Annotated in this window: 51 protein-coding genes and 2 pseudogenes (1 of these 53 running past the window's edge); 25 read left to right on the top strand and 28 right to left on the bottom strand. The window is 62.9% G+C overall.

The window, feature by feature from the left end:
• The 9 genes from N1F89_RS05845 to N1F89_RS05885 all read right to left on the bottom strand — a co-directional run.
• Nucleotides 1-855: NAD(P)-dependent oxidoreductase (locus N1F89_RS05845; RefSeq protein ID WP_290082483.1), on the bottom strand; the 855-nt coding region annotated here is incomplete at its 3' end.
• On the bottom strand, nucleotides 852-1,244 hold the full coding sequence (locus tag N1F89_RS05850; protein ID WP_290082484.1) for a carboxymuconolactone decarboxylase family protein: 393 nt from the start codon (nucleotides 1,242-1,244) through the stop codon (nucleotides 852-854). The genes N1F89_RS05850 and N1F89_RS05845, both read right to left, overlap by 4 nt.
• A 29-nt stretch (nucleotides 1,245-1,273) precedes the next feature.
• On the bottom strand, nucleotides 1,274-2,668 hold the full coding sequence (locus N1F89_RS05855) for an amidase family protein (protein WP_290082485.1): 1,395 nt from the start codon (nucleotides 2,666-2,668) through the stop codon (nucleotides 1,274-1,276).
• A gap of 339 nt (nucleotides 2,669-3,007) precedes the next feature.
• A complete protein-coding gene (locus N1F89_RS05860) occupies nucleotides 3,008-4,153 on the bottom strand; it encodes an ABC transporter ATP-binding protein (protein ID WP_290082486.1) in 1,146 nt (381 codons plus the stop codon).
• A gap of 39 nt (nucleotides 4,154-4,192) precedes the next feature.
• The gene (locus N1F89_RS05865) at nucleotides 4,193-4,960 is read right to left on the bottom strand and encodes an ABC transporter permease (protein WP_290082621.1); all 768 of its coding nucleotides are present in this window, start codon (nucleotides 4,958-4,960) and stop codon (nucleotides 4,193-4,195) included.
• Between the two features lie 58 nt (nucleotides 4,961-5,018).
• On the bottom strand, nucleotides 5,019-5,882 hold the full coding sequence (locus N1F89_RS05870; protein ID WP_290082487.1) for an ABC transporter permease: 864 nt from the start codon (nucleotides 5,880-5,882) through the stop codon (nucleotides 5,019-5,021).
• A 64-nt stretch (nucleotides 5,883-5,946) separates the two neighbouring features.
• Nucleotides 5,947-7,266, bottom strand: coding sequence for a PotD/PotF family extracellular solute-binding protein (locus N1F89_RS05875; protein ID WP_354670308.1), 1,320 nt, complete (start codon nucleotides 7,264-7,266; stop codon nucleotides 5,947-5,949).
• 165 nt (nucleotides 7,267-7,431) lie between these two features.
• Complete coding sequence (locus N1F89_RS05880) at nucleotides 7,432-9,204, bottom strand: hydantoinase B/oxoprolinase family protein (RefSeq protein ID WP_290082488.1); 1,773 nt, start codon at nucleotides 9,202-9,204, stop codon at nucleotides 7,432-7,434.
• A 10-nt stretch (nucleotides 9,205-9,214) separates the two neighbouring features.
• Nucleotides 9,215-11,302: a hydantoinase/oxoprolinase family protein gene (locus tag N1F89_RS05885; RefSeq protein ID WP_290082624.1), complete on the bottom strand. Its 2,088-nt coding sequence runs from the start codon at nucleotides 11,300-11,302 to the stop codon at nucleotides 9,215-9,217.
• 297 nt (nucleotides 11,303-11,599) lie between these two features.
• On the opposite strand from N1F89_RS05885, the gene N1F89_RS05890 reads away from it, so the two are divergent.
• Nucleotides 11,600-12,508: a LysR substrate-binding domain-containing protein gene (locus N1F89_RS05890; RefSeq protein WP_290082489.1), complete on the top strand. Its 909-nt coding sequence runs from the start codon at nucleotides 11,600-11,602 to the stop codon at nucleotides 12,506-12,508.
• A gap of 12 nt (nucleotides 12,509-12,520) precedes the next feature.
• On the opposite strand, the gene N1F89_RS05895 is transcribed toward N1F89_RS05890, so the two are convergent.
• Nucleotides 12,521-13,243, bottom strand: a complete 723-nt coding sequence (locus tag N1F89_RS05895; protein WP_290082490.1) for an isochorismatase family protein — start codon at nucleotides 13,241-13,243, stop codon at nucleotides 12,521-12,523.
• Nucleotides 13,244-13,376: 133 nt separating this feature from the next.
• Between N1F89_RS05895 and N1F89_RS05900 the strand changes: the two genes are divergently transcribed.
• Nucleotides 13,377-14,306, top strand: coding sequence for a LysR family transcriptional regulator (locus N1F89_RS05900; RefSeq protein WP_290082491.1), 930 nt, complete (start codon nucleotides 13,377-13,379; stop codon nucleotides 14,304-14,306).
• A gap of 74 nt (nucleotides 14,307-14,380) precedes the next feature.
• Nucleotides 14,381-15,415 carry a hypothetical protein gene (locus N1F89_RS05905; protein WP_290082493.1) on the top strand — a complete coding sequence of 345 codons (1,035 nt, stop codon included), beginning with the start codon at nucleotides 14,381-14,383 and terminating at the stop codon, nucleotides 15,413-15,415.
• 255 nt (nucleotides 15,416-15,670) lie between these two features.
• Here the strand turns inward: N1F89_RS05905 and N1F89_RS05910 are convergent, their stop codons facing one another.
• From N1F89_RS05910 to N1F89_RS05960, 11 genes are all read right to left on the bottom strand, one after another.
• Entirely contained in the window at nucleotides 15,671-16,285 is a 615-nt protein-coding gene (locus N1F89_RS05910) for an urea carboxylase-associated family protein (protein WP_290082494.1), read from the bottom strand.
• Nucleotides 16,286-16,312: 27 nt separating this feature from the next.
• A complete protein-coding gene (locus N1F89_RS05915) occupies nucleotides 16,313-17,293 on the bottom strand; it encodes a PDR/VanB family oxidoreductase (RefSeq protein ID WP_290082496.1) in 981 nt (326 codons plus the stop codon).
• A 7-nt stretch (nucleotides 17,294-17,300) separates the two neighbouring features.
• Nucleotides 17,301-18,323, bottom strand: a complete 1,023-nt coding sequence (locus N1F89_RS05920; protein ID WP_290082497.1) for an aromatic ring-hydroxylating dioxygenase subunit alpha — start codon at nucleotides 18,321-18,323, stop codon at nucleotides 17,301-17,303.
• Between the two features lie 18 nt (nucleotides 18,324-18,341).
• The gene (locus N1F89_RS05925; RefSeq protein WP_290082498.1) at nucleotides 18,342-19,223 is read right to left on the bottom strand and encodes a polysaccharide deacetylase; all 882 of its coding nucleotides are present in this window, start codon (nucleotides 19,221-19,223) and stop codon (nucleotides 18,342-18,344) included.
• A gap of 26 nt (nucleotides 19,224-19,249) precedes the next feature.
• The gene (locus N1F89_RS05930; RefSeq protein ID WP_290082500.1) at nucleotides 19,250-19,981 is read right to left on the bottom strand and encodes an SDR family oxidoreductase; all 732 of its coding nucleotides are present in this window, start codon (nucleotides 19,979-19,981) and stop codon (nucleotides 19,250-19,252) included.
• Nucleotides 19,981-20,679, bottom strand: a complete 699-nt coding sequence (locus N1F89_RS05935; protein WP_290082502.1) for an SDR family oxidoreductase — start codon at nucleotides 20,677-20,679, stop codon at nucleotides 19,981-19,983. Before N1F89_RS05935 ends, N1F89_RS05930 begins: the two co-directional genes overlap by 1 nt.
• 639 nt (nucleotides 20,680-21,318) lie before the next feature.
• On the bottom strand, nucleotides 21,319-22,359 hold the full coding sequence (locus N1F89_RS05940) for a branched-chain amino acid ABC transporter permease (RefSeq protein WP_290082503.1): 1,041 nt from the start codon (nucleotides 22,357-22,359) through the stop codon (nucleotides 21,319-21,321).
• Nucleotides 22,356-23,225, bottom strand: a complete 870-nt coding sequence (locus tag N1F89_RS05945; protein ID WP_290082504.1) for a branched-chain amino acid ABC transporter permease — start codon at nucleotides 23,223-23,225, stop codon at nucleotides 22,356-22,358. The genes N1F89_RS05940 and N1F89_RS05945 overlap by 4 nt, the downstream gene beginning before the upstream one ends.
• Nucleotides 23,226-23,906: an ABC transporter ATP-binding protein gene (locus N1F89_RS05950; protein ID WP_290082505.1), complete on the bottom strand. Its 681-nt coding sequence runs from the start codon at nucleotides 23,904-23,906 to the stop codon at nucleotides 23,226-23,228. It abuts the gene before it with no gap.
• A complete protein-coding gene (locus N1F89_RS05955) occupies nucleotides 23,893-24,627 on the bottom strand; it encodes an ATP-binding cassette domain-containing protein (protein WP_290082507.1) in 735 nt (244 codons plus the stop codon). The genes N1F89_RS05950 and N1F89_RS05955 overlap by 14 nt, the downstream gene beginning before the upstream one ends.
• A gap of 99 nt (nucleotides 24,628-24,726) precedes the next feature.
• Nucleotides 24,727-25,932: an ABC transporter substrate-binding protein gene (locus tag N1F89_RS05960; protein ID WP_290082508.1), complete on the bottom strand. Its 1,206-nt coding sequence runs from the start codon at nucleotides 25,930-25,932 to the stop codon at nucleotides 24,727-24,729.
• Nucleotides 25,933-26,603: 671 nt separating this feature from the next.
• Here N1F89_RS05960 and N1F89_RS05965 point away from each other — a divergent pair.
• The 3 genes from N1F89_RS05965 (at nucleotide 26,604) to N1F89_RS05975 (ending at nucleotide 29,918) form a co-directional block, all read left to right on the top strand.
• Nucleotides 26,604-27,701 carry a LacI family DNA-binding transcriptional regulator gene (locus N1F89_RS05965; RefSeq protein ID WP_290082509.1) on the top strand — a complete coding sequence of 366 codons (1,098 nt, stop codon included), beginning with the start codon at nucleotides 26,604-26,606 and terminating at the stop codon, nucleotides 27,699-27,701.
• Nucleotides 27,702-28,284: 583 nt separating this feature from the next.
• Complete coding sequence (speB, locus tag N1F89_RS05970; RefSeq protein ID WP_290082511.1) at nucleotides 28,285-29,283, top strand: agmatinase; 999 nt, start codon at nucleotides 28,285-28,287, stop codon at nucleotides 29,281-29,283.
• Nucleotides 29,280-29,918, top strand: a complete 639-nt coding sequence (locus tag N1F89_RS05975; RefSeq protein WP_290082512.1) for an urea carboxylase-associated family protein — start codon at nucleotides 29,280-29,282, stop codon at nucleotides 29,916-29,918. The genes speB (N1F89_RS05970) and N1F89_RS05975 overlap by 4 nt, the downstream gene beginning before the upstream one ends.
• A 28-nt stretch (nucleotides 29,919-29,946) precedes the next feature.
• Here the strand turns inward: N1F89_RS05975 and N1F89_RS05980 are convergent, their stop codons facing one another.
• On the bottom strand, nucleotides 29,947-30,846 hold the full coding sequence (locus N1F89_RS05980; protein WP_290082513.1) for a LysR family transcriptional regulator: 900 nt from the start codon (nucleotides 30,844-30,846) through the stop codon (nucleotides 29,947-29,949).
• A gap of 261 nt (nucleotides 30,847-31,107) precedes the next feature.
• On the opposite strand from N1F89_RS05980, the gene N1F89_RS05985 reads away from it, so the two are divergent.
• The 7 genes and pseudogenes from N1F89_RS05985 to N1F89_RS06015 all read left to right on the top strand — a co-directional run.
• The gene (locus tag N1F89_RS05985; RefSeq protein WP_290082515.1) at nucleotides 31,108-31,962 is read left to right on the top strand and encodes a transporter substrate-binding domain-containing protein; all 855 of its coding nucleotides are present in this window, start codon (nucleotides 31,108-31,110) and stop codon (nucleotides 31,960-31,962) included.
• A 109-nt stretch (nucleotides 31,963-32,071) separates the two neighbouring features.
• On the top strand, nucleotides 32,072-32,725 hold the full coding sequence (locus N1F89_RS05990; RefSeq protein ID WP_290082518.1) for an amino acid ABC transporter permease: 654 nt from the start codon (nucleotides 32,072-32,074) through the stop codon (nucleotides 32,723-32,725).
• A gap of 3 nt (nucleotides 32,726-32,728) precedes the next feature.
• The gene (locus tag N1F89_RS05995; RefSeq protein WP_290082519.1) at nucleotides 32,729-33,379 is read left to right on the top strand and encodes an amino acid ABC transporter permease; all 651 of its coding nucleotides are present in this window, start codon (nucleotides 32,729-32,731) and stop codon (nucleotides 33,377-33,379) included.
• 52 nt (nucleotides 33,380-33,431) lie between these two features.
• Complete coding sequence (locus N1F89_RS06000; RefSeq protein ID WP_290082521.1) at nucleotides 33,432-34,277, top strand: amino acid ABC transporter ATP-binding protein; 846 nt, start codon at nucleotides 33,432-33,434, stop codon at nucleotides 34,275-34,277.
• On the top strand, nucleotides 34,274-35,284 hold the full coding sequence (locus N1F89_RS06005) for an agmatinase family protein (protein WP_290082522.1): 1,011 nt from the start codon (nucleotides 34,274-34,276) through the stop codon (nucleotides 35,282-35,284). The genes N1F89_RS06000 and N1F89_RS06005 overlap by 4 nt, the downstream gene beginning before the upstream one ends.
• Nucleotides 35,285-35,343: 59 nt before the next feature.
• Nucleotides 35,344-36,276, top strand: a complete 933-nt coding sequence (speB, locus tag N1F89_RS06010; RefSeq protein WP_290082523.1) for an agmatinase — start codon at nucleotides 35,344-35,346, stop codon at nucleotides 36,274-36,276.
• A gap of 405 nt (nucleotides 36,277-36,681) precedes the next feature.
• Nucleotides 36,682-37,439 (top strand): annotated as a pseudogene (locus N1F89_RS06015) (IS3 family transposase); the annotation flags it as partial.
• Between the two features lie 39 nt (nucleotides 37,440-37,478).
• On the opposite strand, the gene N1F89_RS06020 reads toward N1F89_RS06015, so the two are convergent.
• Entirely contained in the window at nucleotides 37,479-38,339 is an 861-nt protein-coding gene (locus tag N1F89_RS06020; RefSeq protein WP_290082525.1) for a ferritin family protein, read from the bottom strand.
• Nucleotides 38,340-38,508: 169 nt separating this feature from the next.
• On the opposite strand from N1F89_RS06020, the gene N1F89_RS06025 reads away from it, so the two are divergent.
• Genes N1F89_RS06025 through N1F89_RS06055 form a run of 7 tightly spaced genes read left to right on the top strand, consistent with a single transcriptional unit; the run spans nucleotide 38,509 to nucleotide 47,448 of the window.
• Nucleotides 38,509-40,842 (top strand): NosR/NirI family protein, encoded by a 2,334-nt coding sequence (locus N1F89_RS06025; protein ID WP_290082527.1) that lies wholly within the window; start codon nucleotides 38,509-38,511, stop codon nucleotides 40,840-40,842.
• A gap of 18 nt (nucleotides 40,843-40,860) precedes the next feature.
• Entirely contained in the window at nucleotides 40,861-42,783 is a 1,923-nt protein-coding gene (gene nosZ, locus N1F89_RS06030; RefSeq protein ID WP_290082528.1) for a TAT-dependent nitrous-oxide reductase, read from the top strand.
• A gap of 3 nt (nucleotides 42,784-42,786) precedes the next feature.
• Nucleotides 42,787-44,172: a nitrous oxide reductase family maturation protein NosD gene (locus tag N1F89_RS06035; RefSeq protein WP_290082529.1), complete on the top strand. Its 1,386-nt coding sequence runs from the start codon at nucleotides 42,787-42,789 to the stop codon at nucleotides 44,170-44,172.
• On the top strand, nucleotides 44,169-45,086 hold the full coding sequence (locus tag N1F89_RS06040; RefSeq protein ID WP_290082531.1) for an ABC transporter ATP-binding protein: 918 nt from the start codon (nucleotides 44,169-44,171) through the stop codon (nucleotides 45,084-45,086). The genes N1F89_RS06035 and N1F89_RS06040 overlap by 4 nt, the downstream gene beginning before the upstream one ends.
• Nucleotides 45,083-45,910 (top strand): ABC transporter permease, encoded by an 828-nt coding sequence (locus N1F89_RS06045; protein ID WP_290082533.1) that lies wholly within the window; start codon nucleotides 45,083-45,085, stop codon nucleotides 45,908-45,910. The genes N1F89_RS06040 and N1F89_RS06045 overlap by 4 nt, the downstream gene beginning before the upstream one ends.
• 8 nt (nucleotides 45,911-45,918) lie before the next feature.
• Entirely contained in the window at nucleotides 45,919-46,449 is a 531-nt protein-coding gene (locus N1F89_RS06050) for a nitrous oxide reductase accessory protein NosL (protein ID WP_290082534.1), read from the top strand.
• 9 nt (nucleotides 46,450-46,458) lie between these two features.
• Nucleotides 46,459-47,448 carry an FAD:protein FMN transferase gene (locus N1F89_RS06055; protein WP_290082536.1) on the top strand — a complete coding sequence of 330 codons (990 nt, stop codon included), beginning with the start codon at nucleotides 46,459-46,461 and terminating at the stop codon, nucleotides 47,446-47,448.
• Between the two features lie 191 nt (nucleotides 47,449-47,639).
• Here the strand turns inward: N1F89_RS06055 and N1F89_RS06060 are convergent, their stop codons facing one another.
• Nucleotides 47,640-50,243, bottom strand: coding sequence for an EAL domain-containing protein (locus N1F89_RS06060; RefSeq protein WP_290082538.1), 2,604 nt, complete (start codon nucleotides 50,241-50,243; stop codon nucleotides 47,640-47,642).
• A 192-nt stretch (nucleotides 50,244-50,435) separates the two neighbouring features.
• On the opposite strand from N1F89_RS06060, the gene N1F89_RS06065 reads away from it, so the two are divergent.
• The 3 genes from N1F89_RS06065 to N1F89_RS06075 all read left to right on the top strand — a co-directional run bounded on the left by N1F89_RS06065 (nucleotide 50,436) and on the right by N1F89_RS06075 (nucleotide 51,762).
• Nucleotides 50,436-50,633 (top strand): hypothetical protein, encoded by a 198-nt coding sequence (locus N1F89_RS06065; protein ID WP_290082539.1) that lies wholly within the window; start codon nucleotides 50,436-50,438, stop codon nucleotides 50,631-50,633.
• Between the two features lie 381 nt (nucleotides 50,634-51,014).
• On the top strand, nucleotides 51,015-51,209 hold the full coding sequence (locus N1F89_RS06070; RefSeq protein WP_290082540.1) for a DUF2945 domain-containing protein: 195 nt from the start codon (nucleotides 51,015-51,017) through the stop codon (nucleotides 51,207-51,209).
• 10 nt (nucleotides 51,210-51,219) lie between these two features.
• A complete protein-coding gene (locus N1F89_RS06075) occupies nucleotides 51,220-51,762 on the top strand; it encodes a DUF488 domain-containing protein (protein ID WP_354670309.1) in 543 nt (180 codons plus the stop codon).
• Between the two features lie 65 nt (nucleotides 51,763-51,827).
• Here the strand turns inward: N1F89_RS06075 and N1F89_RS06080 are convergent, their stop codons facing one another.
• Both N1F89_RS06080 and N1F89_RS06085 read right to left on the bottom strand, forming a co-directional pair.
• Nucleotides 51,828-52,355 carry a PTS sugar transporter subunit IIA gene (locus N1F89_RS06080; RefSeq protein WP_290082543.1) on the bottom strand — a complete coding sequence of 176 codons (528 nt, stop codon included), beginning with the start codon at nucleotides 52,353-52,355 and terminating at the stop codon, nucleotides 51,828-51,830.
• Between the two features lie 255 nt (nucleotides 52,356-52,610).
• Nucleotides 52,611-52,745 carry a hypothetical protein gene (locus tag N1F89_RS06085; protein ID WP_290082545.1) on the bottom strand — a complete coding sequence of 45 codons (135 nt, stop codon included), beginning with the start codon at nucleotides 52,743-52,745 and terminating at the stop codon, nucleotides 52,611-52,613.
• Between the two features lie 757 nt (nucleotides 52,746-53,502).
• Between N1F89_RS06085 and N1F89_RS06090 the strand changes: the two genes are divergently transcribed.
• Entirely contained in the window at nucleotides 53,503-54,465 is a 963-nt protein-coding gene (locus N1F89_RS06090; RefSeq protein ID WP_290082546.1) for a mechanosensitive ion channel family protein, read from the top strand.
• A 101-nt stretch (nucleotides 54,466-54,566) separates the two neighbouring features.
• Nucleotides 54,567-55,805, top strand: a pseudogene (locus tag N1F89_RS06095) (IS3 family transposase).
• A gap of 440 nt (nucleotides 55,806-56,245) precedes the next feature.
• Here the strand turns inward: N1F89_RS06095 and N1F89_RS06100 are convergent.
• On the bottom strand, nucleotides 56,246-56,680 hold the full coding sequence (locus N1F89_RS06100; RefSeq protein ID WP_290082547.1) for a hypothetical protein: 435 nt from the start codon (nucleotides 56,678-56,680) through the stop codon (nucleotides 56,246-56,248).
• Nucleotides 56,681-57,053: 373 nt separating this feature from the next.
• Nucleotides 57,054-57,671: the 3' portion of an MFS transporter gene (locus N1F89_RS06105; RefSeq protein ID WP_290082548.1), read on the bottom strand. It continues 543 nt past the right edge of the window; 618 of the gene's 1,161 nt are visible here — the last part of the coding sequence; its start codon lies beyond the right edge, outside the window — the gene reads right to left on this strand; its stop codon occupies nucleotides 57,054-57,056.

Consider the following 57,671-nt stretch of genomic DNA (forward strand, 5'->3'; position numbering starts at 1 on the left):
GGCGCCCTGGCCGAGATCGGCCAGGGCAGCCGACCACAGGGCAGCCGCACACTCGGCCCCGCATGCGGTCATGCCCAACTCCTTTGCCAGATCGCTGGCCGTGTGAAGGTCCTTGGCCATGAGGGTCATGGCGAAACCCGAGGCGAAGCTTCCCGACAGGATGTGCGGTTTCAGTTTCACTTCGGTGGCATTGTTGCGACCGGTCGAGGCGTTGAGAATGTCGACCAGCGTGGCAGGATCGACGCCGAATGCCTCGCCGATCAGCATCGCCTCGCAGGCGGCTGCCAGACCGGCCGCCGAGACGTAGTTGTTGAGCGCCTTGGCAGCGTGACCGCAGCCAAGCGGACCGGCGTGGATGACCGTCGTGCCCATGGCATCGAGCAGCGGCCGGGCCCGAGCGACATCGACATCGCGCCCGCCAGCCATGATGCACAGCGAGCCGTCGCGTGCCCGAGCCACCCCGCCCGACACCGGCGCGTCCACGAGAGCAAGCCCTCTGTCCAGGAGGAGCGCCCCGAGCTTGCGCGTGCTCATCGGCGCCGACGAGCTCATGTCGACAACCAGAGCCCCCGGCTTCAAGCACGCCGCCACGCCGCCCTCGCCCAAGACCACTTCGCGCACCACCGTCCCGTCCGGCAGCATCGTCACGACGATGTCGCAACCTGCGACCGCCGCTCGTGCGTTCTCGAACACGCGAACGCCCGAGGCGGCGAGCGCCTGGCGCGATTGCAGGTCCGTATCGACGCCACGAAGATCGAAGCCGGCCGCACGCAACCGCTCGGCCATCGGCCGGCCCATCATGCCGAGTCCGATGAAGGCGACGGAGCACGCGCCGCCCGGAGCTGTCGCCGTCACACGTCCATCTCCTTGAACACATCCTTGGCTATGCGAAAACAATCGAGCGCGGCCGGCACGCCGCAATAGACACCGATCTGCAGAAAGATCTCCTTGAGCTCATCTTTGGTGAGGCCGTTGTTGAGCGCGCCGCGCAGATGCAGCTTGAACTCCTGCGGGCGGTTGAGGGCCGCCGTCATGCCCAAATTGAGGATGCTGCGGTCGCGCCGCTCGAGACCGGGGCGGTTCCAGATCTCGTCCCAGCACCATTCGGTGGTGAGCTGCTGCATGGCCCAGTTGAACTCGTCCGCCTGCTCCAGGGACGTGTCCACATAATCCGCGCCGAGCACCGCTCGTCTGGTCTTGAGCCCACGCTCGAATTTTTCAGATCTCGGTTTCTGTCCGCTCATTGGCTCTGTCCTTGTCGCCCTCGTCGCGGTTACGCACGCACCCAGGTCGGCTCGAACAGATCGCCCAGCAGGCGCTCGATCTCGAGGCCGGCGCTCATCAGACGCACGTCCTGACCATAAAGCCCTGATATCAGAATGCTGGTCGGCAACCCGCTGCCGTCGCGCCCGGTCGGCAACGCCAAGCCGCACAGACGCAGCATGTTGCCGAGCATCGTATTGCGCAGCGTGCGCAGATTGACCCGGTGAAAGAGCTCGTCGTCGGCCTCCAGCGGTGCAACCTCCGGTGCCGTGGTCGCCGTCGTCGGCATCAGCAAGAAGGCATCCGCCAGTTCCTGCTCGAGCCGTGCGATCGCCGCGGCGCGCTCTGCCTGGATCGACTGCAGGTCGTGAGCGGACATCGCCTTGCCCTGCAGGATGCGGTGGGTCACGCGGCGATCGATCTTGCCGCCGTCCGGTCCATCCACCAGCTCGTGGTATTCGTGGTAGGCCTCGGCCGCCACCAGCGAGCCATGTCTGGCCGTCATGTGGCTGGCCATCTCCAACGCCTCAACGGGACGCCTCTCGACCTGGGCGCCTGCCTTCTCCAGCCGCTCAAGTGCGGCATCGTAATTGTCCAACACCGCCTGCTCAGCCTCATCCAGCACGATGTTCGTCGCGGCGACGAAACGGCACTCAGACAGATCGGCGCGCCGGGCCTCGGTGGCCGGCGCACCCCGCAACACCATGTCGAGCATGACGCAGTCGGCCACGCTGCGCCCGAGCGGTCCGATCGTGTCGAGCGTACGGGACAGCGGCACCATGCCGTTCTTGTCGATCCGCCCCTCGCTGGATTTCAGTCCGACGACCCCATTGAGCGAAGCGGGGATGCGCACCGAACCTCCCGTATCGGTCCCGACCGAACACGGCGCCAGCCCGGCCGCAACCGCCGCGCCCGAGCCCGAAGACGACCCTCCCGGTGAGCGGGCAACCCGGCGATCGTTGGGATTGACGGGGGTGCCGTAGTGGGGATTGAGGCCCAGGCCGGAATAGGCGAACTCGGTCAGGTTGAGCTTGCCGAGCGTCACCATGCCCGCCGCCGCTGCGTTGGCCACGCAGAAGGCGTCCTGCCGTTTGGGCGGGGCGTCGCGATACAGCGCCGAGCCGGCTGTCGTTGCGGCGCCAGCCGTATCGAACAGATCCTTCCAGGCGATCGGAACGCCGTCCAGCGACGACAGCGGTCGGCCTTTGCGAAAGCGCTCTGCGGCTGCCCGGGCCTCCTGGCGCGCCCGATCGTGCATGACCGCGATGAAGATGCGATCCTCCTTCGCGTCATCGATGCGCTCCAGGAAATACTCGGTCACGTCCACCGGATCGGTCTCGCCGTTGCGATAGGCCAGGGCGATCTCGCCGGCCGTCCGACGGACAATCGCGTCGATATCTTCCACTCTTCTGCTCCTTCGCGATCGTCGCCCGCCCGGGCTTCTCAAGCCGTTCGCGGTGGGGTAGGTTGAAAATGTTGCCGTCCGCCCACGGTACACCCGTCGCGCGGTTTCCCGCCTGCTGCGGCCGCTGCATTCTGCGCCTGACGAGCCGGGCTTCTGTCCTTTCGCGGCGACGAAGCACCCGATTTTTCGAACAAAGCCAATCCTTGCGGCGCGCTGAACAGCGCGCCACAGCATGTTGAACGACACCGACAAGCGGCTATGTGGATGGGTTCAGCGTCTCAGACGGTTCAAAACCTTTCGTTTTCGTCGTGTTCGCGTTTCCGTTGTCCACGCTTCCCACTAATGGGCCGCGTAAGGTTCCGACGCACCGGTGTCGACCCGATCGAGCACATGCGCGTGCTTCTTGTCCCAACTCGCCGTGACGGCATCGCCGGGTCCGATCGGCTCGATGAAGTAGTCATGATCGGGCACGTTGGCGACGAAGGTGTCCAAACCCGGCACCTGCAGGCTCACCTTCACGAAATTGCCCTGATATTCGATGGAATCCACGGTGCCGAGGACCGAATTGGTCGCCGTCTGGGTTTCGGCGTCGGCGCGTTTGTGGATCGTGATGTAGTCGCGCCGCACGGAAAAGGACAGGTCATCGCCGACCGCCGGCGCCGCTTTCTGCGGGGCGAGCTCGAACGTTTCGCCGCGCGCGCTCTTCAGTTTGGCGATGCCGCCCTCGATGCTCTCCACCTTTCCGGTGAGCACGTTCTGAGCTCCCATGAAACGGGCCACATAGGGCGTGGCGGGGCTGTTGTAGATATCCCGCGCCCTGGCAGCCTGGTCGATGCGGCCCGTATCCATCACCACCACCATATCGGCCAGCGCGATCGCCTCCGGCTGGGTGTGGGTCACGTGCACGAATGTGATGCCGAGTTCGGCCTGGAGCGTCTTGAGCTCCACCCGCATCTGCAGGCGCAAGAACTCGTCGAGCGCCGAAAGCGGCTCATCGAGCAGCAGAACGCGCGGATTGGTGATCAGCGAACGCGCGAGGGCAACGCGTTGCTGTTGGCCTCCCGATAGCTGCGCCGGCATGCGGTCGCGCAGATGCGCGAGCTGGACACGCTCGAGCATTTCGTCGGCGCGCTTGCGGCGCTCGTCCCTGCCCACGCCGCGCATCTTCAAATAGAAGGCGACGTTGTCGCGAATGCTCAGATGCGGAAACAGCGCGTAGCTCTGAAACATCATCGCCGTACCGCGCTGCACAGGCGGCAGGCCGAGCACCGAAGTGCCGCCGATTGTGATCTCGCCCGATGTCGGAGCCTCATGCCCGGCAATCATGCGCAGGATCGTGGTCTTGCCGCAGCCCGACGGACCGAGAAGGCAGCAATAGGACCCGTGCGGGATGGTCAGGTTGATGTCCTTGACCGCATGGGTGTCGCCGAACTTCTTGGTCAGATCGACCAAGCGGATTTCGCCGGAGTTCGACGTGTCGGTCACTGAGGCGCCGGACGGGGCAGTAACTGGTGTGAAATTCATCTACTTCGACCGTCTGCGTTGGATGAGGATGATCGAGCCCAGGGCCACGGCGATCACGAAAAACGAGATCACCGTCGTTACCGTGCCCAGGGCGTAAAGCGCCGGCGAGGTGACGTTGGTGGTCATCGTCCAGATCTCCAGCGGCAGGGTGTTCCTGGTGCCGACGGTCAACCAACTGCGCGGAAACTCGTCGTAAGACAGCGTGAAGCCGAACAGCGCGACGGCGATCATTCCCGGAAACACAATTGGCACGACTACGTCCTTGATCGACTGCCAGCGGCTGGCACCGAGATCGAACGCGGCTTCCTCGTAGGATGGGCTCAGCCGCCCAAGAATTGCGAACATGATCAGCAGGCCAAAAGGCAGCGTCCATGTCAGATGGGCCCCCAGCGCCGTGCCGTACCAGCTCGCCGACAGGCCGAGGAACTGGGCGGTCACCAGAATGCCGATCGATAGCACCAGGCCGGGAATGATCAGGCTGGCGATCGCCATGTAGAACAGCGGACCCGAGCCGCGGAAGCGATGGCGGAAGCCAAAACCGGCCGTCACCGAGATCAGCACGGTCAATACCATGACCACGAGGGCCAGCGGCAGGGATCGCGAGAAGGCGCCGGGCACGTCGCCGACGCGCGTCGGGTTGAACAATTCGTCGAACCAGATCAGCGAGGGATCGCGCAGCGGAAAGTTGAGCGATGCCGACGGGCCCTGAAAGGACAAGACCAGCACCGAAATCATCGGTCCGTACAGGAACAGGACGAACAACAGCATCAGCAAGGACAGAACGTAAAAGGTCCAAGGTCTGCGGTCTTGGGAGGACGGCATGGCGCTACCTGACGAGTTCCTTGCGCACATCGACGAGACGGAAGATGGCGGAGGCGATCAAAAGAACGACGATCAAGAGGATGACCGCGTTGGCGGCGGCCCGCGGATAATTCAGAAACTGCAGGTCGTTGAAGATGGCGGACGCCGCCGAACCGGACAAGCCGCCGCTCATGACGGTGACGACCGAGAAATCCCCCATCACCAGCGTCACGACGAACAGCGTTCCAAGGGCGATCCCGGTCTTCGACAATGGCAGCACCACGTTCCATATCACGCCCCAGCGGCTGGCACCGGCATCCACCGCCGCCTCGAGCAGCGACTTGTCGATGCGCGCCATCGAATTGAAGATCGGCACGATCATGAACAGCGTGAACAGGTGGACATAGGCGATCACGACCGCGAAGTCGGAATAAAGCAGCCATTCGACCGGCTGGTCTGTCAGACCGCTGCCGACGAGAGCCTGATTGATCACGCCCTCGCGGCCGAGCACCGGACGCCACGAGATCATGCGGATGATGTTGGAGGTCCAGAACGGCACCGTGCACACCAAGAACAGCGCGATCGCGGTGACCAGATTGCGGACATGGAAGACCAGGAAATAGGAGATCCAGAAGCCGATGAAGCCCGTGATCGCCAGCACGATCAGGGCAAACTTGATCGTCGACCAGTATAACATCCAGTTTGTTCGATTGGTCAGAATGTCTGCGTAGTTCTTGAAGGTGAAGTCGGGGACTATGCCGACGAGCATCTGGTAGCGAAAAAAGCTGACCAGGAGAACCAGCGCGACCGGTATCGAAAAAAACAGGATCAGGACCAGTGCCAATGGCGACACTTGGATATAGGGAAGGGCCGAGGATCTGCTGTTCATCGTGCGGGGTATCCGGATGTGGGGCGGACGGCGGCCCGAACCGCCGTCCGCTTTCTGTCAGCCGTCAGGCGGCGCTGAACTCGTTCCACTTGGAGTAGAGGAACTCGGCCTCGTCCATGAGGTTGTTCCACACGGCAACGCTTGAGAAGCGGTCCTCGTAGGAGCCGCCATCGCGCACGTCGCCGGCCGAGTTCGTCTTCTGGCCGGTCGGACTCGTGATATCGTCCGTCGCTGCCTTGCCCTCGTAGAAGAAGCCGCGCTCGTTCTCGCTGAGCGCTGCCTTCGCGGTTTCCGGATTGGCGCTGTAATAGCCCTGTTTGGCGATGAAGCCGCCGACCCAGCCGGAATTGTACCAGGTCATGTACTCATAGGCGGCATCGCGTTTGAGCCCATCGAGGTGGGACATCATCGCCAGACCGTTGCCCCAACCGCGATAGCCTTCCTTGAGCGGCTGGTAGACGCAAGGCACGTTCTGGGTCTGGACGGCGGTGACGGCTGGCGACCACATCGACTGGATCACCACCTCGCCGCCGGCCATCAGGTTGACCGACTCGTCGAACGTGTTCCACAAGGCGCGCCAATGGCCGTCGCGCTTCAGTTCGATCAGCCGGGCGATCGTCTTCTGGATCTCGTCCTGGGTCGGATTGCCCTTGTCACCGTAGGTCAACTCGCCCGCGCTCTCCAGCGCCATCATGGCGTCCATGATGCCGTTGGTCGGGATGTTCTGGATCGCCGCCTTGCCCTTGAAATCCGGCGAGATCAGATCGGCCCAGGAGGTAATTTCCCGCCCCACCAGGTCGGGGCGAATGCCGAGCGTATCGGCGTTGTAGACACCCGGCACGAACGTGGCGAATTCGGTCTGTCCGCTGGCAAAGCCCCGGGCGTCGACCGCATCGAGATAGATATACTCGATCGGCGCGTCGCCTTCGCGCGACACTTCCTTGCCGTTGAACGTGCCGGCCGTGTACAGCGGGGTGAGCTGATCCCAGTTCCTGACCTTGGCGATCTCCACGCCTTGGATCACGCCCTGCGGGACGGCGATCTTGGACTGCCAGATCTCCATGTCCGCCACGTCGATCGAATTGGGATCGTTGATCATGCGGTTGATCAGGCCGGGATGGTCGACGACCGACATCTCGACCTTGAATCCGAGATCCTCGCTTGCCTGGCGGGCAATGTCCGGCAGGGTCGAATAGGACATGCCGGTATGGTTGAGCGTGACATCCTTGAGGTTCTGCGCCCAAACCGTCGGAAAGCCAGTGACCAGCGTCGTGCCGGCAACAGCGGCACCACCCTTCAAAATCGAGCGCCGCGACACGCGGCCCGTACCGATCGCTTTCGCTGATTTCTTCATTTCCTGCTCCCATTCGTCAGTATGAAACATACTCCGCGCCATTCCCATGGCGCCTGGCGGGCGAAGTTCGGCATTTGTCTTGCTCTTGTTGCTTCGCCGCCGACGTCTCTGCCTGCGCAGTCCTTCATCGCCCCATGCGTTGCGATGTCTTTTTCCGCTCCTTTCACAAACGTATCACACCGTAGCCAAAACCCGTCATTGCGCGCCCATTCGTGCCCGCAGCTCACGGGTTCCGTTCAAGTCCAGCTTCCATCCATAGCCATCGTCAATCTCTTCCAGCACCACGCCGTAGTCGTCGCGCGCGTGCTCGCGCGTGATGAAGCCGTCCAGAACGTCGTCGAGAACCTTGTTCGGGTCGCGCTCGAGCGGGTCTCCATAGCCACCCCCGCAGGGCGAAAAATAGGATACCACGTCGCCGGTGCGGGTCAGCTTTCCGGAGAACTTTGCCGGCTCCAGGCTGACCTCCCCGGTATGGATGTTGCGGATCTCGACCTTGCCGCCGGCGCCCGGCTTGCCGCCGAAGACGCCCCAGGGCACATCCTCGTGGCGGTCTGCCTCGTGCGTCATGTAGCCAGGGCTGAGGAAACGCTGCGACTTGACCACGCCCGCGCCGCCGCGGAACTTTCCAGCGCCCGGGGGTGCGTCGTCACGGACCTCGTAGCGGTCGCAGATCAGCGGCAGATGCATGCCGAGATCCTCGAGCGGGTTGTTGCGCGTGTTGCGCATCAGTTCCTCGATCGTATCCGGTCCATCCGACTGCGGACGACCGCCCATCGCCGCCTCGTTGACTTCGAGGAAGACCCAGTAGTCGCCGTTCTCGCGCACACCGGAATAAGCGGCGAAGGACAGAACCGCCGCATTGCCTGCGGTGCACTTGTCGGGCAGCACCGGCGCCAGCGCCTTGATAATCAGGTCGACGATGCGCTGGATCTGGGCAAAGCGCGCTTCGGCCGCGGCCGGCGCCGTCGGGTTGAAGATCGAGCCCGGCGGTGCCGTCACCTTAACCGGACGGAACGACCCTTCATTCTGAGGAATATATTCGGAATGAGTGTAGGTATCGAGCAGCAGGGCGCGGAAGGCGAAGAAGCAGGCGACCTTGGTGGAACCCTCGAACGGGACGTTGTAGGCGGTCGGCACCTGGGCCGAGGAGCCGGTAAGGTCGACTTCGACGGCGTCGCCGGAGACCCGCACGGTCACTTTGAGCGGCAAGGTGACGCCGCGATTGCGGCCGTCGTCGTCCAGAAAGCCTTCTGCGACATACTCGCCGTCAGGAATCTTGGCGATCTCGCGCCGCAGCATATTCTCGGTGTAGTCCATCAATTGGCGCGTCGCGCGCAGCACGGTAGCCTTGCCGTACTTCTCCATCAATTGCTGGAACCGCACCACGCCAAGCTCGGCCGAGGCGATCTGGGCCTCCAGATCGTTCATCACCTGGCTCGGCACGCGGGTGTTGTCGCGGATATATTTCCACATCGTGTCGTTGCGCTTGCCGGCCTCGAACAGCTTGATGCCGTTGAGCAGCATGCCTTCGGCATAGACATCGGGAATGTCCATGATCAGGCCGGGCGTGGCGGCGCCGATGTCGATGTGATGGGCGGTGTTGGCAGAGAAGCCGACCAATTCATCCTCGAAGAACACCGGCATCACGATGGCGATGTCCGGCGAATGGCTGGCGCCGAAATACGGATGATTGTGAATGACAACGTCGCCGGGCTGCCACGCGTCGAGCGGGACCGACTTCTCGATGCCGCGCAGATAGCCGGGCAACGAGCCGATGTGCATAGGCGTGGAATCGGACTCGCACAGCGTGTTGTAGTCACGATCGAACAGTCCGGCGCCCAGATCCTGGCTTTCGCGAATGATCGACGAATAGCTCATTCGGTAAAGAACCGTGCCCATCTGCTCCGCGATCGAGTGCAAAGCGCCGCCAATGACCTGGAGGGTGATCGGATCGACTTCTTGCGCCATTGCTGCCTCCTCAGTTCCGACGGATCAGCATGTCGCCGAAGCGCATGACCTGAGCGACGTAGCCCGGTGGCACGATGGTGGTGGAATTGTGCTGGATCACGACCGCCGGACCGGAGATGCGATCGTCCGCAAGCAGTTTTTCGCGCTGGTAGCGCGGCGTGTCGTGCGCCTGGCCGTCGTCGAAGACAGTGCGCCGGCTGTAGAGGCGCGCTTCATCGGGGTTCTCGCGGCTGCCATTGGCGAGTTCCGGCAGCGACAGCGTCTCGACCGCGATGGTCGCCACCAACCGCAACGTGATCAGCTCGCAGGCCTGATCGCGAAAGGCGTGTCCGTAGATCTTCTTGTGCTCCTCGTAGAAGCTGTCGATGATCAGCTTCGCATTGCCGGCGTCAACCTTGCCGTCCGGCATGGCGGCGCGCAGTTCGAAGCCCTGACCCAGGTAGCGGCATTCGGCAATGCGCTGGAAGCGCCGCGCCTCGCGCGGGATGCCGTCGGCATCGAGTTGCTGGTGCGCCTGCTCCGTCAGGCCATCAAGGGCGTCGTTGACGGTCTTGAAATCGGCATCGCTGGCGTTGTCGAGCACCATCAGCAGCGGATGGGTGTATTCATACTGCAGATCGGTGACCAACAGCCCGGTTGCTGCCGTTATGCCCGGCTGAACCGGGGAGATGACGTCCCTGGCGTGGATCGCCTCGGCGAGCGAGACGGCATGTAGCGGACCGGCACCACCGAACCCCATCAGGGTGAAATCGCGCGGGTCGACGCCCTTTGCCATCGAATTGGCGTTGATGGCGAGAGCCATGTTGTTGTTGACGATCTTCAAGATGCCGAGCGCGGCAGCGTCGAGCGACAGACCGAGCGGCTCTGCGATGTGATCGCGGATCGCGGTTTCCGACAGTGACGCATCGATCTTGATGTCGCCGCCGAGAAACTGTTCAGGATCGAGTCGCCCCAGCACGACCTGCGCGTCGGTGACCGTCGGCTCGGTACCGCCGTTGCCGTAGCAGGCCGGACCCGGCACCGCTCCGGCCGAGCGCGGTCCGACACGGAACGCCCCGCCCGGGTCGAGATAGGCGATCGAACCGCCGCCTGCGCCGATTGCGTCGATATCGATCATCGACACCAGCACCGGCAGCAGTCCCACTTCGGTGTCGCGCGGATTCTTGATCCGCAGGTCGCCATCCTGAATGACGCCGATATCGGCCGACGTACCGCCGATATCGATGGTGATGATGTTGGACTTGCCGCAATTGTCGCCGGTCCAGCGCCCGCCGATGACACCGCCGGCCGGCCCCGACATCAAGAGCCCGATCGGCAGTTCGCTCGATTTCTCGACCGTGGTGATGCCGCCGTTGGATTGCATGATGCGAATGATGCCGCCGACGCCCACGGCCCGCAAACGCCCTTCCAGCTTGCCCAGATAGGCCGACGTCTTCGGCCCGATATAGGCATTCATCGCGGTCGACGAGAAGCGCTCGTATTCGCGGATCGTGTTGACCACCTCCGAGGAGCAGCACACATAGGTGTCCGGCAAGACGGACTTGACGATCTCCTTGGCTCGTTGCTCGTGCTCGTTGTTGAGGAAGGAGAACAGGAATCCGATAATGACGGCATCCATGCCGCGCTTGGCAAAGAGCTCCGCCGCCTGCCTAACCTCGTCCTCGGCAAGCGGCACCTCGATGCGGCCGTCGGGCGGGAGGATTCGCTCGGTCACAACGAGACGATCGCGCCGCCTGACGAGCGGCTTGGACTGCCACGGCACATCGAACTGGAGCGAGAAATTGTGCGGGCGTTTGTGGCGGCCCATATGCATGACATCGCGAAAACCGCGGGTGGTGATCATGCCAACCCTGGCGCCGCCGCGCTCAATGACGAGGTTGGTGGCGACCGTCGTGCCATGGAAGACCGCATCGATGGCGCCCGGCTCGACGCCGGCCATCTCACAGACGTTGAGAATTCCCTGCACGACGCCCTCTGACTGATCGTGCGGCGTGCTCGCAACCTTGGTGACCACGACAGACCGCTCACCGCCGGCGTCTGTGCGCTCCAGGATAATGTCGGTAAATGTGCCGCCTACGTCGACCCCAACGCGGATCATGACTGCCACCGCCGAGCGCCGAAGAGGCTGCCGACTGCGCGCTCAGCGAAGCGCGGCGTTACCCACAGAAGACCGGGGGGCGCGGAGCGGCTGTCGTCGCCTCGACGGCAGAGCACTGCGATTTTCGCGACACCCGCCGCGGCACGAACCCGTGGCATGTGAGAACAACACTCCCATTGACTCGTTCAACGCAGTCGGCCAAGTGACCGTTTTCTCTTGATTGATTGGATAGTAGACATTGAAAATCTGCATGTTAAATAATGATTTCGAAACGATTGATACGATAACGATATCAAAGTGCATTACGACCTGAAGCATCTGTCCACCTTTGTTGCCGTGGCCGAAGAGCTGAATTTTCATCGTGCCGCGGAACGTCTGGGCATAGCGCAACCGGCGGTCAGCCGGCTGGTTCAGGAACTGGAAGACAGGCTCGGTGTCCGGCTACTGGAGCGCACCACCCGCAAGGTTCTGCTGACGGAAACCGGACGTTATCTGCTGGAGGAAGCCCAGGACGTACTGGACCGGCTCGACGTCGCGGAAAGCACGGTGCGACTGCTTGCTTCCGGCACCAAGGCGATCTTGCGCATCGGCTACACGACGATCACCGGCCACTCACTGGTACCGAAAATCGCCCGGGAGTTCCGGCTCGAGAATCCTGAAGTCCGGCTCGAGCTCACATATCTGACTTCGCCGGTTCAGCGAGACCGGATCCTGCAGGACGAAATCGACCTGGGCTTCATCGAGGGTTCGTTCCTGAGCTCGGAGATCGAGTCGCGCGCAGTGGCCCGCCACTCGCTGGTCGCACTTCTGCCGCCCGACCATCCCCTCACGGCCAAGGAGGCCTTGACGGTGGCGGACCTCGCCCGCGAGGCGCTGATCTTGGGCACCAACGCCGAGTGGCCGACCTTTCGGCGCATCGTCATCGACATGTTCCAGAATCACGGCCAGGTGCTGACGGTTGGCCAGGAAGCCTCCAGCCTTACCGGCATTCTCGGCCTGGTCACCGCCGGTGTCGGCATCACCGTGTTTTGCGGCATGCCGAGCTTCTGCGGCCCGCAAGTGCTGGCGGTGCGCCCGATCGCCACCGATACGCCGACCGAGGTAGAAACCCACCTCGCCTGGCGGCGCTCCAACCTCACGGCGGCCATGAGGCGTTTCGTGGAGACCAGTCAGCGCGTCGGCGCGGATTACCGCAGTATCGTGTGAGCACGCCGTGGCTCACGCAGCGGCCGAGCCTGAGCCATCGACCGTTTCCAGATAGGCTACGCATTCGGCGACCGAATGAACGTCGGCGAACTTGGCGTCGATGTCGTAGAGGTTCCAAGCGACGGCACCCGGCACCCTGTCGCCAATACAGTCACGCACGGCGATCGTGCGAAAGCCCTCAGCCAGCCCGTCGCAGATCGTGGTGCGCACACAGGCCGTTGCCGTGACACCCGTGACCAGTATGGTGTCGACGTCGGCCGCGCGCAAAATCCCGGCGAGCGGCGTGCCATGGAAGGCGCTGGCGCGTTTCTTGAGCAGGGTGTGCTCGCCATCCGCCGGCGCAATGCGTGAATCGATTGCCCACAACTCCGTATCGGTCAGGGAGACGGCCTCGATCGGGATCTTGTGGTGCCACAGCCCCATGTCCGTGAAGGGAGCATCACGATCGGTGATTTCGTAGGCCGTGGTCACATGGATGACCGGATGGCCCTTCGCGCGACAGGCGCTCAACAGCGCTTGCATGCCTGGAATGATTTCGCCGTTCATCGCTTGCTGATCGCAGGTAAAGGGGTTGCCGGGCCGGGTCCAGGCGTTGGCGAGGTCGACGCTGACAAGGGCTGGGCGTCGTCCGAAGCCAATGCGCCGCTGAAAGCCGCGCTCCTGATAGATGCGCGTCGATGCCTCGAAAGCCGCGCGCAGCATTCTTTCGAGTTCTCCGTCGTCTAGCTGCTCCATCCTGCTGCTCCGTTGGCCAGTTGCGGACCGGGAACCGGTCGGCAGAGTATCGCAGCGCGCCTGCGCATGCGGAATTGACAATAGTGCCCTTATTGGTGCGCATTGTGCATCAATACCCGCACGGGCAGGAATGATGGAGCAGCATCCCGGCCTCGATCTCGCGCATTCCTTTCTGATCGCCGCAGAGGAACTGAGCTTTCGGCGGACGGCCGAACGGTTGGGAATTGATCACTCGGCTCTGAGTCGACGGATCGCCAAGCTGGAGCGCCAGCTCGGTTTCCAGCTCTTCGAGCGGACCACGCGCGAGGTGGTGCTGACGCCCGCAGGCCGAAGCTTTTACGAATCCGGCGCCCCGTTGCTGGCGGCGTACGACCAGGCGGTGGCGACCGCGCGGCGCGTGGCGCAGGGCAAGACCGGACTGTTGCGCGTCGCGTATATGGCGTTTGCGGCCATTGAGCTGATGCCTCGCGCGGTCAAGCGCTTCCGCGCCGCCAACCCCGCCGTGGAGATCGGCCTGCGCTATCTGCCCACCGAGGAACAGAAGCGCGCGCTGGCCGAGGGGGAAATCGATCTCGGCTTTATGATCGGGCCGTTCGAACATAGCGACTTCGAAAGCCGACAACTGGCTTCCGACCCGCTGCACGTGTTCATGCCGCGCGGCCACCCGCTGTCGGCCAGGCACACCGTCGAGCCGCACGACCTCGCAGGCGAGGACCTGCTCTTGGGCGACATGGCCGATTGGGAGGCCTACCGGCGCCATCTCGGCAAGAAATTGGCGTATGCCGGCGTTCCGGTCGCACCGCACCAGGAAGCCTCCAGCACGATGGCACTTCTGGGCCTCGTCGCGGCCGGTTTCGGCGTCACCGTCTATCCACGCCAATTGATCGGACTCACTGGCACAACCATCGTCTCGCGACCGATTGCCGATCCGGCATTTCACATCGAAACGGTCCTCGTGCGGCGACGTATCGACCGCACCGCCGGCGTCCGCCGCTTCATGGAGTGCGCCATGGAAACCGTCCGGCCCGCGCCCGCCGAGCACAACAACCGCCGCGGCCATTGACGCATCGTCAAGTTTGCGACCTGATTGGAGCGGACGCGGATGCTTCGGCCCCATCGGCGATCATGAGTGACATCGTGACGATCGTGGAGGCGAAGATGGAAAATTGGGCCAACCGCAAGACGCTGATCTTGGGCCGCAGCGAAATGGTCGGGCTTTTGAGCCCGGCCGAATACAATCAATGCGTGGAACAGGCCTATCGCATGCATGGCGAAGGCCGCTTCTACATGGACCCCAAGAGCCATATCGTTCTCGACCGGTTTCCCGGCGAGTGGGAGGCGATGCCGTCCTATATCGAGGAACCGCACGCGGCGGCCTGCAAGTGGGTGTCGATCCGCGAGCAGAACCGCGAGCGCTACAATCTGCCGACGGTGTTTTCGATCCTCATCTACACCGAGCCGGAAACCGGCTTCCCGCTGGCCATCGTCGACGGTTCATACCACACGGTGATGCGCACCGGCTCGGCCGGCGCGGTGTCTGCCAAATGGATGGCGCGGCCGGATTCCAAAACGCTGGCCATCGTCGGCGCCGGACATATGGCCGAAGGCGCGCTGGCCACCTGCAACGAGGTGTTCGACTGGTCGGACGTGCGGGTGTGGAGCCGCAGCCAGACGACGCTCGACGCGTTCGTCCGCGAACAGCAACCCAAATATGACGGCTTTACCATCCGCACCTCCACTGATCCGGAAGAAGTCGTGCGCGGCGCGGACGTGATCGTCACGCTGACGCCGGCACGCGCGCCCATCATCAAGGCAGACTGGATCGCGCCGGGCACCCACATCGCAGCGGTGGGCGCCGACAAGGCAGGCGATCAGGAACTGGAGGGCACGCTGCTGACCAAAGCTCGGATATTCGTCGACGACATCCGCCAGTGCCGCACCGATGGCGAAATCAACGTGCCGCTTTCGCAGGGGCTGATCACCGAGACCGACATCGCGGGCGAAATCGGCGAGGTGGTCACCGGACGCAAGGCGGGGCGGAGGTCCGACGACGAGATAACCATCTTCGATTCCACCGGGATCGCTTTGCAGGATTCAGCAACGGTGCCGCTCGAATATCAGCGCGCGATGGAAAAGGGTGTCGGCATCGAGAAGAAAATGATCTCGACCTGACCCGCAAGCCGGAACGACGCCGCTGCGACGAGAGCCCGATGCAATCGCGCATGGTCGTGCCGACGACCTGTCGGCGAGGCCCTCCAGAACCACCGGCTGACGGGCTTCATCGACGGGTCCTTCATGAGGATGCCCTCGCAAGGTCACCGGCAGATGGTTCTGCATCCGTCGAGTGGCGCAGACGGGCTGGCGCACAGCGGACGCCAGCCTCCACATCTCCCCGGACGGGCGCGGCCGCCTGCAAGAGCCGGAGCTTCAGCCGCGCACGATCTCCATTTCTATCTCGCTCAGTTCGTGCCGGTGGCCGCCGCTCACCTCCCAGCCATCGACTTCGAGGTCGAAGGGACAGGCGCTGACGACGCAGATGAGATCGATCAGCGCTTCCACTTCGACATAAGCCCCCGGAGCGACGGGGTTGGGTGGCGAGGTCAGCTTGCCGTCCTCTGCCACATGGGACTTGGCGAAAAAGTTCACCGCCTGCGGCACATGCGGCACGGCGTGGCCGAAGCGCTTCATCGCGGTTACCAGATTGTCCGAGCAGTTGGCGTGCGGTCCGACAAACCCAAAAAACTCGTAGCGGAACTGATCGCAGGTGGTGATCAGCATGTCATGCGCACCGGCTGCGCCGTCCTTTGCCATCTTCAACATCGGCCGACGATACTGCGACAAGAACACGTCGCCTTCGCGCGGCACCATCGAGAAATTGGTCACCCATGTATGGGGGCAGGAGAGAAACTCCTGGGTGTTTTGCGCATTGAATGCAAAGAAATCCGCGCATTGCGATCCCCGGGGAGTGGTGATCCGCAGCACCTCTCCCTTTCCGACCCTGATGCCGCGACCTTCGCGGGCGGGAACGACCACCTTGCCCATTGATATGATCCCCTCCTTCCGGAAACTCTACAAGTCCAGCACCAAACGCGACGAAAGCGGACGGGACACACAGATCATCATCGTCCTGTTGGCCACCCGCTCCGCTTCGGAGTGGAGCTGGTCCAGATGCTCGACATCACCTTCGATGATGGCCGTCTCGCATGTGCCGCAGAAGCCCGCCTCGCAGGACCAGGCGACGTCTGGCTTGGCGCGGCGTATAGCCTGAAGGACGGACTCGCCGGCGCCGACCGTTACGGTGATGCCGGAGCGGGCAAGATGAACTTCTGTGCCGGCGGCGTTCGGCGCACCGGCGCTTGAAGGCGTGGTGCTCGCGGCGAAGCGTTCGGTGCACAACGTGATGTCCGGTCGCGCGGAACAGGCTTCCGAAACCAAATCCAGCATCCCTTCCGGACCGCAGCAATACACTGCGGTGCCGCGCGGCGCATTTGAGATTTCGGCAGCGAAGTCGGGGCGCCCGTCGGAGTCATCGGATAGCACCGTGACTTCCGGTCGACGGGCTAGCCGGTCGAGAAAAGCCATGCCCGAGCGGGACCTGCCGCAATACAGCGCTCGCCAGTTTTCCGCCCCGCGCATGGCCTCGATCATCGGCAGGATCGGCGTTATGCCGATACCGCCTGCTATGAACAGATATGCTGCGGCCGGCATAAGCGCGAAATGGTTCCGTGGGCCCCGCAAGGTGTAGATCCGACCCACTTTCAGGTCGTCGTGCACCTCGGCCGAGCCACCGCGGCCGCCATCCACGCGCAGAACCGCGACGCGATAGACATGGCGATCTGACGGGTCGCCGCAGAGCGAGTAGTGCCGCACTCTGCCCGAAGGCAGAACCACCTCCAGGTGGGCCCCCGGTTGCCATTCCGGCAACCGGGAACCCTCCGGATGACGAAAGGCGAGGGAAACCACCCCTTTCGCCTCCAGCCTGATTTCCATCAGGGTCAGTTCGTGCTGGTTCTGCACCACCCGGGTCTGGGTTGCGCGTTGCGGCTGCATCAGGGCACTACCTGCCTGCCGCACTTTCATGCTCCAGGCGGTCGAGGATCGTGTCCACGACAAACTTGACCGCGCGGCGGTAGTTGAGCGTGTAGATGTCCGCCGGGCACGAAACCTCTTGCCAGCCGCCGGACAGAGGCACCTCGGGCGGCGTCAGGCCTTCGAGGATGGGTGTGTCCTCATCGAAAACCGCCGTTTCCAGTTTAAGGATGTCCTCGATGGTTCCGCCCTGGAACTGGCTGTCGATCGCCACGCCCCAGTGGATGACGCATTCGGTGCGGCTGACCGGCGTGGGGAAATCGACCAGGTAGCGCTTGCCGGTCTCGCCGTAGTCGTAAAGGATGGCAGCGAAGCCCGGCGCATAGCTGTGATAGTGCATCATCGCATTGCCGATGCTGGAAAAATGGGCCTGCTCGACTTGGTCGTACTGGAAGGACACCGACAGGCGGCGCCCGTCCCGCTTCACGTCCAGCGCCGGAATTGCGGAGGGGACATTGCCCATCGTTGCCTTGTGAACGAAGGGGAAGTGGGCCATGTCCCGGAAGTTCTCAGTCGCCGCCATGAACCCGCAGCGGGCCGGTATCGGCGCCGCCGGTCGCCATTCCAGATCCAGACCGTCCAGTTCCGGCGGAGAGGGAATGTCGAAGAACGGTTCGTCGAGGCATGTCCATACATGCTCGTAGCGCTCCACCACCCGGTAGCCGCCGATCCGGGCATTTGGCGGAATGGGGCTGGACGGGTCGAGAGAAGGGATATGCGTGCACATGCCGCTCGATCCATCGAACGACCAGCCGTGATAGGGGCACTGGATGCCGTGATCAGTCACGGTGCCTGCTGCCAGGTCCGCGCCGCGGTGGATGCAGCGCCGATCCGTAACCTGAGCCCTGCCGCTCTTGTCGCGAAACACCACAAGATCGTGGTCAAGCAGCCGCGCCGCCTTCGGCGTATCGATGTCACAGCTTCTGGCGACGACAAACCAGCAATGGCGATACGCACGCCAGAGGTTGTCGGGGCTGTAGCGTTCGTTCATCGGAACAACTCCTTGTTCTCAAACGGCAGGAGTGGGCTGGCACAGCCCTCTTGGAGACAGGGAAAGGGAGCGCACATGGCTGGCGATCTCGTGCATCGGAGCGATCCACACGTCGCCGCACTCGATCGCGTAGCGCATGAGTCCCTGTAGTGCGGCAGCACGGCCGGGACGGCCGGAAAGGAACGGGTGGCAGGTCAATACCCACAGCCCGCCCGCTTCGCGCATAGCGTCGAGCTCCGACTGGAACAATTCGATTGTCTTTTGCGGTGTTTCTATTAATCCCGTTCCTGAAAAATCAGGCACGAAACAGTATTGCTGCCAGTCGTCCAGAATCCAGTTTATCGGCAATTCGACGACAGATTTGCCGCCACCGCAATCGAGCTCGTACGGATGATCAGAATCCATGAGGCTGGAGTCGTATAAGAAACCGTACTCCTCTATGAGTCTCGGCGTGTGCCAGTTCATCTCCCAGATTGGCGCCCGATAGCCTTTTGGCGCGACGCCAAGCACGGTGTTCAGCGCGTCGAGTCCTCGTTCCATGTGACCCCGCTCTTCCGCTTCGCTTAGGCCCGCGAGCGGTTCATGCAGATAGCCGTGGTGCCCGACCTCGTGCCCTTCGTCGACGATGCGGCGAATCTGATCGGGATAGCGCTGCGCCACGTAGCCCGGGACATAGAATGAACTCGTGATGCCGACAGCCTTTAGCGAATCGAGAATTCGCGGCACGCCAACCATCGGCCCGTATGCCTGATGCGTAATCGTGGCCATGCGCTCGGCCAGCTTCGGATTTGTGACGAGAAGAGGGCTTTCGGCATCAACATCGAAGGTAAACGCAACTGCCGCCTTCTTGCCGCCGGGCCATTCTACTGGCTCGGCAGGACGAAATACCGGTTTTGTCATCATGGCCACCTTGTCGGTTTGATGGTTCAGAGGCGATGGCGAAAGTAGCCGCCGCTGCAATGGATGGTCTGACCGATGGCCGCCCCGAGGTCCGGCCGGCACAGCAGCGCGACGAGGCGCGCCATGGCCTCACACGACCCCAGCGCACCCGAAGGCACGATTTCAGCAGCCCTGCTCCGCAATCCCTCCTGCGACAGCCCGAGCGCCGCGGCATCGCAAGCCAGCCATTGCGGATCGTCGAGAAATGCCGGCGCAACCGCGTTGACGGCAATCCCTCTGGGGCCCAGCTCACATGCAAGGCCGCGGACAAGCAGATCGATACCGGCCGACGCTGCCGACAGGCCCGCGAGGTCTCTCGCACCCGTCGACCAACCGGAGGACAGCAAGACGACCCTTCCCTGGCCGGATTCGGCTAGCAACTCGGCAGCACCCTGGACGACAAGGAAGCTGGAGGTCAGCATCCCGTCGATCTGCCGCCAGAACGGCCGGCTATCCTCGTCGAAAAGACCGGTCGGCTCCGGCTCGGCATGGCAAGCCACAACCGCGTCGAGACCGCCGTGCCGTCTCTTGATCTCGCCCATCATCGCAGCGATCTCGGTGGCGCATTGCAGATGGGCATGCAGCCCAACCTTGCCGGATCCGAGGTCATCGCCGACGACACACATGCCACGAGCACGCAACTCGGCGACGACCGCCCGGCCCGGGCCGGTGCCCGCTCCCGTTACGAGCACGGCGTTTCGACGTTCAGCGGCCGGCATCACATCACCGTCCCGCTGTTGATCGAGATCAGACCGCCATCAAGGAACATGCCGTCCTCGATGAGCGCCACCACCGCCAGCGCAACCTCCTCCGGATGCGCGATGCGACGCGCCGGCAGAGTCTCGGTGAAGGATGGCTGTCGCTCCCAGGAGTCGGCAGCAAGCAGCGGCGTGTCGGTAGGCCCCGGCGCGACGGCATTTACCCGCACGCCCCTGGCAGCGACCTCAAGGGCGGCAGTCCTCGTCAGCGCCAGCGCGGCAGCCTTCGCACTAGCGTAGTGGGTGTCCCCGCCGGCGGCGACAAGGGCTCGCTCGGACGCTATCGTTACGAAGCTGCCCGCCCCGCGCGCCGCCATCCCCGGAAGCGTTGCCCGCATCATGTTGTAGACCCCACCGACATGGGTGCGGATCATGCGGCGCCAGGTTTCCGGCGTTATCGATTCCAGCGGCATCTCTTCATAGTGGCCGGCGCAGGCCACGACGGCGCTGACCGGTCCTAGGCGCGATTCGGCCTCGGCAACGGCGGAGCGCACGGCAACCTCATCCGAAACGTCGAGACGGCGCCCGTAGTCGAAGCCGCTCTCGTCGCGGAAATCAAAGTTGGCGACTCTCCACCCTGCCGCCTGCATCCTGTGGGCGACGCATTGTCCGATGCCACTCCCCGCACCGGTCACAATTGCCGAACCGTTGGGTTCCACTTGCCTGCTCCCTATGGCGACGGCGCCCGACCTCTACACGCACCGCAGTGGCTGACTGTTCGACAACGTTAGTCGAAGCCAAAACGTTTTGTCAAACGCTATAATCGCGAATGGCACGGCCAGGAACCGCCTGGCGCCCGCGGGAGCAAACTAGGAAAAGAATCCAGTGTTGGGAGACGGCACGAACGCAAGCTCCACCTTGGGGGCGCGCGGCCTCGAAACGCCCGTCTCGAGCCAGCGAAGACCGTCTGAGACAAATCGGGACAGCAAGCGGAACGCTCTCACCAACGAGGACGGCGAGGCGCATCGCCCTTTCTGGCGACGGCGCCAAATGGCGTCGCTGCCGTCGTGGGCAGCTTGCTCGCCGTCCGTTTCGGCATGGGAGCCAACGCGCTGCCGGCCGTTGGCGGAACCTTGGGAACGGGAGACGATGTGTGCTTGATGTCTCGTGTTGCGTCATCGGCGATCGTGATTTTTGCCTGCGGGGCTCGCCTGCCCTGGGGGAAGCCGGAGCAGCGAGGCCGGACTTGGCGGCGGGCGGTGCCGGTGGCAGTCAACGTCGCGCGAAGGGCGCAGGGGTCGGAGTGGAAGCTCGCTCCGGCGACGTTGAGCCACGCCGCCGGGTCCCTGCGCACGGAATCACAGACGCGTGCGAAACGGCAGACGGGGTATCTTCAACCATGCCGCAATGCCGTGCGGCAGCCAGATGGTGGAGGCGACGACAATCACGCCCAGAATCAGAAGCCGATACTCTCCGAATTCGCGGAGCAACTCGTTCCCGATCGTGATGACGAATGCTCCGAGAATAACGCCGGGAAAACGCCCCATGCCGCCGACGCAGAGCATGGTCATGGCGATCAGGAAAAATTCGTTGCCGAGCACCGTCGGCGCGATCACCCCCAGATAATTCGCATAGAGCGCACCGGCCAGACCGGTCAGACCCGCCGAGATCACAAAGGACAGAAGCCGGTAGCGCACCTCGTTCACACCCAGCACGCGTGCTGCCTGTTCGGCATCGCGCAGGGCGATGAAGGCCAACCCCATGCGGCCGCGCAGCAGCACGAAGTAAATCAGCCATACACAGAAGGACGCAATCGCCAGCATCAGGAAGAACCATGCCGTCTTGTCCGCTGATGTGAGGCTGTATCCAAACAGTTCCAGCGGCTGTCCACCCATCAGGCCCGCTGACCCGCCCGTTCCGTGATTGCGACCAAGTTGCAACAACGTCGGAAAGGCCAAGTGCACCGCGAAGGTGAACAGAGCCACGTACTCGCCGCGCAGTCTCAGACATGGCAGACCGACGAGCAGGCCAAAGGACGCCGAGGCCGCGACGGCGACGAAAAGCGAGGGCAAGGCACCCAATCCCGCCTGAAGCGCGAGCATCTGGCTCGCGTAGCCGCCGACGGCGAAAAACACGAGCTGACCGAAATTCATCAGCCCCGCGTAGCCCATCAGCAGATCCCAGCTGGCCACGACCACACACCATATCAGAGCGAGGATCAGGATATGCAGCAGATAGTTGCTCTCGATCGCCAGGCCGAGGCCCGCAAGGCAGGCAACCGACGTCGCGAAAGCGATTTGGCTGCGCCGCAGAAAACCGGCCTGTTGCACGGAGCCGTGGTCGACGTCGTTCACCGTCTTGCCGGACGCGCTGCTCCGGATTGAATCGAGGACACTCATACGCCCCAAACTCCAAGCAAGCCCTTCGGTCGCACCATGAGGACAATGACCAGAACCAGGAGCCAGACCAGCATCGTCCAGCTCGTGCCGAGGTAATAAATCACCGCCGTCTCGGTGACTCCTAGAATAAGCGCGGCGATCAGCGCCCCGTTGATGCTGCCGAGCCCGCCGAATACAACGATCACGAATGCCTTGAGGAACAAAGGCCAACCGGCTTGCGGCGATACAAGGGTGACCGGCGAGAGCGTGAGCGCGGCTATGCCGACCAACACGAGCGAGAGACCGAAGGCGACCGCGAACACCCGATCAACGCCGATGCCCACCATCGAAGCTCCCTGCATGTCCTGCGAGACTGCCCGCATCGCCTGTCCCAACGGCGCCGTGCGCAGGAATAGCTCCAGGGCTACGATCGCCACTATGGCAATGAAGAATATCGCGATCTCCTGAACCCCGATGAACATCGGTCCCATTTGCACAACGTTCGAGGAGATCGGTGGAATGCTGCGTTGCTCCGGGCCGAAAGCGACCAGCGCCGCATTGTCGAGGATAAGGGCTAGCCCGAGCGTCCCCATCATGCTGACCAGCTTCCAGTTTTCGGACTGGCGCAGGCGGCGAATGACGAGATGATCGACCACCAGCCCGATCAGAAACAGGGCCGGGAGCAACACCATGGCAGCGACCGCGTAGTTGAGCTCCAGCCGCACCACGAGGAACCAGGCCAGATATGCCGCCATCATGTAAAACGAGCCATAGGCAAAATTCAGGATACGCGAGGTGCCGTAGACCAGTGAAAGCCCCGCTGCGAAGACCGCATAAACGGTTCCGGTGATGATGCCGGAGACCAGAATGAATATCGCTTCAGACACTCATACCTCCATGTCTTGGAGAATTGCGGCCGGATTCTCGCGCTTCAGTGCTCCCTCCTCGATCCGCCAAACCTTGCTCAGATGTGGACGGATGAGATCGAGGCTCTGCTCGACCAGGAGAACCGTGATGCCGGTGCGGTTGATCTCGACAACCGCGTCCATGAGGGTTGCAGTCAGTTTCGGCGACAAGCCCAGGGACGGCTCGTCCAGCGCGATGCAATCCGGCGCCGACATCAGGCCGCGCGCCATTGCCAGCATCTGAGCCTCGCCGCCGGACAAGCTGCCGGCGCGTTGGCTGCGCCTCTCGGCCAGCCTCGGAAACAATGCGTGAACAAACTCAAGATTGCGCGATCGCACTTTCTGGGCACGCGGCAGATAGGCTCCGAGCATGAGGTTTTCGTGCACGGTCATATCGTTGAACAGTCGCCGGTCCTCCGCGACGTAGACCAGGCCGCGCGAGGCCATGGCGGCCGCGCCGAGCCCGGTCACGTCCTCGCCCTTGAACTCCACCTTGCCGCTGTCGGGACGCAGCAGCCCGCACACGGTCTTCAGGAACGTGCTTTTTCCATGCCCGTTTGGCCCAAGGATTCCGGCGGCCTGCCCGCGCTCCATCCTCAGCGAGACGTTCTGGATGACCTTGAAGTCACCGTATCCGGAGTTGAGCGATTCAATGGACAGCAATAGTGTCTCTCCGAGCCAGGTAGATGTCGTTCACCTGCTCATCGGCCAACACCGCGTCGGGGGTCCCTTCGCAAAGCGTCTCGCCGAAATTGAGGATGAGAAGCCGATCCGACAGGCGGGTCAGCGCCCGCATCTTGTGTTCGACGATGACGAAGGACAGACCGAGTTTGTCGCGCAACCTTTCGACCAGCGCGGCGTAATCTTCTATCTCCTGAGCGTTCAGGCCACCAAAGGGTTCGTCCATGAAGACGATGCTCGGCCCGGTGGCCAGCGCCGCGCCAAGCATGATCATCTTTCGCGTAAGCAGGTCCGCTTCGCCGGCAAGCCGGTAGCGCAGCGACCGCAGGTTCAGAAGCTCGACAATGCTGTCGGTCCGCTTCCGTCCGTCCTCTTCGGTGCCGGAGGTTCCGAACGTACCGCCGACGCGGATGTTCGTTTCCACGTCCAGAGACGCGAAAACCTGCGGGATCTGAAACGTACGGGCGAGGCCGAGACCCGACAGGCGATGAAGCGGCAAGCGGTCTATGCGCCTGCCATCCATCGCAATGGATCCGGCCGAGGGACGCAAGACACCGGTGCAGACATTCAGCAATGTGCTCTTGCCTGCGCCATTGGGACCGGCAATCCCCAGCACTTCCCCTCGGGCGACCTCGAAACTGACTTCCTTGAGGGCATGAAAATTTCCGAACCGCCTGCTGAGACCTTGTGCGGTGAAGGCCATGACGCACTCCCGGTGGCGGAGGACTCGCGCCCCGGCCGCCCCTATCGTATTCCTATGCTGGTGATTTGAGCCGGTCCCCTGCGCGGGAAGCTGGCACGACTACCAGTCGGGGCTTACGAACTCGCCCACCTTCTGCGTGCCGATCATCAGAGGCACGATCTTGCCATCGATTGCCTGGAGAAATTGCGACGGCTGCGTCTCGTCACCGACGGGAACGAGGTAGTCGTCGTTGAAGGACAGCGTACCGGTCACACCAGCATAGCTGATCTTCATGATCTCGTCCCGCACCTTGGCGTAATCCGTCGCATCGCCTGCACGGGTCGCCGCCTCGGCCCAGAGCATCACCTCGTCATACACCTGCCCTGCGATGCTCAACGGAGGCTGTTCGCCGAACTTCTCCTGCCATGCAGCGGAGAACGCCTCGCCTTGCGCGCCCGGTCTTTGGGCAGAAAGCGTCATGCCCACGATTCCGTCCAGATTTCCCTGGGAGATCATCTCCGCCAGAGCAGGGGTGGAAACGGCATAGCCGGCATAGACCATCGCTCCGGCGATCGGCGCCTTGCGAAACTGGTCCAGAAAGGTGCTTACCGAAGCGGGATCGAGCGTTTCAAAGACGATCAGATTGGGACGCTGCATGCGCAGCTTCTGCATCATGGCGGCCCACTGTGTCGTGCCATACGGCACTTCCTCGGTAAGCGTTACGGTCCAGCCGGCCTCCATCGCCGCCTCCTCGACGCTGGCGGTAAAGCCGACCTCCCAATCGTACGGACCATGAAGGATCGCAACGCGGCGCTCGCCGAAGTCTATCCCCGTCGCCATGAGCTGTTCGAATGTGGCCCGACCGTAGTTGCGCTCGACATCCGCGGCCATGAAGATATTCTCGCAGCCGAGGCGTGCGGTGAGTTCGACCACGGCCGACGTCGCGTTGTTGTTGAGGTAGGGTTGCTCGCGACCGCAGAACGCCGGAATATCCGGCCCCATCCCGCCATAGCCGTTGATCAGCACGGCAACGTTTTGCCGGTCGACCAGCTCTGACGCCGCAGCCTGCAGCTTGTCCGGCGTCAGGTCACCAATGTCGAAGGTGCGAACGGAGACTTCGCTGCCGTTCACGCCGCCTTTTTCGTTGAGATGGTCGACGGCAAGCTCGATGGCTTTGAGCATCACCTGTCCATCAACGGCATATGGGCCGGTAATCGGAATCGGAGCGCCAATTTCGACAGTCGGCGGCTGCTCGGCCTGTGCGAGCGAGCACATGCCCAGCAACGCCAATGGCGGCAACAGCAGCCTCATTGCATTCATCGACATAGCGAATCCTCCTTCCCGTTTCCGACAGATTTTTCTGAGTGCGTTTGAGATTTTCTTCGGTCTCGGCGACGCAGCGTTGGCGCGTCAGCCGCCTGTTTCCCCTTGCTGATAGCTAAGTCGTGAAAAAAACGTTTTGTCAACAATGGCGCACGAAAAACGTGACCCCGAGCGGCCACCGATCGGCTGCTTCACCCAGTTGAGGGTGATGCTGAAATCGCCGCGCCGCGGCTTTGCGAGGCTGTATGCGCCTGGCAACGAGCGCATGGCCACGAGCTCTGCGCCCGGGCGCGCAAGCGGGCCCGGCTCCGCAGCCACGGCCGAGCACTCCATCCGGACGCCTGCGCATGAACGAGCCCACAAACGGTGGCATCCGGTCCGTGATACGCGAGACGCCGGACTGCCGCGTCGGCCTCACCGGTTCAACCGGTCAAGACCACACCCCGCCATCAACGGACCGCCCGCGGTCGAAGCGGAACACGAGCTCCTTGGAAACCACGGTTTGGCACAAAGGCATGCAGGGTTGATCTTGCAATTCGCCCCCCATAGGTAAAAGGCTTTGGCAAAGGGTATTCTCCTACCGGAGATCACATCGAACCCTCGCGTGCTGAAGAAATCAATGGGCAGCACCCGCCGTGGGCTCGTATCCTGCCTGCGAGGCTCGAAGGGAAGGCATGAAAGAAGCACGCAAGAGAGCCACAATTCGGGATGTCGCGACCGCCGCCGGCGTTTCGGTAACGACTGTCTCGCACGTGCTGAACGGCAAGGGCAGGATCGACCCCGCCACTGCGGAAAGGGTCCAATTGCTGGCGCGGCAACTCGGCTATCGCGCCAGCGCGATAGCCCGTGGCCTGCGCGAGGGCCGCGTCGGCCGCATCGCTGTCATTCACTCGGAATCGTCGACCGGCACCTCCACCTTAACAAACCTCGCATTCTTCGTGCGGATGCTGGGCTCCATCACCGAGTGCGCGATAGGGCAAGGTTTCAGCACGCTTCTCACGTTGCCGCCGGGGTCGGCCGAAACGGGCCATTTTGACCTGGACGGGGTCATCTTTGTCGATCCTGTGCCCGAAAACCGCCTGCTTGACCGTCTGCGCCGCGCCGACGTTCCGATCGTCACAACCGGGCGCGACCTGTCGCGCTCCGAAGAAGAAGGAAACTGGGTCGACAACGACCTGACCGCCGCAACAAGCGAGATGCTTGATCTTTTCGCGTCTCGCGGCGCCGAGAGAATAGCTCTGGTGGCCTCTTCACCGCAGATTTCTTACAATCATGATGCAATTTCCAGCTATCGCGCCTGGGCCGAACGGAACAATCGTCCGGAAATACTTTACAGGATTGGTAACGCGATGCACGAATCGGAAGGATTCTTTCTGGCACGCTCGATCTTGAACTCGCCGGACCGGCCCGACGCAATCCATTGTACGACCGACCGTCATGCCACGGGCCTATTGATCGGCGCTCACGCGGCAGGCATCAAGGTGCCGGACAGCCTCATGGTCTCTGCCGGCACCGACAGCATCGCCGCCCAGTCTTCCTCGCCGAGCCTCACGGCGCTCGACCTCAATCCGGAACTCATGGGCCACCGTGCTTGCGAAATGCTGATTGCGCTGATTGAAACGCGGCAGACGATGCCGGGGGAAGTGATCCCGCACAGGCTCATCCAGCGTGACTCGATCCTCACAATGGCTGCCGCGCAGGCCCGCAGGACTGCGGCAGCCTCGAAGACGATGTCGCGTGCCGTTGGGACCGGGCCCGCAACCGAAAGCTGACAGTCGCCGCGCCGGTACCGCAGGGCCGGCAGAGGTGCCGCCTCCGGTCTCCCGTGAGTCGCCCGTGGATCGGGAAGCCCCCAAACAAGACTGTCCGCACTCGAAGCTCAAGATGCACCCGCTTCAATCGGAGCGTGCAGCCGAGAGAGCGCTCGATGCAGGGCCCGCCTCTCGCAAGGTCTGACGACAGGTGCTGCGCGAAGGCACGACCAACTCGCTCCGCACAGTCGAAAGGCCGAGAGCAGCTCGACCTTCCGGCTGCCCGTCGTGGCACGACGGACCTCGCGGAGACCTGCGGGCTGCCGCCCGGAATCGGATCGCGCTGTTCAATGGGGCGCCAACGGCAACCGGCTGCCCGACCCCGAAAGCGGGCGGCTCACGATGCGAATTGATCGGAAATAGCGATATGAACCCCGAAAACTCCTTATGGATTGGAGTTCGGGGCGAGTGCTAAGCGTCCCTCAAATCGATCCTGGCACGTCGGCGTGATCGAGGATCATGACAAGCGAGAGCACGCAACACGGTCCTGTCATGATCTTGGGCACGCCCGGCACGACATTCTGTTAGATTTGGGAAGTATTCGATGGGATTTCATGGATATGAAGGCGGACGGCTCGACCTTCCGTTTGTCGGCCTGTGCACGTTTGGCAAGCGGCCAGCTTGCCTGGACTGGGACAAGATCGATGCCGACGTTGCTGTGCTCGGCGTGCCGTTCGACATGGGGACCCAGTACCGCTCCGGCGCACGTTTCGGCCCGAGGGCGATCCGGGAGGCATCGACGCTTTTTTCCTTCGGGCACAGTGGTGCCTACGATCATGAAGACGACGAGGTCTATCTCCCTCTCGACAAGGTTCATATCGTCGACATAGGCGATGCGGACATCGTGCACACGGATACCGCAACCAGCCACGCAAACACCGAAAAGGCGGTGCGAAAGATCCTGGAAAAGGGTGCTCTTCCCGTCGTGCTGGGCGGCGATCACGCCGTCAACATTCCCTGCGTCAGAGCTTTCAGCGATCACGGGCCGATCCACATCGTTCAAATCGACGCGCATCTCGATTTCGTCGACGTGCGCCACGGTGTAACGGAAGGTCACGGCAATCCCATGCGCCGCGCTGCCGAGCAGGCGCATGTCTCGGGGCTCAGCCAGATCGGCATCCGCAATGTCTCCTCGACCGCGCGCGATGGTTACGACGACGCTCGCCAACGAGGCTCAACCATCCTTTCGGTTCGACAGGCACGCAAGCTGGGCGCCGAAGGCGTTCTCGCCACCATCCCGGCCGGAGCCCGCTACTATGTGACCATCGACATTGACGGCTTTGATCCGTCCATTGCCCCCGGTACGGGCACGCCGAGCCATGGCGGCTTCGTGTACTACGAGGTGATGGAGATCCTTCAGGGGCTGGCCAAACGAGGCCATGTCGTCGGCATAGATCTTGTCGAGGTCGCACCGGCCTACGACCCATCGGGCGTGACCGGCTTCCTTGCCGCCCAGGTGCTGTTGAACTTCCTGGGCTACATCTTTGTCGATCGGGGGACTGGCACTGACCAAGCAGGCGGCGAGGAGGAGCAAGAGCGATGAAGACGGACGGTCACACCAACGAGATCCAGACCATCCCGGCGCGCAAGGGGGTGGCAGCCTACGTTCGCGAGGGACAGGTCGTCTCGGTCATCAACACGCATGGCAGCCAGGTGGTGGACACGTGGGCCTTCCGTGCCGACGATCTGTCCGAGTTCATGTCCATGGAGCATAGCCGTGGTGCCATGCAGAAGGTGAATCCCGGCAACGGCGACCTGCTGCGCAGCAACAGGCGGCGCCCGATGCTGACCATCGTGGAGGACACGTCCGGTGGCGTGCACGACACGCTGATCGCGGCCTGTGACCGCTACCGATACGAGCAACTCGGCCACATCGGCCACCACGACAACTGTACGGACAACCTCGCCGCCGCGCTCGCGTCGCTCGGTCTGGCCGCGCCGGAAACGCCCTCTCCGCTTAACCTCTTCATGAACATCCCGATCGACGCAGCTGGCTCGATTTCGTTCGAGGCGCCGGTCTCGGCCCCCGGCTCCCACGTCAGCCTGCGCGCCGAGATGGATCTCATCGTCGCTTTTTCAGCCTGCCCGCAGGACCTCGTTCCGATCAACGGAGCAGCCTGCGTGCCCACCGATGCGCACTACAGGATTGACGAAGCGACAGCCGGCAAACCGGGCTAGCCTTTCCTCCTTGCCGCCGGCTGATCTCTCAGCGACCCATCTCCCCCACCCTCTTGCGCAACTCCTGCAGGAATATGCGCTGTGGTAGAGACGCCTTCCTGTGCTTCGGTGCGATGATAACGAAGGGGGAGCGAAACCGGGTTTCGGGGACAAGCAACGCTTTCAGCGGTTTCTTTTCTTGGAACATGACGATCATGTGGTCCGGCAGATAGCCGATATAGTGACCGCTCAGGATATACATTGCCTGGGCCTCGATGTTTGAGGCGTAGGCACCAACCCTTGCATTCGGTATGTGCTGCAAATCGGTCCTGTTCGCGTAGGGTCGCACCACAACCTGCGCCCCTTCCACGTCCGATTTCGTCACAACCTTCTTCCTGTACAACGGGTGACGTTCGCTGCAATACAACGAGTTCATCTCGTGGTGGAATTCGGTCTGCGAATAGCCTGGAAGCAGTTTTATGCGCGGCGAGATCGCAAAATCGATGTGTTCCTTCGCGAGATCGGCAATGAGTTGTTCCGGAGAGCCGATGGTTAAGCGCAGATCGACCTCGCTGGCCTTCCTGACGAACTGCTCAATCACATCGTCAAGGCCGAGAACCCAGTCGGTCACAGTGGCGTCGACAACTCCCACGCGCAGTACCCCGGTCGCGCGCAAGCGGAGTTCGCCCAGTTGCTGCTCGAACACCGAGAGCGCAGACGTCAGCGAATTGGAGTATTCGTAGACCGCTCGGCCTCGGTCCGTCAGTTCAAAGCCGCGTCTGCCACGCTGGCACAACGAAAAGCCAAGGCGCTGCTCGAGCGCGTTGATCTGAAAGCTGATCGTCGATTGGCTCATGGAGAGTGCGAGTTGCGCTCCGCTGAAGCCTCCATGCTCGACGACCGAACGGAAAACCCTCAGCGCACGTATATCGGAAGCGGATAGGCGCATTCTCAAACTCCGAGATACGCCGCCTGGAGAGACGGCGCTAGCATCGCAAATGTCGATGTATAATCTATTCCTTCCATATTTATTAGAGTGTCATTCCTGCCATCCTTCGATCAAGCGCAGTACCGGCAGTCAAACGAACTCCGCCGGATTCGAAGCCGTTGTCGGTCCGTCACCACTGACCTGCAGGACAATGGGTTCAGCACGGCGCCACGGATACGGCTGCGGCTCCACCGGACAGGGGCGCAAGAAGAGGAGGGTTTCATGCGGTCCGTTTTGAAATCGTACGTAGCGGCGCTGCTTGCCGCTTCGCTGTCGCTTGCGACGGCGAGCATGGCTTCGGCGACCGATCTTCTTGAACGGATTAAGGAAAAGGGCGAGATCGTTATCGCCTCTGAAGCTAGGTATCCGCCCTTCGAATTCGTGGAGAACGGGCAAGTCGTCGGCTACGGAGTCGACTTGTTCGACGAGGTGATGAAAGCGCTTCCCGGCGTCAAGGTGACGAGGCTGGATCTGCCCTTCCAGGGGTTGCTGCCCGGCCTGCAGACGAAAAAGTTCGACGCCATCATCACCGCAGTTACGGTCAACAAGCAGCGGTATGAAGCCTACCGCCTGTCCTTGCCGATCGCCGACGCCTCTTTCTCCTATGTCAAGCGGAAGGGCGACACCTCGCTCAACTCCCCGGACGACCTTAGCGGCAAGATCGTGGGCACCCAGGCAGGCTCGGCACAGCTGAAGGGCACCGAAGCCTTCTCGCAGCAACTCGAGGCCAAAGGCCTGGAGCCGATAGCCGACATCCAGACCTATGTCGACTTCAACGAGGCCTACGCCGACCTCGCCGCCGGACGCACAGATGCGGTGGTCAATTCGCTGCCGAACCTCCTCTATCTGCAAACGCAGCGCGGCGACGTGTTCGAAACCGTGAAGACCACCTTCGGGGCGCCAACCTACTTCAGCTGGGCGTTCCGCAAAGACGACGACAGCAAAGCTCTGGCCGACTTCGTTGACGATCAGTTCCGCAAGCTTTCGGACGACGGAACGATGGCAAGACTACAGGAGAAATGGTTCGGCTTCACCATGGAGCTGCCGACGGACGCTCTGCCGGTGCCACAGGAGTGAACGTCGCCGTCGAGGCAAGACAGACGGCCCCTGCGCGCGTCCGGTCCGCAGGGGCCATTCCAAGACTTCTCACGTCGACCTTTCAGCTACGTCTCGCAAGGTGAAGCCGGTGGCAACGTTCGCCCTCATTCAGGAGAGCCTGCCGATGTTGATGTGGGGCGCCGGCATGACCGTCCTGGTCTCCGGCACCGCCATCATCCTCGGCATGCCGCTCGGCCTAATGCTGTGCTTCGGCGTGACGTCGTCAAACCCCTGGGTGAGCCGCTTCTCGCGCATCTATCAGAGCGTCTGGCGCGGCACGCCCATCCTCGTCCAGTTGCTGATCATCTACTACCTGCTGCCGCTGATCGGTCTCAATGTCGCCCCCATCCTTGCCGCCATCATCGCCTTGACCCTCAACACGGTTGCCTTTCAGGCAGAGATCTTTCGTGGCGGACTGCTCGCGATCCCGCCGGGCCAGATGGAAGCTGCGCGGATGGTGGGGATCCGCAAATGGGCCATGCGCTATCACGTCGTCGTTCCACAGATTTTTAGGCTGGTCATTCCATCGCTTGTCAACGAAACGATCAGCATTCTGAAGAATTCCTCCCTGGTATCCGTGATCGCCGTCACCGAACTGATGCGCGTCAGCCAGCAGATTGTAGCGACGACCTATCGCCCCTTCGAAATATATATCACCGCCGCCGTGATATATATTCTCGTTAACTTTCTTCTCTCGCTGATCGGCCGCACGGCAGAAAAGCGCCTCGCCGGCGGAACCTAGGCCATGATGCAATCCCTCGACCTTTGGGTTCAGTACGCACCGCTGATGCTCCGCGGGCTGGTTACGACGGCCTGGATCTGCGCATTGGCGACCGTGGTAGGGATAGCCGTCGGGCTTCTCATGGCATGGCTTGGCAGCATCGCCTTCGCACCGCTGCGCTGGGCCGTCCGCACCTATGTCGAGATCATGCGCGGCCTCCCGATACTCATCCTGCTTTTTGTTCTTTACTACGGAGGACCAAGCATCGGGTTGAGGCTGAGTGCGGAGTCCGTCGGCGTATTCGGGCTCGGCCTCTACAGCGCCGCCTATTTCGCCGAGATCTTCCGCTCCGGCTTCCAGTCGATCCCACAGGGGCAAATCGAGGCCGCCCGCATGGCCGGGCTCACCGGTACGCAGATCATCCGCCACATCAAGTTGCCGCAGATGCTGGTGCTGATCACCCCATCCATGGTCAACCAGACTATCATCCTGATCAAGGAATCCGCAGTTCTGTCGATCATAACCGTCGCTGAGCTGACGAAGAACACGACTCAGTTCGTCAACGAAACATATGCGGTCATTCAGCCCTACGTCGCAGCCGCAGTGCTTTACTGGCTGCTGGTCGAGACCGTCGCCCGGCTCGGCAGGTTCGTCGAGCGGCGGGTCAAGTTCTAGCGCGACGGGCAGTTGCCTGGCGCCCCATCCGTAACGCGAGCAGACAGAATCGATGACCACCAAACCCCTTGAGCCCATCATCAAGATTCGCGACCTGACGAAAACGTTCGGCACGGTCTCGGCGCTGTCGGGCATCTCGCTGGACGTCGATCCCTCGGAGGTCGTCTGCATCATTGGTCCGTCCGGATCCGGCAAGAGCACGCTGCTTCGCTGCATCGGCTTCCTCGAGGAATACACAAGCGGCGAAGTGCAGATCGAAGGACGCCTGCTGGGCTATCGGCGCACGGCCTCCGGGCTCGTGCGCGAAAGCGAAAAGAACATCGATGCCGTGCGCCGCAACGTCGGCATGGTGTTCCAGCACTTCAACCTCTGGCCGCACATGACGGTGCTGGACAACGTCACTCTCGGACCGCGACTGACCAAGCGAATTCCAACCGGCAGAGCGCGCGGCCAAGGCAGGCACGCGCTTGCCAAGGTCGGACTGGAAAGCTTCGCCGACCGCTACCCTTCCCAACTCTCAGGCGGCCAGCAGCAACGCGTCGGCATCGCGCGGGCTCTGGCGATGGAGCCTCATGTGATTCTCTTCGATGAGCCGACATCTGCCCTCGATCCGCAGCTGGTGGGCGAGGTCCTCGATACGATGAAGCAGCTGGCTAGCGACGGCATCACCATGGTCGTCGTGACCCATGAGATGGGGTTCGCGGCTCAGGTCGCCGACCGCGTGGTGTTCATGGATCACGGCCAGATAGTCGAGAAAGGACCTCCCGTCAGCCTCTTCAATGCACCCGAAAGTCCGCGCCTGCGTGAGTTTCTCGACACCTGGAGGTCGCGAAACATGCTGTTCCAGAACGATGCGTCGGTCACCGGCGAAGGCGAAGAAGGCGGTGCGCGGTCATGAGCGAAACCCTTAGCCCTGTCGGTGTTCCTCCCATCTATGGCGACGTGCCGCCCTTCATGGCCTTTCCGCATGTCCGTGACCTGTCCGCGCTGTCGGCGGATGCCGTTGTGGTGGGCATGCCCTATGACGGGCTTGCCACCTTCCGTGGCGGTGCGACACGTCGTGCCCCTCAAGAGATCCGCAAGTATTCGCTTCTCTACGGCAGCTACTCCTTCGATTGGGACATTGACCTGCTGAGCCACATTGCGGTGGCCGACGCCGGCGACATCGATGTGCTGCCTGGAGACAATGTCGAGAGTTATGCTCGCCTCGAAGCCAGGCTCGCGGCGGCTCTCGCGAAGACGACCATTCCCCTGACGATCGGCGGCGACCATGGCATCAGCTATCCGGCCGTTCGTGCAGTCGCAGAGGCGGGAGACGAACCTCTCGGCCTGATCGTCTTCGACACCCATCTCGATCTCAGCGAGTCCTTCGGCGGCGACCGTCTCACACGGGCCTCGCCGCTGCTGCGCATCGCACAACTCGAACAGGTCGACCCGCGCCGCATCGTGGTGATCGGCGCCCGGGGGCCGCGCAACTTGAAGGAATGGACGTCGCTCTATCGCCAGCTCGGCATAACGGTCTACTCCATGGAGGAGGTCGACCGCCTTGGCATCGATACGGTAGCGGAACGCGCGCGCAAGATAGCGACCGTTGACGGCGCTCGCCTCTACATCAGCCTCGACATCGACGGCGTCGATCCGGCTTTCGCCCCGGCAACCAACAGCCCGGAATCGGGAGGTCTGACATCGCGCGAGATCATCCGCGGGCTCCGGATCGTCGCGCGTGACGGCTTCTCCGGCTTCGATCTCGTCGAAGTATCACCGGATTTCGACGCCGCCAGCGGCACGACGAGCATCCTGGCAGCACGCTTGCTGGCGGAAGCGCTGTTCTGCCTGGCGGCGAGGAAAGCCGGGAAACAGGATGCATGGCGGCACGCCCACGCAACCGAACCCCTGCGAGACTGACATCCACACTCGCCGCGCCTTCGCTCCGGTGCCGGCACCAATGGGAAAGACGCCAGCCAATGGTCAGCGCTGACTTTCAGCCACTCGATTCAGGCATCGTGCCGCGCTTTGCCGGCCCCTCGACCTTCATGCGCCTGCCGACGACGACGCCTGATCAGGTCGACATTGCCCTGGTGGGGGTGCCGTTCGACAGCGGGACGACCAATCGCCCGGGCGCCCGGCACGGTCCCCGTGAAATCCGCAACCAGTCCAGCCTCGTAAGGCGTGTCCATCATGTCACAGGTCGCTCGCCCTTCGATCTCGCGCGGGTAGGGGACTGCGGAGACGTGTCGGTGAGCCCCCTCGACCTCAATGGCGCGCTCGATACCATTGCCGCTTCTTTCTCCGGCATTCGCCAGGCCGGCGCCCGGCCGCTCGCGATTGGAGGCGATCATCTGGTAACGCTGCCGATCCTGCGCGGATTGACCGACCGACCGCTCGGTCTCATTCACTTCGACGCCCATTCCGACACGTATGACGCGTTCTTCGGCAATCGCTACAATCATGGCACGCCGTTCCGCCGTGCGGTGGAGGAAGGCCTGCTCGATCCGAAGCGCATGGTACAGATCGGCATCAGAGGCTCGATCTCGAGCGCAGCCAACTACGATTTCGCCCGCGCCGCCGGCATTCGCCTCGTCTTCATCGAGGAGGTGATGGAACGCGGCATCGACTCGGTGATGGCGGAGGCGCGCTCCATTGTCGGAAATGCGGCGACGTATGTCTCGTTCGACATCGACGTGGTCGACCCGTCGTTCGCGCCGGGAACCGGTACGCCGGAGATCGGTGGCATCACGACCCATCAGGCGCAGAAGATGATTCGCTCTCTCTCCGGCCTCGACATCGCTGGAGCCGATCTCGTGGAGGTGTCGCCGCCGCTCGATCCGTCCGGCCTTACCGCACTCACGGGCGCGACCCTGCTGTTCGAACTTCTTTGCGCGATGGTCGGCGCCTGAAGCACGGTGCAGTCTGTCCGGACCGGCCCGGAACGCGCTGGGCGCATTCCCGGGATTACGGCCTGGTGGACCGTCGAAGAGTCCGCGCTGAAAGCGACTTTGCCTAACCGGCGCTGGCGATCGAACTGGTCAAGCGGCCGACCGTGTCGGTTCGGAAATCAACACGCCGGCTTTCGAAGGAAGGCTGATGGTGCAGGGGAGGAATCGAACATCGTCAGTAACGCGCTGTTTTAAAATCCGTATTTTACTCGCCGAAGCCTAAGTACCCCTGCCATATACCCCCAAAATCCAACCGCTCGGCGGTTCCCAAGCCACCACTTATGCGAACAGCGGTCGGGCGCTTGCGACCATGTAGGTTGATTTCTCCGCATGGCAGCGGGCCGATTGTAGAGGGAGTAGCAGGGCACCGCCGACATCGTCGCGCTTGCATCGCAACATGGTCGCGACGGCTACAGACGGATCACGGCCCGGCTGCGCGATGCCGGCTGGATCGTCAACGTGAAGCGCGTCGAGCGGACCTGGCGGCGGGAGGGGCTGAAGGGGCCTTCGAGGCAACCGAAGAAGGGGCGCCTCTGGTTCAACGACGGTTCATGCATTCGCCTGCGACCCGAGCGATCCAAGCACGTCTGGTCCCATGACTTCGTCGAGAGCCGGACCCATGATGGAAGGAGGTTCCGGATGCTCAACCTCATCGACGAGTTCACCCGGGAGAGCCTGGCGATCGGGATCGACCGACGGCTGAGATCGACGGATGTCATCGATGTGCTGTCCGACCAGTTCATCCTCCGTGGCGTCCCGGACCCCATCAGATCGGACAATGGCCCGGAATTCGCGGCCGCGGCGGTGCGGGAGTGGATCGCAGCCGCCGGCGCCAGGACGGCCTGCATCGAGCCAGGCAGTTCATGGGAGAACGGCTACTGCGAGAGCTTCAACGCCGAGCTCCTCAACGGCGAGATCGTCTACAGCCCGGCCGAGGCGCGGATCGTTACCGAGGGCTGGCGCCAGCACTACAACACGAAGCGACCGCCCTCATCCCCCGGCTACCGGCCGCCGGCTCCACAGGTCGTGCAGTGGCCGGCGCCGCCATCCGGAACCGCTCGCCGGCCACCCCGACCGTAGCTCCGACACCCGTCATGCACCAAGACGGAAACCGGACCACTTGATTGGCGCAGCTTCGCGCCATGGTCCCACGCTATCGCGTCCTAGGTTGATGCGGCACGGATCGCCGACCGGCACGCAATCAGTTGCCCAGCGAAGCGCTGCGCACGCTCCTGCTCTTCCTCGCTCGGCGCGCGCGCTGCGAAGTCAAGATAGCAGTCGAGCAACAGTTCGCATAACGCCGCAGCCCGTCCGGTGACGTCCGGAGCCACGCCCGCCTTCAGCAGCGGCGATTGACCGAACGGTTTTCGCGTGTTCGCAGCGACCCGACCGCGCGCTTGTTCCGCAGCAGCGGCGAAATCCGGAGCTTCCTCAGCCTGACGGGACGCCGCCAAGGCCAGCAGGTGCTCCGCAAGTCTCTGCTCCAGTTCCGGCAGACCAGTCGCGGTCATACACCGGTTTCGATCTTTTTCTGCATGGAACGCCCGTCGCCGCTCACGGCGCAGTGTGGTCAGATGTCCGAGCTCCTCGCGCGCCATCTGCTCGGCAGCCAGACGCAGCTTGCCGTCGTCAGCCTGTGCCGCGACATAGGTCCAGAAAAGGAACGCCCGCTCCTCGTTCCGCACGGCCATGGAAAACATCCGATAAGCACTCAGCAGTTCGGCCGCGACGCTGCTTGCCCCCTCGTCGTCAAACGTTCCCGCCGGCTGCCATCTGAGTTTGCTCAGGTCCGGCTTTGCGCCGCTCGTCCGTTCCGACCACTCGACGACGGTGTTGAGGTGCTGTGCCTCCTCCTCGGCCAGCCGCTCGAAAACGGCAACGAGGTCGGGCTGCCGTTCGCGACGCATCCGGTCGGCCAACTCCGTGTAGTTCGCGATCGCTTCCTGCTCCATGCGGCTGGCAATGGCGAACAGCTCTTCCATCGTCTCGACGGCACCGAACGGCTCTGAGCTGAGCAGCGACACGGGGAACCTCCCTTCAGGCGCGACAAAACTGCCACATCGGCGATCAGATGGGTTTGTTCCAGCGCAAAGACACCACAGCGAGAATGCCGAATGAAAGGGCAACCGGCCCCCGACCGCACGCTGCCCCCGCGCGGTGACCCAGGCGCCCAACGAGGAGCCCGCCAACCGAATGCCCTCGAACCGTCTTCTCAAGCCATGCCACTTCGTGGTGCTCCGCGTGGCACGACTTGTGCTCCATGTCGTGGCTTTCGCGTTTGTCGTTGCCATCGCAACGTCGTGCGACGCTGCTGCCGCCGACCGTCTCCAGCAGTATCTGACGGAGGCTGAGCCAGGCGAACTGTTCGAGGATGCCGACCAGTTCGGCGCACCGAGCGGCGATCCGCCCATTGCGCCAGTCTATCGGGACGACGTTCTGGTGGGTCACGTCTACCTGAATTCCGATTTCACAAGCGCGATCGGCTATTCCGGCAAACCGATCCACGTCCTGGTCGGGATTGATCCGTCGGGCGTGCTTCGCGGCTTCAAGCTGGTCGAGCATCACGAGCCGATCGTCCTGATTGGCATTCCAGAAACAGAGGTCATCGAAGCCCTGAATTCGATGATCGGCGAGGACCTCGGCCGCGTCGCCGCCGGCGGTGCCAGCCCGCCGCAGGTGGACATCGTCAGCGGTGCGACCGTGACCGTGCTCGTTATGGGCGACAGCATCGTCAGGTCCGCCGTCCGGCTCATCCGCAGCAATCGGCTTGGCAGCCAGGCTGGTCCGACATCCGAAATCGCGCCGGCGGGCAAGAGGGAGCTCGATCTCTCGCAGACCGCCGTGCGCGACTGGCAGTCTCTGCTCGGAGACGGCTCGGTCCGGAGCTTGCGACTGACTGTAGCCGAGGTCAGCGAGGCATTCCGGCGAGCCGGCGAGAACGAGGCCGCGATGCGGCCGGAAACGAGCAATCCCCAGGCGCCGTTCATCGAGCTCTACATCGCTCCGGCAAGCGTACCGAGCATCGGTCGCAGTCTGCTTGGCGATGTTCAGTATGAGCGACTGCAAGAAAGGTTGCAGCCGGGCCAGCATGCCGTCGTAGTGGCCGGTGACGGCGCATATTCGTTCAAAGGCTCTGGCTACGTCCGGGGCGGCATATTCGATCGCATCGAGCTTCTCCAGAACGACCAGGGGGTCCGCTTCCGCGACCGCAATCATACCCGTCTCGGCGATCTGGCCGCCGACGGCGCACCCCGGCTGCGCGAGATCGCGCTCTTCGTCGTTCCCGAGGATTTCGACTTCGAAGTCACCGAACCGTGGGAATTGAAGCTTCTGGTGCAACGCAGCGTCGGTGCGCGCGACAAGGCCACGCTCACCTACGACCTGGGCTATGCGTTGCCAGACCGTTACGTGTCTGACACGCGATCCGAAGTGCTCGCGCCGCCTTCATCCGCCTCCGATCAGCCCGGCCAGACAGACAGCGCCCCCCTCGAAACCTCCCTGGGCAACGGAGCTGCTCGTCCGACGGACGAGGAGCCACTCTGGCAGCGCATATGGAAGATGAACACCGGCTTCATCGGTATCACGGTTGCCGCTCTGTTGATCCTGACAGCCATCTTCTTCTTCCAGGACTGGCTGGTTCGGCGCCCGTCGCTCTACGTCTGGGTACGCCGCAGCTATCTCGTTTTCACGCTGTTCTGGCTCGGCTGGTACGCCAACGCTCAGCTGTCCGTCGTGAACGTTCTGACCTTCACCAATGCGCTGATCACGGATTTTCGTTGGGAGTTCTTCCTGTCGGCCCCGCTGATCTTCATACTCTGGGCGGCGGTAGCGGCAGGCCTCTTGTTCTGGGGACGGGGACCGTTTTGCGGTTGGCTCTGTCCGTTTGGCGCCCTTCAGGAGCTTACCAACAACATCGCACAATGGCTGAAGGTGCCGCAGGTCAAGGTCCCCTTCGGGCTCCACGAGCGGCTTTGGCCTGTCAAATATATCATCTTTCTCGGCCTTTTCGGCCTGTCATTCTATTCAATTTCGATGGCAGAAATCGCCGCAGAGATAGAACCGTTCAAGACTGCAATAATCCTGAATTTCATGCGCGACTGGCCGTTCGTAACCTTCGCTGTCGGGCTTCTCGTCATCGGGCTTTTTATCGAGCGTTTCTACTGCCGCTATCTTTGCCCCCTCGGCGCCGCCCTCGCCATTCCAGGCCGCATCCGGATGTTCGAGTGGCTGAAGCGCTGGCCCGAATGCGGATCGCCCTGCCAGCGCTGCGCGAAGGATTGTCCCGTTCAGGCAATTCATCCGGAGGGGCAAATCAACGTCAACGAATGCATCTACTGCATGCATTGCCAAGAACTCTACCACGACGATCATCGCTGTCCGCACATGATCCAGGTGCGGCTCAAGCGGGAGAAGTTCGAGGCCCTGTCCTCGCCGTCCTCCAGAGGCAAAGGGCCGGCCAAGCCAGTGGTCTCACACAACGGTGCTTCGGTCGGCGACCCGAGGGCCAAGGAGCAGTCCATCACCTAGAGCGAAAGGAGAAGAGCCATGCCTTCGAACGAGAAAAAATCCGGTGTCAGCAGACGCCAATTGCTGGGCAGCACTGCCGCTGTGGCGGCCGCGGGCGCGACGGGAGCCGGCAGCGCACTGATGGTCGGGGCCGGGAGCGTCACGCCGGCGGCCGCGCAGTCCGGCTCCGGCACCCAAGGCTATGAAGTGAGGCCGGGAGAGCTCGACGAGTACTACGTCTTCTTCTCGAGCGGCCAGACTGGCGAGATCCGCGTCGTCGGCGCCCCCTCCATGCGCGAGATGATGCGCATCCCGGTTTTTAACCGCGACAGCGCGACCGGCTGGGGTCAGACCAACGAGAGCATCAAGGTCATGACGGAGGGCCTGCTGCCCGAAACACGGGAGTTCCTGAAGGATCGGGGAGGCATATTCTTCAACGGAGATCTGCATCATCCTCATCCTTCCCAGACCGACGGCACCTACGACGGCCGCTATCTTTATGCGAACGACAAGGCGAACACCCGTGTCTGTCGCATACGGCTCGATGTGATGAAATGCGACAAGATCATCGAGCTGCCAAACCAGCATACGGTGCACGGACTGCGCGTGCAGAAGTACCCAAAGACCGGCTACGTCTTCTGCAATGGCGAAGACCGCGTCCCGGTCCCCAACGACGGCACCACGATGGGTGACCCTGACAGCTATCGCGCGATCTTCACCGCAGTCGACGGTGAGACCATGAAGATCGCGTGGCAGGTGATGGTGGACGGCAATCTCGACAACGTCGATGCCGATTATCAGGGCAAGTACGCGTTTGCGACCTGCTACAACTCGGAGGAAGGTTTCAACCTCCCCGAAATGATGGCAAACGAGCAGGACTGGATCGTCATCTTCAACCTGAAGCGGATCGAGGACGCCGTCGCCGCCGGCGACTACCAGGAGATCAACGGTGTCCCGGTGATCGACGGCCGCAAGGGATCGCCCTACACGCGCTACGTCCCCGTTCCCAACAGCCCGCACGGCATCAACACCGCGCCGGACGGCATCCACGTTGTCGCCAACGGCAAGTTGTCGCCCACCGTCACCGTCTTCGACGTGCGCAGGTTCGATGATCTGTTCGACGACAAGATCGAGCCACGCGACACGGTCGTCGCCGAACCGGAGCTCGGTCTCGGCCCCCTCCACACGGCCTATGACGGCCGCGGGAACGCCTATACGACCCTGTTCATCGACAGCCAGATCTGCAAGTGGAACATCGAGGACGCCAAGCGCGCCTTCGCCGGTGAGCAGGTCGATCCGATCCGACAGAAACTCGATGTGCACTACCAGCCCGGTCACAATCATACCTCGATGGGCCAGACCCGTGAGGCTGATGGCAAATGGCTGATTTCGCTGAACAAGTTCTCAAAGGATCGTTATCTCAACGTCGGCCCCCTCAAGCCGGAGAACGATCAGCTGATCGACATCTCCGGAGATGAGATGGTGCTCGTGCACGACAATCCGACCTTTGCCGAACCGCATGACGCGACCATCGTCCACCGGTCGAAGATCAATCCGCTCCATGTCTGGAACCGCGACGATCCGTTCTTCGCCGACGCCGTGCAGCAGGCGAACGCCGACGGTGTGGATCTGGCCACCGCCGCGGATGTCGTTCGCGACGGCAACAAGGTTCGCGTCTACATGACGTCGGTGGCACCGGCCTTCAGTCTTGAGACGTTCACCGTCCGGCAAGGCGACGAGGTCACCGTTTACGTGACGAACATCGACGATATCGAAGATCTGACGCACGGCTTCTCGATCGTCAACTACGGCATCAACATGGAAGTGGCGCCGCAGGCAACCGCGTCTGTCACGTTCACGGCAAGCAAGCCGGGCGTCTATTGGTACTACTGCTCGTGGTTCTGTCATGCCCTGCACATGGAGATGAAGGGGCGCATGTTCGTTGAACCGCAAGGCGTCTGACGCATGCTGCGCAGCATGAGGTCGATCGGGCTCCTGATGGTGGCGGCGTTCGCCGCCGCCATCATGACTGCGCCCGCATGGGCAAAGGTGATCGAACATCCCGCGGGCGCGGGCAGTCTGCAGGCGGTGATCGACGGGGCATCGCCGGGAGATATCATCCGCCTTGCGACGGGTGTGCACACGGGACCGGTGGAGATCGAGACGCGCGTGACGCTTGAAGGCGCACCAGGAGCGATCCTCAGGGGGGGCGGAAAAGGCAGCGTCATCACCGTCTCTGCGCCGATGGCCTCGGTCCGCGGCCTCGAGATCAGGGGATCGGGCCTGAACCTGTACGACATGGACTCGGGCATCTTCATCGCTCAGACGGCGACAGGTGCACGCGTGGAAAACAATATCCTGATCGGCAACCTCGTCGGGATTTACGTTCACGGGGCGGCGAACTCGCTGATCAAGGGCAACAGGATCGTCGGTCGGCGCGAAGGCCGCACAAGCGAGGCAGGCGACGGCATCTCCGTGTGGAATGCTCCGGGTGCTCGGGTTGTCGAAAATTCCGTCAGCTATGGCAGGGATGGCATCTTTACCAAGACGAGCGAACGCAACGTCTTCAGAAACAACACGCTCCGGAACGTCCGTTTCGGCATTCACTACATGTACACGAACGACAGCGAGGTGAGCGGCAACCTGTCGATCGACAACAACATCGGCTACGCCATCATGTTCTCCCAAGGGTTGCACGTGACGGAGAACATCTCGGAGGGGGACCGGGATCACGGCCTGCTTTTGAACTACGCAAACGGTTCGGTGATCACCGGCAACGTCGTCCGCGGACGCCTTTTGCCGATCGAACGGTGGACGGCTGCGGCGCGGGTTGGCGGAACCCACGGCCTGCCGACCGAGCGCGACGCCGCTTCGGAGAGCCCGTCGCAAGGCACGCGCCTCGGCCCGGAGAAATGCGTCTTTATCTACAATGCGAACGGCAACCGCTTTACCGAGAACTGGTTCGAGGGTTGTGCGATCGGCATCCACTTTACAGCGGGCTCCGAAAGCAACGCGATGTCGGGCAATGCGTTCATTCGCAACCGCAACCAGGTCAAGTATGTCGGGACCCGGTATCTCGACTGGTCACACGATGGCCGGGGCAACTACTGGAGCGACAATCCGGCCTTCGACCTCGACGGCGACGGAATCGCAGACAAGCCGTACCGGCCCAACGGCCTCGTCGACAAGGTGCTGTGGACTGCGCCGCAGGCGAAGATTCTCGTCAACAGCCCAGCCGTCCAAGTGATCCGCTGGGCGCAGGCGCGGTTCCCGGCATTGCTGCCTGGCGGCGTGGTCGACAGCCGCCCGCTGATGGCGCCACCCCTTGATCGGGAGATCGAGCACCGATGAACGATACAGTCCAGGTGACCGGCGTTTCCAAGTCCTACGGCGAACTGCGCGCCGTAACGGACATCACGTGCAATTTCGGCGCAGGCGAAACGGTCGCGCTCGTCGGGCACAACGGTGCTGGCAAGACGACCCTGATCAAGCTTATGCTGGGGCTGATCCGGCCGACTTCCGGCACCATCCGTGTTCTTGGAGAGGACCCGTCGGCCGGACAGTTCGAAGCGCGACGGAGCCTCGGATACCTCCCCGAGAACGTCGCCTTCAACATGGCCCTGACGGGGCGTGAAATCCTGGCGTTCTATGCCCGGCTGAAACGGGTTCCGTTGACGACGACCGACGTCCTTTTGGAGCGCGTCGGGCTCGACACGGCAGCGAACAGGCGCGTCGGCACGTATTCCAAAGGAATGCGGCAACGGCTCGGTCTCGCACAGGCGCTTCTCGGCCGACCGCGGGTGTTGCTTCTGGACGAGCCGACCACAGGCCTCGACCCGGCGCTACGCCGCAGTTTCTACGACATCGTCGACGAACTGAGGACGGATGGCGCCACGGTGCTTCTGTCTTCTCACGCGCTCACCGAGCTGGAAGGCCGGGCCGACCGCGTCGTCATTGTCGACAATGGCGTGAAAATTGCCGACGGCACAATCGAGGACCTTCGCCGGATAGCACGACTGCCCACGCGAATCCGTGTGAAGGTCATAGAAGCGCCCGACCTGGTCGACACGTGGGCACGCGCGGGAGGCTGGCGACGCATCAACGGCCGTTTGATGGAGGTTGAAGCAGGTCCGGAAGAGAAGATCGCGTTGCTGCGAAGCGCAGCGTCACCCGATGCGCCTGTGGCCGATCTGGACGTCATTCCGCCGTCACTCGACGAGCTCTATGCCCATTTCCTCAGCGCTTCGCGGGAGATCTCAGAATGAGAAACCTGATGATCGTCGCCCGCAAGGAGATCCAGGAAGGACTGCGCAATCGCTGGGTGCTTGCCACGACGCTGTTGCTGGCAGCGCTTGCGCTGACGCTCACATTCCTTGGCAGCGCTCCCACCGGCAACGTCGATGTGCCGTCCCTGGAAGTTGTCACCGTCAGCCTCTCCAGCCTGACGATCTTCCTCGTCCCTCTGATCGCGTTGCTGATTTCGCATGACGCGATCGTCGGCGAGATGGAGCGCGGCACGATGCTGCTTCTCCTGAGCTATCCGATCGGACGTTGGCAGGTGATCGGCGGCAAGTTCATCGGCCACGTCGCCATTCTTGCCTTTGCGACGCTGCTCGGCTACGGCGCTGCCGCAGCGGCGCTTTTTGCCACGACCGCCGGCATCGATGACGCGAGTTGGATCGCTTTCGCGTCTATGGTCCTTTCGTCGGTCCTGCTCGGTTCTGTGTTCATAGCTCTGGGCTATCTCGTCAGTGCGCTCGTCCAGGAGCGCGGGACTGCCGGCGGCATCGCCGTCGGCATCTGGCTGCTTTTCGTCCTGCTCTACGACATGGCCTTGCTTGGCCTGCTTGTCGTCGATCAGGGGCGGATCGTCGGAGGCGGCGCCCTGAACGCGCTGCTGCTAGCGAACCCGACGGACGTATACCGCCTGCTCAACCTGACCTCCGGCGATGTGAGCGCGCTGTCGGGGATGGGCAGCGCGGTGCAGCAGGCTGCACTTCCTGCCGGTGCGCTGATCGCCGCTCTGATCGCGTGGACAGCCGTGCCGCTGACCGGCGCTGCCGTCGTCTTTGCAAGGAGGGAGCTGTGAGGCACCGGATGACCGTCATCGCCATTGCAGCAGCCTTGGGCCTGGTCGCGTGCGGTGACGACGGCCCTCAGGAAGCGCCGGGTCCCTTCGCGTTGACGGAAGAAGCCGTCGGCCGCTACTGCGGAATGAACGTGATTGATCACCCGGGACCGAAAGGCCAGATCATCCTCGGCGCCATCCCAGAGCCGATCTGGTTCTCGTCTGCGCGTGATGCCGTGGCCTTCACCATGCTCGCGGAGGAACCAAAGAACGTTGCCGCCATATATGTGTCCGACATGGCAAAGGCGCCAAGCTGGCAGCAGCCCGGCCCGGAGAACTGGATCGAAGCCCGCGCCGCATTCTACGTGATCGGCAGCGCGGTGAAGGGCGGCATGGGAGCGCTCGAGACCGTCCCGTTTTCGACACGGGCGACTGCCGAAGCATTCTCGAATGAAAACGGCGGCCAGGTGGTCGTCTTCGACGAAATCCCGACCGCGTACGTCCTCGGCTCCGCCGGATCGGAACCAGCCGCAACGGACACTGTTGGATCGACGGACTAGAGAGCGGCCATGCAGAAAATCAACCGCCGTCGTTTCATCGCCATTGGCGCAGCTGCCGCGGGTTGCGGTCTTCCGCTTCTCCATGCGTCGTCTGCCCAGTCATCCACTGCGGTGACCTGGCGCGGACAGGCGCTCGGCGCGCAAGCGTCCCTGGTGATCCACCACCATGATCGCAATGCCGCGGCGCGACTGGTGCGGCAGGTGGTCACCGAAGTGGAGCGGCTGGAACGGGTGTTCAGCCTCTACCTTCCGGATTCCGCGCTTTCGAGATTGAACCGGTTTGGTGCGCTTGCCGCACCGCCATCCGACTTGGTCGCTCTGCTGCAGACATGTCGCGAGGTCTGGGAACTGACCAATGGCGCGTTCGATCCCACGGTACAGCCGCTTTGGAGATTGCTGAGCGAGCATTTCGCACGACCCGACGCGGACCCGGCCGGACCGAATCCGGGCCAGATTGCCGACGCACTGGCGCTCGTCGGCTTCGACAAGGTGATCTTCGACCGCAACCGGGTTGCACTCAAGCGTCGTGGCGCTGCGCTGACGCTCAATGGTATCGCACAAGGCTACATAACAGACCGTGCCGTCGATATCCTGCGGCGCGGTGGGATCGAGAACAGCCTGGTCGATATCGGTGAGATCCGTGCACTTGGGCAGCATCCGGCTCGTGGCGCGTGGCGCGTCGGTATCGAGGCCACCGACGATCGCGCGCGACAGCCGGCTTTCCTCGAACTCGTGAACAACGCCGTGGCAACGTCCAGTCCCGACGGGTTCGCCTTCGACCCTGCCGGTTCCTTCAATCACCTCCTGAATCCGCGCAGCGGGGCCAGCGCCAACAACCACCAGAGCGTGACCGTGCTCGCCCCGGAGGCAGTCCTGGCCGACGCCTTCTCGACGGGCTTCAGCTTGATGACGTACGACGCTGTCGCGAGCATCGCGCCAACAATCCCGCGGCTGCAGGTGCATCTGACGAACGAGTCCGGATCGCGCGACTTGCCCTGACCCTGTGGACCAATTGCTGCGTTCGGTTGGTCATCGGCGACAGCACAGATGCAGCCGATCAACCGCGCCGAAACGGGTTCAGGCACGGTCAAGGCGGGATTTCATCCAAGCGGCGCAGCCAGGGGCCGCCGAAGTCCGATCAGCCAGCGATCACGCGCATGCGCCATGCCGAGATCTGCCCGAGGTGTCACTTAACCGGAGCCGTGGTGCCGGCGCTCGCCTGGGTCGTCGATCTGCCTTTGCCAGCTTTCGATCGCATCCTCGAGCGACATCGGCCTGCCGTAGTGGAAACCCTGGCCCATCTGGCATCCCCACGTTCGAAGCAGCAGGCCCTGCTCGGAGGACTGGACGCCTTCCGCCACCACGTTCAGGCCCAGATTGCGCCCGAGCGTTATCATCGACTGAACAATGGCCGTGTTGCTGCCGTTCTGCGCCAGATTGTCCATGAAGGAGTGGTCGATCTTGATCTCGGAGATCGGATATTTCTGCAGATGCATGAGGGACGCATAGCCGGTGCCGAAATCATCGAGCGCGATGCCCATGCCCATACGGCGCAACTCCGCCAGGGCCTCTCCCAGGCTATCCTCCATCTCGTCGAGAAGGACGCGCTCGGTGATCTCGAGCGTGAGCAGTTCTGCCGGGACGTCGGCTTGCTTCAGGGTTCGCAGAAGCCATCGCGTGAAGTCGCCCTGCATGAGAGTGGCCGCAGACAGGTTGACGGCCACTTGCGGGGACGTTCCGGTCCGACTGGCAAAGGTCTGGATGTCTTTCAGGACCAGCGAAAGCATTCGCTCGCCGATGGCCCAGCCCAATTTGGGGTGGTCAAGCGCCTGAAAGATTTCCAGCGGGGGCAAGACACCGCGCTCCGGATGATCGATGCGGAGCAGCGCTTCGCATCCAACGATCCGGCCGTTCGGGAGCATGACCTTGGGCTGGTAGAAGGGGACGATCCATCCCTCTCGCAGCGCTTCGCGCCCCAGTTCGAGCTGGGCAACCTTCTGCTCGGCTACCCGGCGCATTTGCGGCACGAAGGCTTTCACGACGTTCCTCTGTTCGGCCTTCGATTCGTAGAGCGCCATGTCTGCCTTCTTGAGCAGGTCTTCGGCCGTGTCCGTGGCCGCAGCAAGGGCGCAGCCGACGCTCACGTCGCAGGTGCGGGCCTTGGCGCTTCGTCGCAGACTGGCGCTGAGCGACCGCGCAAGTCTGCGCGCCCGTTCCTCGAGCCTGCGAAGATCGCCTGCCTCCGGCACGATGACCGCAAACTCGTCGCCGCCCAGCCGGGCGGCAAGTTCGGAGCTTTGTGTGTGCTTCGACAGATGTCGGGCGAAGAGCCGCAGAACCGCATCGCCGGCCGCGTGACCGAAGCGGTCATTGACCTGCTTGAAGTCGTCGAGATCAAGAAGCAGAAGGCCGACCGGCTGGCGCTTCGCGGGTGCAAGATGGTTCCGCAACGCGCGCTCAAAGCTTCGACGGTTGGCGACGCCCGTGAGCGAGTCCTCGAAAGCGGCGCGACGGAGTTGCTCTTCGGCAAGAAAATGGTCGTGCACATCTTCGAGCGAGCCGTACCAGCGGATGATGTTGCCGTTGGCGTCAAACCGCGGCGCACCACGAACGCGCACCCACCGGTAGCTGCCGTCAACCAGTTGGATGCGGTATCGGAGGTCGGCCGGCTTTCCGGTCTCGAGACGCTCGCGCCAGTAATCCAGTGCCGGATCGACATCATCGGGATGCAGGGCCTTCAGCCAGCCCATCCCGAGCGCCTCATCGGGCGTGATGCCGGTGAACGACGCCCATCGCGAGGAAATCGACTCAAGACGCCCGCGTGCGTCGGCGGTCCAGGGAACTTGCGGATTGAGTTCGACGGTCTGACGGTGGTGCTCCTCGCTCTCCTTGAGGTTCTGCAGCGTGATGCTGCGCTCGATCGCCAGCGAGGCGATGTGGCGTATCCCCTCAAGGCTCTCCAGCTCGTCGGCGGTCGGAGCGCGCACCTCGTCGAAATAGAAACCGAAGGTGGCAAGAACCTTGCCCTGCGAAGAAAGGACGGGGCGCGACCAGCACGCGCGCAAGCTGTGCCGCTCGATCAGGTGTCGCCACTCCTGCCAGAGAGGACTGATGTCGGTGTCGGTCACGATCACGTCGCAGCACTGGTGCGCAGCCGTGCCGCATGAACCGACGCCGGTCCCGATCTTCAGGCCGGCAACATCCGCGAAGAGCTCCGGTGGAAGGCTGGGGGCAATCGCACCGGTGAACCTCCCGGCGTCGGCATCGACGAGCATGATCGAGCACCTGGCACCCGATACGCTATGCTCTCCGTATCGGCAGAGGGTGGCGAGAACCTCTTCTATGGCCGCGCCGCGCGACACCATCTCCAGGATCTGGTGCTCGCGCTTCTCGCAGTTCTCCCGCTCGACGCGTTCATGGATGTCGATCGAGCAACCGATCCAGAGTCCGGCGCTGGCATCGATGATCCGTGCCCGCAGAAGGTGCCAGCGGTACACGCCATCCGAACGGCGTATCCGTGCCGCAAGCTCGTGCTGCTGAAGACCCTTCTCGACAACTTTCGCTATCGCCTGATCGATCGCCGGCCTGTCATCGGGATGGAGAGCCTCGAGCCATCCGTGACCCAGCGATCCGGCGTCGCTCTTTCCGGTATAGTCCCGCCATTCCGCATTGACGTAGAGAACGCGCCCGTTCTTTTCGACAACCCACACGAAGCCGGGCACCGCATCGGTCAGCGCTTCAAGGAGCTGCTCGCGTTGCTGGATCGCTTCACGTGTGGGCGCTTCGAGTTCCAAGGCGGACCTCTTGCAAACAGTCATGTCGCCATCTCGACATGCCCGAGCCATACCCATTCGGTCATAACAAATGGCTAAGGCAATCGAAGGAGATCGATGCATCTGTCGACGGGGCTTCTTCTTGTTGTCGGCGCGACAGGGGGCCAGCTTGCCAACCGACCGGGCAGGCGCTTTCTGTGTTGGAGGCGGAGCATGGAGGCCGATTTCGCCGCAGCGCGGCGGCATCTGCACGCTGCAAGAGACGATCTTTGCGGCGACGATCGCACCAGTGGCAAAGCACGGCACGCACTCGATCTTCTGCTTGAGGCCATCGTCACCGCCGAAAAACCCGTCGCAATGCCGACCAGCAGCCCCAACGTGGTCCCCTTTCCGCCCAGGCGTGTGCCATAGAGACAGCTACGGTGTGCGAACCGGCCAGACCTCTTGCCGTCAAACCGGTTCGTTTCGCTTCCCGTGGTCCGCCGCTTTCCGGCACCCAGCCCTAGGCCCGGGCTTAGGGGTCTGCCTATGGTGTGATCGCGGTAGTTTTCCGATCCGGCAGCATGCGTCGGGTACGGCTTGTTGCACAACCCACGGCCGGAGTCCGGCTGGTCCCCATTCGACAAGAGATCCGTAGCAGCGGAGGCGATCAACAAGGACGCCATGGCCGCTGCGCTGGCGCAGCCCGGGCTCAGCGTAAGAACCGGTCGGCGGGAGAGCGGTTCCCGAACGAACGGCAGTTGGAGGAACCGTGAGGCCGATACGAGCATTGAACACGCGACGGAGGATGAGATGACGAGGTTCGGCCCCGGCGATCACGTCAGCTGCAAGTGCGAAGCCGGCCGCGAAGGCGGCGAGTTTATCGGGGTCTACCAAGCTGATTTCCGCTACAACGGCCCCATCCGCCGCGCTTTGCGCGGCGAGCCGCAATGCGCGATCAAGAGCGACAGGACAGAGCACGTCGCCGCCCACAAGGAAGCCGCTTGACGAGGAGGCGGTGTTGGTTGCGCAGTTCACCACCATCGGCCACTCCAACCGCAGCATGGAGGAGTTCCTTGCCATGCTGCGCGATGCGCAGGTCGATCTGCTGATCGACGTCCGATCATTCCCACGATCGCGCACCAATCCGATTTTCAACATCGACAGCCTGCCGGACCACCTTGCCGAGGTGCAGATCGGCTACCACCATTTCCCCGCATTGGGCGGGCGGCGGTCGAAGCAGGCCGGCGTCGACGAAACCGTCAACGCGATGTGGCGTGTCCGGAGTTTCCACAATTACGCCGACTACGCCCTGGGCCCTGAATTCGCGGTTGCATTCGACGCGCTGCTCGGCATGGCGCGGCACCGGCGCCTGGCGCTGATGTGCTCCGAAGCCGTGTGGTGGCGCTGCCACCGCCGCATCATCACCGACCATCTGCTGCTCAACGAACGCGCCGTGGATCACCTGATGGGTCCTGGCCAAGTCGTTCGGGCCGAACTGACGCCCGGAGCACGGAAAACCGCGCAGGGGAAGGTGGTCTATCCGCCGGTCGACAGCTAGACCCTTTCCACGCGACGTGGAAACCGGTTTGCCGTCCGCAAACGCCTCAGGACGATGAATCGGCGCTAACTCAGGGCCTTCGGGTTGAGCACCTCGCGCGGACCCAGGCTTTCTGTTGCAGGTCGATGTACCGCTGACGCGATGCCCAGCGATGTGAACAGTTCGGCGATCCGGGAAATGCCTTCGGATCGGCGGAGCGCGTCCAGAAACTCCGGATCACCGGCGCGCATTGCTAACCGGGAGACGACGGTACGCAGCCGCTTGAGTTCCTCGCTCTCACCCACGACGGTCACGAGAAGATCGACCCCGCTGCCGTCCGGCGCGTCGAAAGCCACCGCCTGACCCAACCGGGAAATCAGGATCAGAGGCGGACTGGCCCGCTCGACAACCGCGTGGGGCATCGCGAGTCCGCGGCCCAGGCCAGTGCTGCCGAGCCTCTCCCGCTGAAGCAGGCAAAACGCCACATCGCGGACCGATGCACCCGGCCGCAGATGACAAATGCGCGTGGCGACATTCCAAAGAGCCGTCTTGCGGCACCGCGCACGTGCGTCCGTCGCAAGAGCAATCTGGAATGCGACCTGACCGGCTTTCATGGCAAGCTCCGATGACCGCGCGCGAAGGGCGGCGGTTCGTCCGAATTGGTGATCGAGCGGATGTCGAAGCCCGGAAACGCCCTGGGACGTTTCCGGGTCAGCCATGGCGGTTGGTGGCCTCGGTCATGCTGCAGGTGGAGATGCTGTTCATGGCGTCGTCCATCAACGTCCTGCCCGCGTCAGGCAGCAGGTAACGTCGCGTCGCAAGCCTAAGCTGCCCGTTTCCTTCACGCCGACGCTGGCGTGCCTTGCGCCCTACCGTCGCGCTGGATTACGGCCCGCTCCCTTGGCCGCGAGTTCGGCGACTGACGACGTTGTCTGCTGAGGCGCGGCCTTGGCCTGCTTCGGCTTGCGCGCTTCGCGGTTTCCTTTCCGGTTCTTCTTGGCCATCGATAGATGCTTCCCACTGCGAGCCGATCGCGGATACGTGCTTGGCGCTGTGCCATTCCGGCCCTGCGATCGGTCGAATTTTGCGATTCCGCCCGCCATCCAGGCGCCATGGCCGGCGCTTGTGCGCCTGCCATACCCTCGGATCGTTCGGGCGTTGAGATGTCCCTGGTCTGGTTGCGCTCCGTCCGGGGCGAGGAGCAGGCAGCCGGACCAGGGCTAGCGGCGTGAGAGCCGGCTGGCGGTGCAAAAAAGTCCGGCGGGAATAAAAAATTCAGTCATGATGAAAACTTCATTGGCCATCCAGAGAAAAAAGTCAAATCGCTTTCTCGAAATCGGAATGCCTTGAGTTTTCCGCATTTCAGCGCAATAAGAAAAACATGTCGCATCAAGTTCGCAACTCTTTTGCCAAGGCAGACCGGGAAACACATGCTTTGTCCCGGAGCGGTCCTTCGTCGATTTAGGCAAAGCAGCGACGCGACCGTTCCGGGCCTCCCGCACATTTCCGACATTGCTTTGCGATGCGCGCGTCCTCTCATTGGGCGCCGGGAGTTGGAGCCTTGACGCCTCATTTCGCCCCCTTGTTCTGTGGTCATTGCAGCCGCAGCATTCCGCGTGCCGCCGTCCGCTGTCCCTGGTGCTTCCGACCGGTCCATTCGCTCACGCGCGTAGGCCGCGCCACGAACGAGCGCCCGCCGGCGCGCGCCGCCGACGCCGTGAGCGCGCGCCACGAGACTGATGCCGACTGCGGACGGACGGCATGAGTGCCCGAACCGTCGCACGGCGCTCGCTCTGGCCGATTGTCGCGGTGGCGACCAGCATTGCGGTCTATCTGCTTCATCCGCAGGTCCTGGCGCTGCTGCAGGTTCAGGCGGATGCTCGGCCGGTTCGCTTGCTGTCCGGATCGGCAAGCTATTTTGCCGCCGCCTGGCTCGGCGGCCGCCTAATCGGCATCGCGCTCGAGCGGGCGGGGCCCGAGCGTCGCCGCGTGCCCCGACTGCTCCCAGAGCTGATCTCGGCCGCGCTCTTCATCGCGGCGTCGATCGCCACGATCATCCTGGTGCTGGGGCAATCGATGAGCGGAGCGCTCGCCGGCTCAGGGCTTGTGCTGGCCATTCTCGGTTTCGCCATCCGCAACGCGCTGGCCGACGTGCTGTCCGGCATCGCCCTCGGCCTCGAGGCCCCCTACCGGATCGGCGACTGGATCGAGATCGACGGCACGATCCGCGGCCGCGTGGTGGAGATCGGCTGGCGCACGACCCGCCTGCTGACACGCGACAGCACGTACACTATCCTGCCCAACGGCCAGATCGCCCGTCAGCGGCTGACCAACTTCAGCGCGCCGCGGCAGCACTATCGGACCCACGTGTCAATCGCGCTCGACCATGACGTTCCGGTTGGCCACGCCAGGCGCGTGCTCGCGGAGGCGGCAGCCCGGACCTCTGTCATCCTGGCCACACCGGCACCGGACGTTCGCGTAACCTCGTACGATGCCGACGGCATCCGCTATGCCGTGCGCTTCTGGGTGCCCGGATTTGCCGACGACATCGACTGCCGAGACGCGGTTCTCGCCGCCATCGATGCTGCGGTCCGGGACCGGTGCCTGCCGCCGCCGCACGCGCGCATGCGCTTCCACGGTGCGGACGCACCGCACTCGCGCGACCGCACTCCGGCGGCACCGGCTGGCAGGCAGGCCAGCATGGACCTGAAAGGCGATGCGTGAGCGCGGGGTCGAGAACGGGTTGCATCTCGTCTCCGGTGACCTGCTCCCCTGGAATGTCCCCGCATTGAGGTTAGCCTGTTCCCTGATCAAGGAGACAGGCAATGAAGCGATCACGGTTTTCCGATGAACAGATCATCGGCATCTTGAAGGAGCACTAGGGGCATGTCGGCGGCTGATCTGTGCCGTAAGCATGGAATCTCGGACGCAACCTTCTACAAATGGCGCTCCAAGTATGGCGGGATGGACGTGTCCGATGCCAAGCGGCTGAAGACTCTGGAGGAAGAGAACGCGAAGCTGAAGAATTTTCTGGCGGAGTCGGTGTTGGATGTATCGACACTCCGCGAGATGCTTGGAAAAAACTTCTAACGCCCGGCTCAAGGAGGAATGCCGTGGGCTGGGCCATCGAACACAAGGGGTATTCGCAGCGCCGGGCCTGTGGCCTGATGGGCATCGATGCGCGGGACTAACGGTAACGATCAACCGGACCTGACGATGCCGAGCTGAGGCAGCGGCTCAGGCAATTGGCATCAGAACGCCGCCAATTCGGCTATCGACGCCTGCACATCCTGCTCAAGCGGGAGGGCGTCGCGGTCGACTGGAAAAAGCTCTATCGTCTGTACAAGGAGGAGCGGCTGACCGTGCGCAAGCGCGGTGGCCGCGAGCGTGCCATCGGCACATGGGCGCCCATGGCAATCCCCCAAAGTGCCAACCAGCGCTGGAGCCTCGACTTTGCCCATGACACACTCGCCGACGGGCGGCGGTTCCGGATCCTGTGCGTGATCGATGACTTCAGCCGGGAATGCCTGACCACGATCGTCGACAACGCAATCTCAGGCGAGCGCGTAGCAAGGGAACTGGACGCCATCGCCGAACGGAGCGGCTATCCCTGCATGGTGGTCAGCGACAATGGCAGCGAACTGACCTCGAACGCCATCTTGAAATGGTAACAAGACCGGCGGGTCGAATGGCACTACATCGCCCCAGGCCAACCGATGCAGAACGGGTTGGTGGAGAGCTTCATCGGCCGGCTCAGGGACGAATGTCTCAACGAGCACCTGTTTGCCAGCTACCGGCATGCCCGAGACCTGATCTAAGACTGGAGGTTCGGCGACAATCTTACGCGGCCACATTCAAGCCTGTACGGGCTCACACCGCACCAAATTGCAACCCGGTCCAAGCCGGACCACAACATGAACAGAGCCAACCAATCAACGCGGACAATTAGGGGGGCGGGTCAGGATCAACACGCAGCCGCAAGTGGTCCGCCAGAGATTTCAGGAGGTGAGAAACCCTTCACGTCGATTGCTTGTTCGCGTCATCTATCGACAACCCCGCCGTGACGCGCAGGGTCCGGGCGGCTTCGACCGCCTGACTGGCGATTTCATCGAACAAGACCGCCATCTCCATGACAACAGTGGGTCGCTCTCGCGGTCGGTGATTTCGTCGATCTCAGCGAGGAACGAGAGTTGTGCGACGATCCAGTCCCTCCGATGACGCGCCTCCCTCAATCCGTTCCTCACCTGATGGCGGCTTTCGAGAACCGAAAACCGGTCGAGCGCTTCATCCAGTCTCGCCCGACACGCGCAGTCAAGTTGCACGGAGGCCAGAACCCGACGCAGCCGCAAAGCCATGTCGGTGCGCAAGGACGGGTTGGCAGGACCTTTCATGTCACGATCCCGCTGCAATTCACAGACGATCGGAAGGATGCCGCCTCCCCCAGTTTGCCAAGCCACCCATGTTCTTCACAGCGATCGCATGGGTGCTCCCGTGCGGTCGACGGTCATCCACAGGTGACAGCCGGTGAAGCGATCTGCGCGAAATCTTCGGCGTTCGGGCAGACCCCGCGGTGCCATTCCGCGAACCTTCCGCGCGCGACGATGCGCCGGCAGGCACCCCGGTGCGGACATTTCATGCACGTGCGCTCCATGTCCTGGAACCACCCGGGATAGCGTGCGCAGAATTCATCCGGATCGATGTCAAAGGTATGCATCGCCTCCTGGAGCAGGTCTTCGGACGCAAACGGAAGCACCATGGAGCGTTCAAACTCGCGCGGGCTCAAGCCGACCTCGGTCAACACACGTCCGGCCTCCTGGGCGCCGAGTGCGTTGATCTCCCGCAACGTCTGTCTCGTGTGCCGCCAGTTGCGCAAGGAGTTGGCCAAGACGCAGCGTGCCGATGCCATCCGGCCGACCAGGCTCATCATCATCGCTTTCATTGGTCACTCCTCTGGACGGGTGAATGCGTGCCAAGCTTGCGAGAAGGGATTCCCGAATGGGAACTGAAGCTACACCCGTTTGCTCATCGCTCTTTGCTGCAGGACAAACTCCCCGCGAATTGGCACACCGATCGGCGTCGCCCTTGCCTCTTGAAGCGGCACGGCGCGGCGAGCCGGACTGGAATGTCCCTGGCAACGGCCACCTCGAACACCAAGAAGACCAGCCGCAATGAGGGCGGCGAGCATGCCCGGCTCTGGCCGCAATAGAGGCCCGGCGCCTTTGAGGCTGCGTGGGCATCCTTGTCGCAAGAACCCCCGAGATGCGCCGGTCAAACGCGCCACGTTGTGCGAAGACTTGGCTATGCCCCTGGCTTCAGGAACGTCTGAGCACAACCAGCGCAAGCATCGAGGCCGTGCCTATCCCAGCCGTCAGCCAAATGGCCGACGACCCCCACGCCGACAGGGCAGCGCCGAAGATCAATGGCGCGGCCGCCTGGAGGATGCGGGCCGGCGCGTTCAGCCAGCCGAGACGCTGCCCATAGCCAACCGTCCCGAACAGTGCGAGCGGCAGCGTGCCCTTTGCGATGGTGAGGATACCATTGCCCGCTCCATGCAAGATCGCAAAAGCGTAAGAAGCGGCCCCACCGAACGTCACCAGCGCCACGGCCGCAAGCGGATGAGCCGCCGCTGCGAGCCTGGTCGACGCGAGCGGGTGGCAGCGGCGAAGCAGGCTGAATTCCAGCACCCGCGCCGCCACCTGGGCCGGGCCGATCAGCGCGCCCGCGGCGAGGGCTACGGCTGTGCTGGCCCCCGCTGTCTGCAGCAAGCCTGGCAGATGCGCAGCCATCGCGGTTGAGTTGAACCAGGTCGCTGCGAAAACGAACGCAAGCAGCGCCAGCGCCAAACGCGATGGCGGCGGGCCATCGTCTGCCGGGGCGCTTGCCCGGGCCATCGTCCTGGTTGCTCTCGGCAGACAGGCGTTCAACGGCAG

It is taken from the genome of Aquibium sp. A9E412 (assembly GCF_030398335.1).
Lineage (GTDB): Bacteria > Pseudomonadota > Alphaproteobacteria > Rhizobiales > Rhizobiaceae > A9E412.

Excerpts from the sequence above, each read along its gene's own strand:
- N1F89_RS05850 (WP_290082484.1), bottom strand. The coding sequence starts at position 1,244 with ATGAGCGGACAGAAACCGAGATCTGAAAAATTCGAGCGTGGGCTCAAG.
- N1F89_RS05865 (WP_290082621.1), bottom strand. The coding sequence starts at position 4,960 with ATGCTGTTGTTCGTCCTGTTCCTGTACGGACCGATGATTTCGGTGCTG.
- N1F89_RS05870 (WP_290082487.1), bottom strand. The coding sequence starts at position 5,882 with ATGAACAGCAGATCCTCGGCCCTTCCCTATATCCAAGTGTCGCCATTG.
- N1F89_RS05875 (WP_354670308.1), bottom strand. The coding sequence starts at position 7,266 with ATGTTTCATACTGACGAATGGGAGCAGGAAATGAAGAAATCAGCGAAA.
- N1F89_RS05880 (WP_290082488.1), bottom strand. The coding sequence starts at position 9,204 with ATGGCGCAAGAAGTCGATCCGATCACCCTCCAGGTCATTGGCGGCGCT.
- N1F89_RS05885 (WP_290082624.1), bottom strand. The coding sequence starts at position 11,302 with ATGATCCGCGTTGGGGTCGACGTAGGCGGCACATTTACCGACATTATC.
- N1F89_RS05895 (WP_290082490.1), bottom strand. The coding sequence starts at position 13,243 with ATGGAGCAGCTAGACGACGGAGAACTCGAAAGAATGCTGCGCGCGGCT.
- N1F89_RS05900 (WP_290082491.1), top strand. The coding sequence starts at position 13,377 with ATGGAGCAGCATCCCGGCCTCGATCTCGCGCATTCCTTTCTGATCGCC.
- N1F89_RS05910 (WP_290082494.1), bottom strand. The coding sequence starts at position 16,285 with ATGGGCAAGGTGGTCGTTCCCGCCCGCGAAGGTCGCGGCATCAGGGTC.
- N1F89_RS05915 (WP_290082496.1), bottom strand. The coding sequence starts at position 17,293 with ATGCAGCCGCAACGCGCAACCCAGACCCGGGTGGTGCAGAACCAGCAC.
- N1F89_RS05920 (WP_290082497.1), bottom strand. The coding sequence starts at position 18,323 with ATGAACGAACGCTACAGCCCCGACAACCTCTGGCGTGCGTATCGCCAT.
- N1F89_RS05925 (WP_290082498.1), bottom strand. The coding sequence starts at position 19,223 with ATGACAAAACCGGTATTTCGTCCTGCCGAGCCAGTAGAATGGCCCGGC.
- N1F89_RS05930 (WP_290082500.1), bottom strand. The coding sequence starts at position 19,981 with ATGCCGGCCGCTGAACGTCGAAACGCCGTGCTCGTAACGGGAGCGGGC.
- N1F89_RS05940 (WP_290082503.1), bottom strand. The coding sequence starts at position 22,359 with ATGAGTGTCCTCGATTCAATCCGGAGCAGCGCGTCCGGCAAGACGGTG.
- N1F89_RS05955 (WP_290082507.1), bottom strand. The coding sequence starts at position 24,627 with ATGGCCTTCACCGCACAAGGTCTCAGCAGGCGGTTCGGAAATTTTCAT.
- N1F89_RS05960 (WP_290082508.1), bottom strand. The coding sequence starts at position 25,932 with ATGTCGATGAATGCAATGAGGCTGCTGTTGCCGCCATTGGCGTTGCTG.
- N1F89_RS05965 (WP_290082509.1), top strand. The coding sequence starts at position 26,604 with ATGAAAGAAGCACGCAAGAGAGCCACAATTCGGGATGTCGCGACCGCC.
- speB (WP_290082511.1), top strand. The coding sequence starts at position 28,285 with ATGGGATTTCATGGATATGAAGGCGGACGGCTCGACCTTCCGTTTGTC.
- N1F89_RS05975 (WP_290082512.1), top strand. The coding sequence starts at position 29,280 with ATGAAGACGGACGGTCACACCAACGAGATCCAGACCATCCCGGCGCGC.
- N1F89_RS05980 (WP_290082513.1), bottom strand. The coding sequence starts at position 30,846 with ATGCGCCTATCCGCTTCCGATATACGTGCGCTGAGGGTTTTCCGTTCG.
- N1F89_RS05985 (WP_290082515.1), top strand. The coding sequence starts at position 31,108 with ATGCGGTCCGTTTTGAAATCGTACGTAGCGGCGCTGCTTGCCGCTTCG.
- N1F89_RS05995 (WP_290082519.1), top strand. The coding sequence starts at position 32,729 with ATGATGCAATCCCTCGACCTTTGGGTTCAGTACGCACCGCTGATGCTC.
- N1F89_RS06000 (WP_290082521.1), top strand. The coding sequence starts at position 33,432 with ATGACCACCAAACCCCTTGAGCCCATCATCAAGATTCGCGACCTGACG.
- N1F89_RS06005 (WP_290082522.1), top strand. The coding sequence starts at position 34,274 with ATGAGCGAAACCCTTAGCCCTGTCGGTGTTCCTCCCATCTATGGCGAC.
- speB (WP_290082523.1), top strand. The coding sequence starts at position 35,344 with ATGGTCAGCGCTGACTTTCAGCCACTCGATTCAGGCATCGTGCCGCGC.
- N1F89_RS06025 (WP_290082527.1), top strand. The coding sequence starts at position 38,509 with ATGCCCTCGAACCGTCTTCTCAAGCCATGCCACTTCGTGGTGCTCCGC.
- nosZ (WP_290082528.1), top strand. The coding sequence starts at position 40,861 with ATGCCTTCGAACGAGAAAAAATCCGGTGTCAGCAGACGCCAATTGCTG.
- N1F89_RS06035 (WP_290082529.1), top strand. The coding sequence starts at position 42,787 with ATGCTGCGCAGCATGAGGTCGATCGGGCTCCTGATGGTGGCGGCGTTC.
- N1F89_RS06040 (WP_290082531.1), top strand. The coding sequence starts at position 44,169 with ATGAACGATACAGTCCAGGTGACCGGCGTTTCCAAGTCCTACGGCGAA.
- N1F89_RS06045 (WP_290082533.1), top strand. The coding sequence starts at position 45,083 with ATGAGAAACCTGATGATCGTCGCCCGCAAGGAGATCCAGGAAGGACTG.
- N1F89_RS06050 (WP_290082534.1), top strand. The coding sequence starts at position 45,919 with ATGACCGTCATCGCCATTGCAGCAGCCTTGGGCCTGGTCGCGTGCGGT.
- N1F89_RS06055 (WP_290082536.1), top strand. The coding sequence starts at position 46,459 with ATGCAGAAAATCAACCGCCGTCGTTTCATCGCCATTGGCGCAGCTGCC.
- N1F89_RS06065 (WP_290082539.1), top strand. The coding sequence starts at position 50,436 with ATGGAGGCCGATTTCGCCGCAGCGCGGCGGCATCTGCACGCTGCAAGA.
- N1F89_RS06070 (WP_290082540.1), top strand. The coding sequence starts at position 51,015 with ATGACGAGGTTCGGCCCCGGCGATCACGTCAGCTGCAAGTGCGAAGCC.
- N1F89_RS06080 (WP_290082543.1), bottom strand. The coding sequence starts at position 52,355 with ATGAAAGCCGGTCAGGTCGCATTCCAGATTGCTCTTGCGACGGACGCA.
- N1F89_RS06085 (WP_290082545.1), bottom strand. The coding sequence starts at position 52,745 with ATGGCCAAGAAGAACCGGAAAGGAAACCGCGAAGCGCGCAAGCCGAAG.
- N1F89_RS06090 (WP_290082546.1), top strand. The coding sequence starts at position 53,503 with ATGAGTGCCCGAACCGTCGCACGGCGCTCGCTCTGGCCGATTGTCGCG.
- N1F89_RS06100 (WP_290082547.1), bottom strand. The coding sequence starts at position 56,680 with ATGAAAGCGATGATGATGAGCCTGGTCGGCCGGATGGCATCGGCACGC.